Origin of the sequence: Sinorhizobium meliloti (assembly GCF_017876815.1) — a bacterium.
In the GTDB taxonomy this organism is placed as follows: domain Bacteria; phylum Pseudomonadota; class Alphaproteobacteria; order Rhizobiales; family Rhizobiaceae; genus Sinorhizobium; species Sinorhizobium meliloti.
The window spans coordinates 852,900-908,265 of record NZ_JAGIOS010000002.1; the positions used below are offsets into that span (position 1 = coordinate 852,900).

Consider the following 55,366-nt stretch of genomic DNA (forward strand, 5'->3'; position numbering starts at 1 on the left):
ACGTGCAGGGCGAGGAGGGTCTCGATGGAAGATCCGGGGATCATGGTGATCTCCTGTGGGCCGGGAAGGAGCGGGGAGGGCGACGGCACAGCCGCTACCCTCGACGGAGGTTACTGATAGTGCGAGGCGCTGTCGGTGATCAGGCTTCGATAAACTCGAGCAGATCGGCGTTGAAGCGGTCCTGATAGGTCTGCGTCAGACCATGATCGGCCCCCTCGTAGACCTTCAGTACGGCGTGCTTGACGATCTTGACGGTCGAGAGCGCCGAGGCGCCGATCGGCACGATCTGGTCGTCGTCGCCGTGGAGCACCAGGGTCGGCTTGTCGAACTTCGCCAGGTCGGCATTGAAGTCGCTTTCGGAGAAGGCGCGGATGCTGTCGAGCTGGCCCTTGAGGCCGCCCATCATGCCCTGCAGCCAGAAGCTCTCGCGGATCCCCTCGGAGATGGCAGCACCCTCGCGGTTGTAGCCGTAGAAGGGGATCGTCAAATCCCTGAAGAATTGCGAGCGGTTGTCGTAGGTGCCTTTGCGAATGCCGTCGAAGACGTCGATCGGCAGGCCGCCGGGGTTGGCCTCGGTTTTGAGCATGAGCGGCGGCACCGCGCCGATCAGCGCCACCTTCGCCACGCGCCCGGTGCCGTGCCGGCCGACATAACGGGTAACCTCGCCGCCGCCTGTCGAATGCCCCACAAGGATCACGCTCCGCAAATCCAGCGCCTCGATCAATTCGGCAAGGTCGTCGGCGTACCGATCCATGGTGTTGCTGTCCCACACCTGGTCCGAGCGGCCGTGGCTGCGGCGGTCGTGAGCGATGACGCGGTAGCCCTTGTTTGCAAAGAAGACCATCTGCGCATCCCATACGTCGGCCGTGAGCGGCCAGCCATGGGAGAAGAGGATGGGTTGAGCATTGCGCGAGCCCCAGTCCTTGTAGAAGATGCGGGTGCCGTCCCTGGTGGTGATCGTAGCCATTTTCTTCATCCTTAGCGGGTTGGAAGATTGCCGGTTGGCGTGCTGTACTTGCCGCCCCCCGTGCTTGAAGAATTAGGCCGATTGCGAAATGATCGGGATTGGCGGATCGGACATTAGGCGGGCCGAAACCGACAAAGAGGTGCGACATGGCGAAGGGACGAGCACTGCCATCGAAGGCCGAGATCGGACTCATGCTTTATCCGGGTTGCCAGATGGCGATGGTCCACGGCATGACGGATCTCATCGGCATAGCGGGTCAGTTCTCCGCCGAGCGCGGCGGACCGGTGGCGCGGATCACTCACTGGCGGCTTCAGGACGACGGCTGTCTTGCGCGATGTTTCGACACCCATCCCGAACTCGGGTCACGGGAAGCGCCGGAGATCCTGCTTGTCCCCGGCCGGCTGACGGGACCGATGGAGGCAGAGGAAGCGGCGCCCTATGCGCGCTGGCTGCTTGACCGGCATGCCAAGGGCGCGACGTTGGCATCGACTTGCGGCGGCACCTTCGTGCTTGCGGCGACCGGCCTGCTCAAGGGTCGCCCGGCGACGACGCACTGGCTGTTCGCCAACGCCTTCCGCGACCGTTTCCCCGACGTCCGGCTCGATCCGGACAAGATCGTCATCGAGGACGGCGACATCATCACCGCCGGCGGCCTCATGGCGTGGACCGACCTCGGCATGCGCCTCGTGGACCGCCTGTTCGGTCCGACGGTAACGGTCGAGACCGGGCGCTTCCTGCTCATCGATCCGGCCGGACGCGAGCAGCGGCACTATTCCAGCTTTTCGCCGCGTCTCAATCATGGCGACGAGGCGATTCTCAAAGTGCAGCATTGGCTGCAGACGCGCGAGGCCCGCGCCGTCAGCGTCGCGGAGATGGCAAAAGTGGTGGCGATGGAGGATCGCACGTTCCTGCGCCGTTTCAAGGCGGCGACAGGAATGAAGCCGATCGAATATGCGCAGCATCTGCGCGTCGGCAAGGCGCGTGAGCTCCTGGAGTTCACCAAACGCTCGGTCGAACAGATCGCCTGGTCCGTCGGTTACGAGGACGCGGCTGCCTTCCGCAAGCTGTTCCACCGCATCGTCGGGCTGTCTCCGGGCGACTATCGGCACCGTTTCGCCGTAGCGGCTGCCGGGTAGCTTGCGCGGTGGACGGCAGCGTGCCGGCGTCGCTTTTTTCGCGCCCGCGGCTGCGGAACAAATTTTGGTCTGAAGAATTAACAGGTGTCGCTTCTGTCCCCCAGCGACATTCAGGACCCCAACCTGTTGCAGTGCCCGCGTCATCCCCTGCGCGGGCACTCGCATGTCTGCGAAGCGATTCCCCGCCGGCCCTCGGTTGACGACGCAAGCGGGACCCCGCCAAGCGGCGAGGCCCCGCCTCAAGTGTCGCTAAAAAGGTTTAGGTCCTTGTATAGGTGGGAAGCCAGGAAGCTAGAGTGCCATCCGCGCCCATCTATAGGACCTTGGTCCGACCCCGTAAGGGCAAAGGTCTTAGGCCCGTTGCCAGCTGTGCCTCAGGGTACATATTGCAGCATTCGCGCCGCTGGAGTCTGGAGCGGACAGTGTGTGCGGTCTGCCGCCGGCATTCCGCTCTGGCTCCTTGCACGATCACGTTCCATGATTTTGGGTCGACGGGGCCTAAAGTCATCGTGATCTCGGCAGGGGAACAACTCAACCGGATGGATCTCTCCCATGGCATTGTCGGACTACGGACGGAACACCACTGTTTCTGAAGCGTGTTTCAGGACGATCACCCACCCGTTGACGAACCTGATCTGCATTATCGTGGCCGTGTCGATCGCCGCTTTCGCGAGCGTACCGACAGGCATTCCCCCATACATGCTCGCGCCGATCGGTTTCATGCTGGTTATCCTGATCGACCCTGCAGGAATTGCATCTAGATTGAAGGCGCGCTCCGGGAGGCAGGGCGCCACGGCTGGCCGCTCGGAACCGGTGGCCGACGGCTGGCAGGCCAGCGGAAACGGTTGGAGCCTGACATTCCAACGCAAACGCGGCCTGACGAGAGGAGCGGCTCGGTCGAATATCGCCGCTGCTGCAAGGGAACGCGCGGCCGATAGCTGCCGCCGCTGAATTCGAACCTGAGCAAGCGAACTGATCGCCAAGCTCTGAAGCATGAAGGCAACAGGGCGAAGGCCGCCACAAGCCTCAGGACGCCCCGTCGTATGCTGACGAGAAGGTGTTCAGGAAAACAGTGCGGCGAACCCCACGCCTTGCAAGCCTGTTGCCGTACTGCGCAGAGCATCTGCTGTTGACGAACGTAATGGTATAACATAATAAACTCGCCGTAGTGAAATATCGCCGTAGCATTAGCCGGATCGGCATTAGCCGGATTGCGTGTGGGAGATAACCGTTGCCTTCCACCTTGACCGGCGGCTGCGTTCCACATTAACTGGGACCGACGGTTCCCCTACCCGTGAGGTGGAGGGGATTAATAGGGAACACGGTGCGGACGACCCAAGAGGGACCAAAACCGTGGCTGCCCCCGCAACTGTAAGCGGATCGTCGTTCGTCCTTGTGGCGCCAACGCGCCAGCCACTGCGCGCGTTGCGCGGGAAGGCAGATGAGCGACTCTGTCCGTGAGCCAGGAGACCTGCCGTCAAATCGATCCAACGTCACGGGCGGGGATGCCCGGAACAGGAGCAAGCCATGACCGTCTTTCGCGCCTCGCGGCGCACGCTTTCATCAGTTTCCCCGAGGTCCAGCCGTCACTCGTCCGATCGAACCCGATCGGCAGGCTGACCATCACGGCCGCCTAGCGGCCTCACACTCGGGGACTATTCATGAACAGCTTTCTGAAACGACCGCTCATTGCGGGTCTCATTACTTTTTCCATCGGCGCAGCGGCTCTGGGCCATCCCGTCTTCGCTGCCGAGACGACCTATCCGCTGACACTCGAGAATTGCGGACGGCAGATCACCTTCGACAAGACGCCGACGCGCACCGTCTCGATCGGCCAGAGCAGCACAGAGATCCTCTATCTGCTCGGCCTTGCGGATAAGGTCGCCGGCACCGCCCTCTGGGTCGGCCCCGTCCTTGAAGGTTACGAGGAGGTCAACGCCAGGGTCGAGCGCCTGGCAGACAACGATCCGAGCTTCGAAAGTGTACTTGCCAAGAAGCCGGACATGGTGGCGGTGCAGTTTCAGTGGCAGGTCGGCCCGGAAGGCGTGGTCGCGAGGCCGGAGCAGTTCGAGGAGCTCGGCATCCCGGTCTACACATCACCATCGGATTGCACCGGCAAGGAGAATTCGGCGGCGAGCGACGGCGTGCGCCGGCAGGTCTTCACCATGGATCTCGTCTACCGGGAAATTCGCGAGCTGGCGCAGATCTACAATGTTCAGGACAAGGGCGAGAAGGTCGTCGCCGAGCTGAAAAGCCGAGAAGAGGCGGCGCGCGCCAAGGTCGCCTCGGCCGGGGACAAGCTCTCGGCAGTCTTCTGGTTCTCCAGCGCTGCCGATGCCGACCCCTATGTCGCCGGCAGGAATGGCGCGCCCGGCTACATAATGGCGGCGCTCGGGATCGAAAACATCATCGACACAGAAGACGAATGGCCGACGGTCGGCTGGGAAACCATCGCCAAAGCCGAGCCGACCATGATCGTTGCCGGCTCCATGGAACGTCGACGTTACCCGCTCGACAGCCTCGACGCGAAACTCGAATTCCTGAAGACCGATCCCGTGGCGAGCCTCATGCCGGCAGTCGCCAAACGCTATGTGTTCGCCATGGATGCGCAGGCGATGAACCCGACGATCCGCACGATCGAGGGCGTCGAAGCGCTGGCGGATGCCATCGCCGAGGCCGGACTTGCCTCCAAGGCGGGGCTGGCCTCCAAGGCGGGGCTGGCCTCCAAGGGTGGGTTGGGCAAGTGAGCCGCGTGCTGACGCTGGCCGGGCGAACGGGGACGGGACGCGTCGGCGCGGCTCTCGCCGCGCTCGTCATCCTCTTCGCAGCACTCTGGATGGGCGCTGCGATCGGCGAAACGGCGATCCCGTTCAAGACCGTTGCGCAGACGGTCGCGAACCGGCTGTGGAACGCCGGCTATCCGCTGGCACCGATCGACGAGGGCATCATCTGGAGCTACCGGCTGAGCCGGGCGGTCGTGGCCGCTTCCTGCGGGGCGTCGCTCGCGCTCTCCGGCGCCGTGCTGCAATCGCTGCTGCGCAATCCGCTCGCCGACCCCTACATTCTCGGCATCTCCGCCGGCGCCTCGACGGGCGCGGTCAGCGTCGCCATTCTCGGTGTGGGTGCCGGGATGCTGACGCTGCCGCTCGGCGCCTTCATCGGCGCGCTGGTCGCTTTCGTCCTGGTGAGCCTGCTGGCGGTGAAGGCCGGCCGCGGCACCGCGGCGATCATCCTGGCAGGCGTGGCGGGGTCACAGCTCTTCAACGCGCTGACCTCCTTCATCGTCACCAAGGCGGCGACGGCCGAGCAGGCGCGCGGCATCATGTTCTGGCTGCTCGGCAACCTTTCGGGCGTGCGCTGGCCGGATGCCTGGCTCGCCGTGCCGGCGACGCTTCTCGGTCTCGTCGTATGTCTCTGGCATGCCCGTCCCCTCGACGCGTTTACCTTCGGGTCGGAATCGGCTGCCTCGCTCGGCATCTCGGTCAGGCGAACCTATTTCGCGCTCGTCGGCGTCTCGGCGATGATGACGGCGGTGATGGTATCCATCGTCGGCTCGATAGGTTTCGTCGGCCTCGTCATCCCCCATGCGGCCCGCATGCTCGTCGGCGTCCGCCACGGTGTCCTGCTGCCGGCAGCGGCGCTCATCGGCGCCGTATTCATGATCCTCGCGGACATCCTGTCGCGCGTTCTCATTCCCGGCCAGGTCTTGCCGATCGGCGTGATCACGGCGCTCGTCGGCGCCCCGGCCTTCGCGTTGATACTCGGACAAAGGAGGGACCGCGCATGACGCTTTCGGCGAGCGGGGTTTCATGGTCGGCCGGTGGGGTGGAGATCCTGAAGGATGTCTCCCTCACCGTCGAGACGGGAGAGTTCCTCGGCATCATCGGCCCGAACGGTTCCGGCAAGACGAGCCTGATGTCGCTCATATCGGGCATCCGCAAGCCGAAGAGGGGGGAGGTGCTTCTGGACGGTTGTCCGATCGGGACGCTCGGCCGCCGCACGGTCGCGCAAAGGCTCGCTCTGGTCGAGCAGCAGGCCGAGACCGGCGAGCGGATCACCGCGCGCCAAGCGGTCGAGCTCGGCCGCACGCCCTATCTCGGGCCGCTTTCGCCCTGGTCGCCGGAGGACGATGCGATCGTCGGGGCGGCGCTCGCAAATGTGGACATGGCGCATCTTGCCGATCGCCTCTGGCACACGCTCTCCGGCGGCGAGCGGCAAAGGCTGCACATTGCTCGGGCGCTGGCGCAGCAATCGAAGATCCTGCTCCTCGACGAGCCGACCAACCATCTCGACATCGGCCATCAGATCAGCCTGCTCGACCTCGTTCGCCGCCAGGACCTGACGGTGGTCGCAGCGCTCCATGACCTCAACCACGCCGCTATGTTCTGCGACAGGATCGCGGTGATGCAGGCCGGCCGGCTGGTGGCGCTCGGGCGCCCGCGGGAGGTACTGACGGTCGAGCGCATCCGCGCAGTCTTCGGGATCGAGGTCGAGGTCGAGCACGAGTTCGACGGAAGCTGCTCCATCCGCTATCGCGTAAGACGCCCGCGTCCGCTTGCCGCAATCGCCGCCGTCGGAGCCTGACCCATGGACATGCGCAACCACGACCTGAAGGAAGATATCCGCGAATACTGGTCGAAGCGGTCGCAAACGTTCGACCTCGCCTTCGGCCATCGCATCCCGCCGGGGCCGGAGCTCGACGCCTGGGCGGCAGCGATGCGCGACGCACTGGGGGCGAGGCCGCTGAAGGTTCTCGAACTCGCCTGCGGGACGGGGGAGGTGACCAACGTGCTCCTTTCGCTCGGCCACGAAGTGACGGCGCTCGATTTCTCCGAGGCCATGCTCGCCGTCGCGCGGCGCAAGCACGCTGGGAACGACAGGGTCCGTTTCATACTGGCCGATGCCGAGCGCACGATGGAGCCGGACGAGACCTATGATGCGGTGGTCTGCCGGCATCTCGTCTGGACGCTGACAGAGCCGGAGCAGGCTTTCGCCGAATGGTTCCGCCTGCTGAAGCCGGGCGGCAGGCTGCTCGTCTTCGACGGAGACTGGTCGAAACCGACACCGCTCGGCCGTCTGGCGTCAATCGCGGTGGCTGCCCTCGAGCAGATCATCGGCCACGACCCGCATTACGACGGGGCCATGAGCGAACGCCATGCGACGATCATGGAGCGTCTGCCCTTCGGCGACGGCCTCACCGTCGAAAGACTTCTCCCTTTGATCGAAGAGGCGGGATTCGAGAACATAGAGTTGCCATCCCGCCGCCCGATCGCGGCGGCCCAGCGCAGGAATGCCGATCTCAGAAACAGGCTGAGGACGTTCTTCTACCGCAGGTTTTTCCTCGTCTGCTCGCGGCCTTCGGGAGATGCCGGGCGCAGGTAGATCACTTCCCCACGCACTAAGGCACGTTGAGATTTGGGATACCCGCGGCGCTTGTTTGATTACCTCATCCCTGTGCTTGTTGTTTAGCCCGGAGACATAACGGACGTCTGTTCGGATACATCACTGACCGATTGATTGTTGGTCAAGTTGATTGTCGCGATGTGATGGGCAGCGAAGAAAACACCATAGTGGCCGTCGCGGTCGCCGGGGGCAGTGCGGCGGACGACGCCGCAGCGAACACGGATCGGTTCAACGTACCAGTCGCGCCCATCCATGTGTCCCGCCCGAAAGCCTACGAGGACGCACCAGCCTTTGGGGCAGACGCCACAGGAGTTGGAGCCGCAGGGAAGTGCCGCCCAGGAAGTCGCCGGCCTGTTCAGCTTCCTTTCGGAACAGGCAAGCATGATTACAAGTAAGCACGAAAGGATGAAAGCATGAGTCGCGAGCCTTCCCTCCTAGCGACCACCATCAAGGCGGCCGAGCAGCCGGCGGCCGCGCCAGCAGCCCGCAGCCGGCGGGAACCTACATTCCGCCGTCGCGGGCAAGACGGCCAAAACCCACCATTTGCCGCCGGCCTATTGGGAGACGCTGGAAGAAGTCAGCTTCCGAACCCCCGAGGACAAGGGCAAGCGGATACCGCAGGAGCGGCTTGTGGCCGAGGCGCTGAACCTGCTTTTCGCGAAATACAATTTCCCGGTCGTTCGAGAGGGTGGCGAGTAGCGGGCACACATGATGCTTACATTAGCTGCATGTAAGCGTCGTTAGACCGATCCTTGCCAAAAAATAGCAACTGCTGGTATATTGCGCTTCAACAAGGAGATATGTCCATGGCTGCTAGAAGCACATCTATTTCCCTTGGCGATCACTTCGCCGGTTTCATCGACAGCCAGGTGCAAACCGGCCGCTACGGCTCCGCCAGCGACGTTGTGCGGGCTGGACTTCGGCTTTTGGAAGAACACGAGGCGAAGGTAAGGGCGCTGGAAGCGGCCTTGATCGAGGGCGAAGAATCCGGCGAGCCAGAGCCATTCGACAACGAAGCGTTCAAAGCCGAAATGCGCGCCGAATATGGCGACTGAACGGCCTTTCCGGCTCGCTCCTACCGCCAAGGCCGACCTTCGGAAGATATGGCGCTACACGGCTCGCCGCTGGTCTCTGGAACAGGCGGAGACCTACCAAGACCAGCTTTATACTGCATTTGAGGGACTGGCCGTAGGGACGAAGAAAGGCCGCAATGTCGATGTGCGGCCGGGTTATCTCAAATACCCGGCAGGAGCGCACATCGTCTATTTTCGGGATCGCGGCGACCGGATCGACATCATCCGCATCCTGCATGGCCGTGTGGACGCCCAACGGCATTTGTAGAGAAGCGGCCGGCCGCGCGAAGCGTCGAAGTAGGGCAGGGTATCATGTTTACCTGTCAGCATGTAATCATCCGCCCACGTCCCCCAAGCCCGATGCGCATCGCGCATCGCAAGCACCTCGGCCTCTACCGCCTCATTGCAACGCATCGGGCTTATATGCGGGCGCCGTGAGCGATCCGCCAACTCCCCGTCGCCGGCTTCCCACCGCGCCAGCCATTTATAGCGGATATCCGGGCTGATCCCGAACCGCCGGCACAATTCCCGCCGGTTCACACCCTCCTCAAGCGGAAGTCGCACAAACCCCCGCCGCTCTCCCATCGTCGATACCTCTCGCCACGGCATGGAATAGCCCTCCGAAGCCAAATCCATGCCAGTATGACGTGTCAGCCATCTCCCCGAACACCCGTCAGTTATGTCCCCGGGCTAGAAACTTGTCACAGGGATCCAGCCAGCCCAAGTCCTTGGGCTGGAAGAACTCTTCCCCGCGCCGCAGACGCGGCGCTGCTGGATCTTTTGTGACAAGCACAGAGATGAGGAGGTGAGATTGCAGTCCTCCCCGCGCTGACCGACGCGCTCGGCAATCTTGTCCGCACCGCCCTACGTGCCGACAAACCCACCAGAGCACCAACGCCATCATCATCTCGCAGCAGCCGTTATAAACTCAAGATGAATCTCAACAGGCATTGGATCACGATGTTTTTAGCTAGGTCGGGTCGACCTAAAAACATGAACGTGACGCGGGATGTGGGCGGAAAACCGCACACACTTTTCCTCATCCCGCTCTAAATCCGTTGTTGCCTAATCCGCCTGCTCAGGCGTCATCAGATCCAAATTCGACCTCAAAAGGAACTCCGGGCCCCCGGCCGCCGTTTCCGGGTTGCTGTCTCTGACAAGTTGGGACCCAGACACGGAGGATGAGCATATGGCACAGGAAAAGCGACTCGGATCCACCATACCGCGCGGCGTGGTCGATACGAAGAACGGATCGGTGGGCGTTCCGGACCAGGCAAGCATGGAAGAGGAAGTCAGATCGTTGCGCGAGCAGGTCAATGCGCTGACCGAAAAGCTCTCCGATCTCGGCATCTATTCCGGCAGGGCCATCGCGGACACCGGCCGCAGGGCCGGCGAGATGGCAAGGGAACATCCCGCCTGGACGGCACTCGCCGTGGTCGGTCTTCTGGGGCTGCTCATTGCAGGGACCAGCCGGCCCTATTGGCATTCGCGGAGCTCCTCGCGCATCGAGGACCTGATCGCCGATATCGAGGACCGGCTGAGCGATCTGAAGGGCCGTTACTGGTCAAGCGGCTGGCGGCCCTGGTGAAAATTGCGGCCCGTCCTGCCGGATACGATGTGCGTCCAGGTAGAGAGTCCGCAGTCGGGAGATCGCGGCATGCTTTGCGAGGAACCGATCGGTTTCTCGCTTGTTCGGTCGCCGTGTCGAAGGTTGCCGGCGCGTGCCGGCCAGAAACAAGCATTGGAGCACCGAGATGGAACACAAACCGGACCGTCCCAAGACCAAGGGCGAAAGCGGCACCGCCAAGAAGAACCAACCGGGTCACGTAGGCGGCGACGAGGCCCGCAAGGCGAAAGAATGGGGCGGCGGTTCCAAAGCCTCAAAAGGCGAGGTCAGCCGGGAAGACAAGCGCAACCCGAATTCGAGTGCGAAAAGCTGAGCCTCATTCAGCGTCGAGCTCGATGAGCGCTATCCCGAGTTCCGGTCGCTTGCGCCGGCACAATCCAGTCGGGCTTTCGCGGATGATGACCTCCAGGGTCGGACGGACGTAACCCTCGAGAAGGTGCCCGCCACGTGTCGACCCGTCTTCCAATCCCAGAACCGCATGCAAATGCAGGCTCGGGCGGCCGGCTTCGTCCCGGGCAATATCGCCGATCGCGCTCAGAACTTCCGATTGCTCCGCTACGGGGATCTTCCGGTAATCTCTGCTTTCGATACGGAAGAAGCCCACCGTGGCACTGCTGAAGGCGCCGATCGCCGTCACCGAGGCGCCCGCGATGTCCGCCTGGGCTGCGAAGGCCGAAATAGCCGAGAATGCTTCGTCGCCCTCCTCGAGTACGAGAATGAAGGTACGTTCGCTCGCGTCTTGCGCCAAAAGTTTCTGTTTCATCAATTTGCCCTCGTCTCCGCCCGAACTTTTACCATGACGATCTGTTCCAGATTGAGCGAAGCCCCAACCGTTCATCAAGTGTCGGGCATCTCCGCGAGCGTCATAGAGCATTTTGATCCCGATGGCGGCCAGCCGCCCAGCGCGGCACGCCGATTTTCCTCGAACGCTGGCGGTTCGCGCCGAACGGGGGCATGATTGTACCTGGCGGCGATCTGCCGCCGTCCCTTGCCGCGCCAACAAGGAGATCCGGCGAGCCTGGAATCAAACCAGAATCCTTCAGGAGGAAACCGTGAGCGAGCACGTCTACAAGAAGATCGAGCTGATCGGCAGTTCGCCGAACTCGATAGACGAGGCCATCGAAGGGGCGATTTCGCGTGCTTCGAAAACCACCCGCAATCTCGACTGGTTCGAAGTGGACCAGATTCGCGGCCAGATCGTGAATGGCAAGGTCGCGCATTACCAGGTGGTGATGAAGGTGGGCTTCCGCATCGACGATTGAGGTGCGCACGGCGCCGAGAACGGGATGCGACATTCCGCCCCGACTTGTTCCGCGGGTTCCACCTGCCTGCGATTGCCACGAGAAGAGACGCCGGCACCCATGCGGAAGCCGGCGATGCCGGGTGTCGGCCCTTTCCTAAGGGCCGACTGACGGCTGAATGGCTATGTATGTTCGCGCGCCGAGTACTGACAGTTTCGTGCCGGCCGCGCCGCTTTCCCATGCCGATCTGCCGGCCATCATCAATTTCATAAATAGAAGCATTCGAACTATGAAATTCACCAACGTCGACTTCTATGTATGATCGCGGTCCCAAGGGGGCCGGCATGTATCCATCGCGCCTGACGAACCGGCTCCACGGGTACCGCCTGCGTGTTCGCAGACGGGGGACACCCGGGCCATCCTCGAGCGAAATGAGTCGAGGTGCCTGTGGCCCATGAACAAGACGGCTTGCAATATTCGCCGGTGAAGTTAGTCAGGCCGCAGGCGTGCTCAGGCTCGCGGAAAGACATGGCACCAGGGAGGAAAGCAGTCTCGTGGAAGCACTCAACCAATTCTTTAACTGGCTCAACGGCATCGTTTGGGGCGTGCCTATGATCGTGCTGATCATTGGCACCGGTCTGTATCTTCAGCTTCGCCTGGGCTTCATGCCGATCCGCAAAGTGGTCTATGGCTTCCGCATGATCTTGAAAAGCCGCAGGCCGGGGAGGGCCGCCGAAGGCGAGATTACGCCCTACGCCGCGCTGATGACGGCGCTGTCGGCCACCATCGGCACGGGCAACATCGCCGGCGTCGCTACCGCTATCGCGGTGGGCGGACCCGGTGCGCTGTTCTGGATGTGGGTTACCGCCTTCGTCGGAATGGCGACGAAATACGCCGAGGTCGTCGTAGCGGTGAAATACCGCGAGGTCGACGACAAAGGCGAACACGCCGGCGGACCGATGTTCGCCATCAAGAATGGACTCGGAAAGCACTGGCAGTGGCTGGGCACAGCCTTTGCCATCTTCGGCGGACTGGCGGGTTTCGGGATCGGCAACATGGTCCAGGCCAACGGTATCGCCAGTGCGGTCGAGAACGCCTTCGGCATCGAGACGTGGATCAGCGGCATCGTGATGACCGTCTTGACGGGTGCGGTGATCCTGGGCGGTATCAAGCGAATCGGCGCGGTGGCCGAGAAGGTCGTGCCCTTCATGGCGATCTTCTATCTCGTCTGCGTGGCTGCCGTCCTCGTCGTCTTTGCCGGTAACATTCCGCAGGCCATCGCCACCATCTTCACCCAGGCATTCAGCCCGACGGCGGCCACCGGCGGCTTCCTCGGCTCCACTGTGCTGATGGCGATCCGCATGGGTGTGGCGCGCGGCATCTTCTCGAACGAGGCGGGTCTCGGTACCGCCGGTATCGCACAGGCTGCCGGCTCGACCGCCAATCCCGTTTTCTCCGGCGTCATCGGCATGATGGGCACGTTCATCGACACGATCATCGTCTGCACCCTGACGGGTCTGGCGATCATGGTGTCGGGTGTCTGGGCATCGGGCGAAACCGGAGCGGTGCTGAGTTCTGCGGCGTTCGAGGCGGCGCTGCCCGGCTATGGGAATTATCTCGTAACCATCTCACTGGCGTTGTTCGCGTTCACGACGATCCTCGGCTGGGCCTATTATGCCGAGAAGTGCTGGGAATACCTGATCGGAACCGTGAGCGCGATACCGTTCCGCATCGTGTGGACCGTTGCAGTGTTCTTCGGCGCGACCCTCAGCCTCGACTTTGCCTGGCTGGTGGCCGACACCTTGAACGCCCTGATGGCCATCCCCAACCTGATCTCGTTGCTGCTCCTGTCCCCGGTCATCGCCCAACTGACGCGTGACTACTTTGCCGAAGAACGCGCCGGCGCGGGAGTGGCCTCGCACAGCCAGGGCCAGAGCGCGTCCAGGAAAAGTGTGTAACGGCTTTCCGCCCGCCGCCCGCTCCAACTTGTTGGAACCGCTCACCTTCATGAATTTAGGTCGACCGACCTAAATTCATCGTGATCTGGAGCGTTTCAGTGAACTGATCGTCCTGGAGTGGCGGGGCCGGAAGGACTGAGTTTGGCGGGAATCGCCCGGAGATCGGGCAGCGCAAAGTCGAGCCGTTCTCGCCGGCACGGCACCCGTATCCCTGTGGACGAGATTCCGGGTTGATCCGATTCGACCCGGGGTCTCATGATTCAATGTGTCACGGTGAGCGACGCGCCTTCGCTCTTGTCGTGCACGGCGAAGCGGTCGAGCATATGAGCGCTTGCCGCGTTGAGGCCGATCACCTCGACGGTGACGCCATGGCGGCGATATTTAAGCACCACCTTGTCCAGTGCGCCGACTGCGGTGATGTCCCACAGATGCGCCTCGCCGACGTCGATGACGACCTTTTCCAACGGCTCGGCGAAGTCGAACGCGCCGATGAAACCCTCGGTCGAGGCGAAGAAGATCTGGCCGTCGACATGATAGGTGCGCACCTTTCCGCTCTCGTCGAGCATCGAGCGGACGTGGAAGAGGCGGGCGACCTTTCCGGCGAAGAACACCCCCGACAGAAGCACCCCGACCAGGACGCCCTTCGCGAGATCGTGGGTGCCGACCGTGGTGACGACGGTTGCCAGCATCACGACGGAGGAGGGCAGGGGATTGCGGCGCAGATCGAGGATGGAGCGCCAGGAGAAGGTGCCGACAGAGACCATGATCATGACAGCAACGAGAGCGGCCATCGGAATGATGCGGACGAGGTCGTCGAGGACGAGGATGAGGAAGAGAAGGAAGGCGCCGGCGACGAAGGTCGAGAGCCGCCCGCGCCCTCCGGAGGTCACGTTGATCACCGACTGGCCGATCATGGCGCAGCCGCCCATCCCGCCGATGAGGCCGGAGGCGATGTTGCTGGCGCCTTGACCGATGCATTCCTGGCTCTTGTTGCTCGTCGTGTCCGTCATGTCGTCGACGATCTGAGCGGTCAGAAGGGATTCGAGCAGCCCTACGGCGGCAAGCGCCACCGAGTAGGGGAAGATGATCTGAAGCGTCTCGAAGGTGAGCGGCACCTGCGGCAGCGCGAAGATCGGCAGGCTGGACGGCAATGCGCCGAGGTCGCCGACGGTGCGGACGTCCATTCCGGTCCAGAAGTCGACCGCGGTCAGCACGGCGATGGCGACGAGGGGCGAGGGAACCGCCTTCGTGACATAGGGAAAGAGGTAGATGATCCCGAGCCCTGCCGCGATCATCGCATAGGTCAGGTGCGGCACACCGATGAGCTCCGGAAGCTGCGCCATGAAGATCAGGATCGCAAGCGCGTTGACGAAGCCGGTGATGACCGAACGGGAGACGAAGCGCATCACCCGGCCGAGCTTCAGGAAGCCTGCGGCGATCTGGAAGAGCCCCATCAGCAGGGTGGCGGCAAAGAGATATTCGAGGCCGTGTTCCTTGACGAGCGTGACCATCAGGACGGCGGTGGCGGCGGTCGCCGCCGAGATCATGCCCGGGCGGCCGCCGGCGAAGGCGGAAACGCAGGCGATGGCGAAGGAGGCGAACAGGCCGACCTTCGGATCGACGCCGGCGATGACCGAGAAGCCGATCGCCTCGGGTATCAGCGCAAGCGCGACGACGATGCCCGAAAGGACGTCGCCGCGGATGTTGGAGAACCATTCGCGTTTATAGCTGGTAATCGTCGTTTTCATGATTTTCTTCGCAAGAGTAGCACACCAGGCCGGCGGGAACCGGCTCGTCAAGGGTTGATGCTGTTGCGTTGTCTGGCGGATCGGCGGCCAGAAGAGCCACCCGGAGTTACACCGGGTCCAGGGTGAGTTCCGGCTTTATACGGATCGGCTGTTGCCGATGCAATGACGAATTGGGCGCCGCCGCAAGGCCGGCGGCAGCGCCCGTCTGCTGCAAATCTCAGCCTGTGACAGTGGCAGGCTCGCCTGATACCGCGCCGCGCCGGTCGAGAACGCCGCTCCAAAGCGTCAGCAGAAGCGCACCGGAGACGAGGATTGCGCCCACCCATGGGGTGGCGGAAAGTCCGAAGGGAGAGTCGACCACCATGCCGCCGAGCCAGGCGCCGAGCGCGATCCCGAGATTGAAGGCGGCAATGTTGAGCGCCGAGGCGACGTCGACGGCGCCGGGGCGGTGCTCCATCGCAAGCTGCACCACATAGAGCTGCAGGCCCGGCACGTTGGCGAAGGACAGAAAACCGAGAGCGGCGAGCGTCACGAGCGTCAGGACCGGCGAAACGGCGGTGAACGAGAAGATCACCAGCACGAGCGCCTGCAGAAGGAAGAGGCCGATCAGCGCCTTGACGGGATTGGTGTTGGCGATCCGCCCGCCGGCGATGTTGCCGATGGCGATGGCGACGCCATAGAGCACGAGGATCAGACTGACGCTCCGTTCGGAGAAACCGGTGACCTCCTGCAGGATCGGCGCCAGGAAGGTGAAGGCGACGAAGGTGCCGCCATAGCCGAGCGCGGTCATGGCGAAAACGATCAGCAGACGGCCGGAGCCGAGCACCCGCACCTGGTCGAGAAGGCTCGCCGGAGCGGCCTTGGCGAGCGTGCCCGGGAGCAGGGTGGCGATACCGGCAAAGGCGACGACGCCGAGGCCGGAGACGCCCCAGAAGGTCGCCCGCCAGCCAAAGACCTGGCCGATATAGGTGCCGATCGGCACGCCGGTGACGATCGCGACCGTGAGTCCCATGAACATCATCGCGATCGCGGAAGCGCGGCGGTTCTCCGGTACCAGATCGGCGGCGATCGTCGAGCCGACCGAGAAGAAGACGCCGTGGGCAAAGGCCGAAAGCACCCGTGCGACGAGCAGCACCTCGTAGTTCGGCGACAGTGCCGCCGCCGTGTTGCCGCCGATGAAGAGCGCCATCAGGCCGAGAAGCAGCGGCTTGCGTTCGATCCGCCCGGTCAGCGCCGTCAGGACCGGCGCGCCGAAGGTGACGCCGAGCGCGTAGACGCTGACGATGAGGCCGGCAAGCGGCAGCGTGATTGCGAGGTCGGTGGCGACCGTCGGCAGGAGACCGACGATCACGAATTCGGTGGTTCCGATCGCATAGGCAGCGATCGTCAATGCGAATATGGCCAAAGGCATGGCAAATCCTTTCCGCCCGCCATTCGCGAAAGCGACACGGGCTAGAAGACGTTGGCGATGGTTGATGTTTCGCAGTGCAATATGCTGCAGCCGGGCGGCTGCGATAAGCACCTCGCCAGTCGCAATGCCTATGAATGAAATTCACGAATGGTGGGCTGCGTTGCCTAGAGGATGGGCGTCAGCGCGGCGGGGAATGGCCGACCTCGTTCGAACGTTGCCTCTGTAACCCGCCCCTCATCCGGCCTGCCGGCCACCTTCTCCCCGCAAGCGGGGCGAAAGGGACTCGCGGTCGCGTTCTGCACGCCTTCACCGCCGGGTGTGGCCGCGATGTCCGTTCGCATTCGAGACATGTTCAGGGCGTGCCACTCGTCCCTTCTCCCCGTTTTGACGCGTCAAGACGGGGAGATGGTGCCGTCAGGCGGATGAGGGGCATCAAACATGGCATCCCTATCGTGCCTCCCAACGACCGCCTTACTGATTTGCGGTAGCGTAGTCCTTCATGTTCTCCGGCGTCACCAGTTCGAAGGGGACCCAGATCTGCCGTGCGGTCTTCTGGTCGCGCGAAAGCGCGACCGCGGCGTCCATTGCGGCCGCCCCTTGAGCGATCGCGTTCTGGAAGACGGTTACGTCCAGGTCGCCCGCGGCCATGGCGGCCAGGCCGTCCGGCGTCGCGTCGATGCCGCCTACCACGACCTTCGACATGTCGACCCCCGCCGCCTTCATTGCCTGGATCGCGCCGATCGCCATCTCGTCGTTATTGGCGATGATGGCATTGAATTCCCGTCCTGTCGAAAGCCAGTTCGTCATGATGTTGGCGGCTTCGAGCCGGTCCCAATTGGCGCTCTGCTCCTCGATGACGCTCATGCCCTTGCATTCGTCGGTGGCGATGACGTCGTGAATGTCCTTCGTGCGCGTAAGCGAAGAGTGATTGTTGAGCGGTCCCATGAGGACATAGGCAGCACCTTTGCCGCCGAGCAGCCGGCAGACTTCCTTCGTCTCGAGCGTTCCGGAATCGATCTCGTTGGAGCCGACGAAGGCAGCCGTCTCGGGCAGTTTGTCGACATCGGCCGGCGGATGGTTCGCATAGACGATCGGAATGCCCGCGTCGGTCGCCATCTTCGTCAACGCCGGCGTGCTGTCGCCGTCGACCGCGACGACGATGATCGCATCGACGCCGGAAGAGACGAAGTTCTGCACCTGGTCGAGCTGGCGGCTCGTGTCGTTCTGCGCATCTTCGACCTGGACGGTGACGCCATCGAGCTTGGCCGCCTGGTCCTGCATTCCGTTTCGCAGAATGGTGAGGAATGCGCTGTCGGAACGGGCGATGGTGATGCCGACGTTCTCGGCATGCGCGCTGCCGGCAAAGAGAGCCAGGACTGCGGCGGACAATAGATGTTTCATGGGTAAACCTCCCTCAGCTGGACTTCAGAATCCATGTGTAAATGGAATACAGGTTCTGAAGAAAATCAAGAATGAAATGTACGTTTCATTCTTGATTTCGGTGGAGGCTATCGGCGCGACGGCACCACTTCATGGCGGTGAATGAAAGGCCGGCGTCCGGTCAAAGGAAAGGCTTGCCGCCGGTCACGGCAATCGTTGCGCCCGACACGTAGCTCGACATCGGATCCGCCAGCATGACATAGGCCGAGGCGAGTTCCACGGGCTGGCCCGGTCGCTTCATCGGCACCTGTTTGCCGAAATTGGCGACGGTATCCTCGGGCATGGTGGAGGGGATCAGCGGCGTCCAGATCGGGCCCGGGGCCACGACATTCACCCTTATCCCGCGTTCGGCCAACATCTGCGCGAGACCGGCGCTGAAATTGTGGATCGCGCCCTTGGTGGTCGCATAGGCGAGTAGGATCGGATTGGGAACGTCGGCATTGATGGAAGCGGTGTTGATGATGGCGCTGCCCTTCTTCATGTGCGGCACCGCTGCCTTGGTCAGGTAGAACATGGCGTGCATGTTGACGCGGAATGTCAGCTCCCACTCCTCGTCGCTGATGTCTTCGATGTTCTTGAAGGTCGCCTGATGGGCTGCATTGTTGACGAGAATGTCGATGCCGCCGAGTTCCCGAACGGCCGTTTCGACGATCCTGCGGCAATGGTCGGACGACTGGATGTCGCCGGCGGCGAGCACGGCCTTGCGACCTGCTTCCTCCACCAGAGCCTTGGTGGCCATCGCGTCGTCATGCTCGCTCAGATAGCTGATAAGGACGTCCGCTCCCTCGCGCGCATAGGCGATCGCCACGGCCCTGCCGATGCCGCTGTCCCCGCCGGTGATGATGGCTCTCTTGTCCTTCAGGCGTCCGGAACCCTGGTAGGAGTTTTCCCCGTGATCCGGCAGCGGCTGCATCCGATCGGTAGTGCCGGGCATTTCCTGGGTTTGGCGGGGAAAGGGAGGGTGCGGAAATTTTTCCATGGTCACGAACTCCTTCGCAAGACTCCTTCTAGAATGGCGATCGGCATCGCTGGGCTGCCCCGGCGAGTACGGCCCTAACTCGAGCAGACCGGCTTTGTTCCGGGCCATGGGAGCCTTGAGAAGACCGCCGATGGAACTTCGCCTACGGCTCTACGTTGCCCTCCTGACCCAAAAAAGCAGGAGAGTAAGATGGAGAGAGCCAAGCGCCCATCGGCCGCCCCCCTTGATGTGAAGACTGTGGAACGGCCTGTCGAGAATGACAGCGATCTGCGCCCCGGGGCCGACAAACCCCCGATCGAACCGGACGATATCCCGAACGCCAAGGCCGCGCGGGAGGCGGCGCGCCTGAAGAGGGATGAATACATCGTCAAGTCCGACCTGGAGGATGCCGACCAGCGCAATCCCCTACCCGACATGAAAGACCAGGAATGAGTGCGATCCAGATGCCCAGTGATCGGTTCGCCTCGCAGCTTAATGGAGAATGACGATGAAAACGCCAAAGGAAGGCGCGCCCGGCACCACCGAGCAGTCGCCGCGGTGGGAAGGACCGAAGGAGACGCGCCCGAGAGGATACCTTCCCGCCAAGGATGATCCGGAACGCGACCGGGACGCCGTCGGCGAGAACCTAAAGGATCCGCATCGCGGCAAGGTTTCTGACGCCGGCAAGACGAAGCGTTAGCCGGCCGGCGCCGGAACATCTTCTGTAGCTCGCGGTTCCACACGCGGCGGGGGCGATGCTTGCGATGCGGTTGCCGACTGCAGATGGAGGAGCAGTATGTTGAATTCTCTCGAAGATGCAGTGGTCGTCATCACCGGGGCCTCGTCGGGGGTTGGACAGGCGACCGCCGAGGCCTTTGCCGGGCGCAGGTCGAAGCTCGTGCTGGCGGCCCGCGATGCGGCCGCGCTTCACGAGGTGGCCAGAACCTGCCGGGAACTCGGGGCGGAGGTTCTCGTCGCCCCGACCGACGTGACGGATGCCGATGCGGTCAAGGACCTGGCCAGGAAGGCGATGAGCTTCGGCAAGATAGACGTCTGGTTCAGCAATGTCGGCGTCGGCGCCGTCGGCCGCTTCGAGGAAACGCCGATCGAAGCGCATGAACAGGTCATCCGCACCAACCTGATCGGCCATCTCAACGACGCGCATGCGGCGGTTCCGATCTTCCGCAAGCAGGGACACGGCATTTTCATCAACATGATCTCGCTCGGCGGCTTCGCCTCTGCACCCTTTGCCGCGGCCTACAGCGCCAGCAAATTCGGCCTGAGGGGCTTTTCCGAAGCTCTACGGGCGGAGCTCGCGGACGAACGCGACATTCACATCTGCGACGTCTACCCGACCTTCATGGACACACCCGGGGTCGGGCACGGCGCCAATTACACCGGTCGCAGGCTGAGCGTTCCCCCGCCCGTCTACAATGCGCGCCGCGCTGCCCGGGCGATCGTGCGCCTGGCGGAACGCCCGCGCAATTCGCTGACCGTCGGCCTCGTCGCCGACCTGACGCGGTTTGCGCATTTCGTCGCGCCGAACATGACCCCGCGGCTCATGGCGAAGCTGACATCGCGCTATCTGAGCCGCGCGCCGCGCGTAGCGAGGAGCCATGGCAATCTGTTCAGGGCACCGGCAGAGCCCGGGGGCATAGACGGCGGGCTACGCTCGTCCCGCCGGGTCCCGGTCGCAACGACAGCCGCTGTCTGCGTGCTAGGCATTGCCGTCGCCGCGCTGGTCCTCGGCAAGTCGCGCGCGCCCGTCGGCCGAGGCCGCTCCAGCGTCGCGCGTCTCTTCAGGCGCGCTTAGGCGGCATCGGATCGTTGACTTTCGCCGCATTCGCAGTGAAGATCGCGACATACTAATATAAATTTTCACTTCCGCGATCGCGCGAAGGCAGAGTTGCGCATGACGATCACGCAGCCGACCCGGAATGACGCGCCTGCGCGCGCTCACCGCCCCGCCAGGGAATTTGCCGGGCTGGCGCGCGAGTGGCTGTTGCGCACCGATCCGGAACGCCTAATCTGCCTCGGTCGCGTGATCACGGCAGCGTTCGCTATCCTGGCGATCTATCTCGATCCCACTCGGCCGAACTCGCTTCTTTACGAGTCTCGCGTCGTTCTCGGCCTCTACCTTCTCCTCGCAATTGCGCTGGTGATCTTCCCGCTGCGGTACTCGTTCATCAGCCCGGTGCACCTTCTGATCCATGGTATCGACGCGGCGGTCGTCGGCTGGCTGACGTTTCTGACGAACGAACTGGCGAGCCCGTTCTTTTCTATACTTCCGTTCGTCATCCTGGCGATGACGATGCGCTGGGGTTTGAAGGGTGCCGCGCTCGGAGCACTGATCGCCCTTCTCGTCCAACTCGTGGTCGGCCTTCCCGACCTTCTCGACGGCGACGCGGAACTCAACGTCTTCATCATGCGGTCCATCTATTTCGTGCTCGTCGCCGCGACGCTCGGCTATTTCGGAGCCTATCGCGAACGAAGCCGGCAGCGCCTTGCGCAACTCGCGCAGTGGCCGCCGGGCGCAATCGGCGAGGACCGGGTGTCGTGGCTGAGCATCCTGTTGGAACATGCTTCCGGCGTTCTTGGCGATGCGCATCTGCTCGTCATCTGGCGCGAGCAGGAATTCGAATCGGGGTGCGTAGCATACTGGGCCAACGGTACGCTCCAACTGGCCGACCTCAGGCACACCGACTTCTGGCGTCGTCACGATCCCGATCACCACGAGGGACGCGGTCGCAGGAGCGGAGAGGCGCTGAATGGCCTCTTCGCCGATTTGCCCCAAATCCACGCAAACACCGAGCAATCGGATCTCAAGGTATTTTCCGCCGCCTTCTCCAGTGTCCGATATCGCGGCTGCGTTTTCGTGGTCAGCTTCGCCAACGCCGCCGACGACACGAAAGATCTGTCTCAGATCATCGCCACCCGCGTCGGGACGGAGCTCGAGCGTGTCGCTCTTATCCAGGCCGCCCGTTCGGAGGGGCGCATGCGCCTTGCCCGCGATCTGCATGACAGCGTGCTTCAGAACCTCACTGCGGCGCGTCTCAAACTGAAACTGATCGAAGAAGGAATCCCGGATGGCGCGAAGACGCAGCTGACCGAGGTTGGGTCGCTCATCCTCGAACAGCAGCAATGTGTCCGCAAATTCGTGGATGAGAACCGACCGGGAGAGGAAGGCAATCTCGCCAAGCTCGAGCAGGAACTTCCGGAATTTCTCGACCTGTTGAGAACGCAGTGGAATTGCGCAATCGACGTGTCGCACGGACCCGCGCCGCTCGTGGTGCCCAGATGGATGCTTTACGAGATAATGCAATTGATCTCCGAAGCCGCGAGCAATGCGGTGCGCCACGGACGAGCGACGCTGTTGCGGATAGCTTTTGCCAGGACCGCGGAGCTCCTGAACCTGGAGATCACCGATAACGGCACGGGAATACCGGGTGAACTCGAGATGAATCCCCTTTCGCTGTCGCAGCGGGTGGCGGAGCTTGGCGGAAAGCTGGCAGTCTGCCGGAATTCTCCTGGCCTCGGGCTCAAGATCGCGCTACCGCTGAAGCTGGAGGTCAGGTGATGCATTCGGTGTTGCTCGTCGACGACCACCCGTTGCTCCTGCGAGGATTGCAGGACATCATCGCCGCAGCGCCGGACTTCGACGTCGTCGGAGCAACGGCAAGTGGCGTCGAAGCGATTTCGCTCATATCCCGCCTCCAGCCGGACATTGCCGTCCTCGACGTGGCCATGCCGGGCATGGGCGGATTGGAAATCCTGAGGGCGATCCGCGGCACGCGGCGGCTGACGAGGGTGATCTTCCTGACCGCGACGATCAGCGGTCCGCAGATCGCGGAAGCGCTGAAGATGGGGCTCTCTGGGCTTCTCCTGAAGGAATATGCGCCGGAAGCGCTGCTCGACTGCATGCGGCGGGTCGCCATGGGCGGGAAGTGGCTGCCGGCCGATCTGATGGCAAATGCGTCTCAGGTCAGTAACGACGCGCCGCTGGAGAGGTTCAGTCTGCTTACACCGCGAGAACGCGAGATATCAGCGCTGATTTGCGGCGGTCTCTCCAACCGCATGATCGCGTCGAGGCTCGGAACCTCCGAAGGTACGGTCGGAATCCACCTGCACAATATCTTCCGCAAATTGGACATCAGCAATCGCGCCACGCTTGCTGCGCTTCATGTTCAGTACGCCAATCCCTTGAGATCTTGAGCCGCTCGAAAAAAAACGGAGGCATTTGAGCCTCCGAGCTGGCATGGAGCTTGCGATAAGTCGGTGCCGGTCAACCGCCGCTATCCTGTTTTCCTTTGTCGCCCTTCTTGTGGCCGACATCGCGGCTGTCCGCGAAGGCCTTGTCGGAAGATCCGTCGAATACAGTAATCGATACAAGCGGAAGCACCAGCAGGAAGGATACTCCCAGTGCGCATACGGAAACAATTCTCCTATGTGTAAGCATAGGTGGCCCCTTTCCTATAAAAGGCGACGGTTTACTGAGGACGCGTCGTTGTTCGGCTTTGTCGTCCGTGAAGTTGCAACCCTTCACGAACGCATCGTCGCACCAAAGCATGTAGGCCGAAATATAGTGAACCCTATATGCTCGTCTCCAGGGCAAGAGCGGTGGTGGCGACAGTTCGCTGCCGGCGTCCGAAACATCGACGCGCCTGACGACTGCTCGCTGCCGCAGAGCGCCCGATCGGCGCCGCGTCCCACCTGCACTATATCATTTGCTATATTTCCAACACGCGCCTGCGGTGCCAGTATCCGCGAGATTGTCTTGCGTAGAAAAGGAATTGTCGAAATCACGATGTTTCGAGTCGACACCCCAAGCTCAGCACGAAATCTATATTGAATTGAGCGGGAACCGCGCGACAAGCCGCACATATCTCTCATCCCGCGCCGGTACCAAATGAATGACCGCGCGAGCCTCGCGCACTCAGGGGAGCGCGCAACATCACCAATGCTCGGCTCTTTTACGTCAGCAATCCTCTAAGCGTTGGAGCAACATCCTGGTCGCTCCGCCGGGGAGATTTTAGGGAGGAATTCCCATGGCAGTCATCAACGGCACAGCCGGAAACAATGTCCTCATAGGCACTGATCTAGACGACGTGATTAGCGGGTTCGGCGGTGACGATTTCATTCAGGGACTTGGAGGCGCCGACGTGATCAACGGCGGCGCGGGCGTCGACACGGTCGACTATAGCGAAAAGACGACTTCCGTCGTAGTCACGTTAACGGGTGCGACCGCCGCGACGGTCTTCGTCAATGGCGTGGCCGACGACACTCTCAGCAACGTCGAGAACGTTTACGGGGGCTCCGGAAACGACACTATTACGGGCGACGCGCAGAACAACCTATTCCGAGGCGGCGGCGGAAACGACGTCCTCGACGGCGGCGCCGGGAACGATACCGCCGACTATGCCGACAAGACGACTTCCGTCGTGGTCACCCTGATGGGGGCGACACCCGCCACCGTCTTCGTGAACGGTATCGCCGAGGACACAATCAGCAACTTCGAAAACGTCTATGGCGGGTCGGGCAATGACATCCTGACCGGCGACGACCGAAGCAATATCCTGCGCGGCGAAGCAGGAAACGACATTCTCAATGGCGGCGCCGATGACGACTTGCTGTCCGGCGGCGCCGGCAACGACACGGCCGACGGCGGCACCGGGATCGATACCTTCGATCTCCGCGAAAAGACATCTTCAGTCGTCGTACAGCTCAGCGGCGCGAATGCGGCTACGGTCTTCGTCGGCGGCGTCGCCGAGGACACGATCCGCAATGTCGAGAACATCGTCGGCGGGACGGCGGACGACACGCTCAGCGGCGATGCGGCGGCAAACAAGCTCTCGGGTGCGCGCGGTAACGACTGGCTCAAGGGAGGAGGCGGCGCAGACACCCTTGACGGCGGCGAAGACAGCGACACCGCCGACTACAGCGACAAGGCGGCGGCGATCGCCGTGGCGCTGAACGGCGGCAATCCCGTTACCGTAACGGTCGGCGGCATTGCCGAGGATCTGATCGCGAAGATCGAGAACATCGTGGGCGGCTCGGGCGGCGACACGATCATCGGCGATGCGGCTGCAAATGCGTTTCGAGGCGGCCTGGGTGCCGACGTGCTGGACGGCGGCGGCGGCAGTGACACCGCAGACTTCAGCGACAAGGTCCAATCCGTCGTGCTTGCCCTGAACGGTGCAGTCGACGCCATTGCGGCCGTCGGCGGAACGGCCGAGGATACGGTTCGCAACATCGAGAACATCACCGGCGGATCCGGCAACGACCAGTTTACCGGTGACGCCGCGGCGAATACCTTCCGCGGCGGCCTCGGCGCCGACGTGCTGGACGGAGGTGACGGCAGCGACACGGCGGACTACGGCGACAAGACGGTTTCGGTGGTAGTGACCCTGGCCGGCGCAAACCCGACCACCGCCTTCGTCGACGGTATGGCCGAGGATTCTCTGCGCAACATCGAGAACATCATCGGCGGCTCGGGCAACGACGTGCTTGCCGGCGATGGGTTCCAGAACGTGCTGGACGGCGGTGCCGGCACCGACATGGCCGACTATTCTGCCTCCGCCAAGGGCATCGCGGTGATGCTCAACGGTGCCAACGATGCGAAGGTGATCGTTGGCAGTGCTGCGGAAGATACGCTGCGCAACATCGAAAATGTCACCGGCAGCGCCTTCGCGGATGTGATCACCGGCGACGCACAGGCGAACATTCTCCTGGGCGGCAGCGGTAGCGACATTCTCAAGGGAGACGGCGGGCAGGACGTCATCGACGGCGGTGCCGGGACCGATACCGCCGACTTCAGCGAAAAGACGGCAGCCGTCGTTCTGGCGCTGGCGGGTGCGGCGAACGCGATCGCGACGGTCGGTGGGCTGGCCGAGGATACGGTGCGCAACATCGAAAGCATCTTCGGCGGCATCGGCGCTGACGTGCTGACCGGCGACGGCAACAGCAATACGATCCGCGGCGGTGCGGGCGCCGACAGTCTGGATGGTGGCGCCGGTGTGGACACGGTCGATTATCGCGACAAAACCAAGTCCGTTGCCGTTACTCTCGATGGGGCCACCCCCGTGACCGTCAAGGTGGGCGGCGTAATCGAGGATACGATCCGCAATTTTGAGAACATCTCCGGCGGTTCCGCCGGCGACATGCTCACCGGAGACGGTCTGGCCAACGTCCTGGTCGGCAACGACGGCGCCGACACGCTGAGAGGGGGTCTCGGCAAAGACGTGCTGGACGGCGGCAATGGCGTCGACACCGCGGACTACCTGGAGAAAACCGATGCGATTTCGGTCACGCTGAACGGCACGGCGAGCGCGGCCGTTCTCGTCGGCGGCACAGCCGAAGACACCATCCGCGGTGTGGAAAACATACTCTCGGGGTCCGGTGCCGACACGCTTGTCGGTGACACCGCGAGCAATATGTTCCGGGGAGCTCTCGGCGCCGATTTCATAGACGGCGGCGCAGGCGTGGACACTGCCGATTACCGGGAGAAGACGGGGTCCGTCGAGGTGGCGCTCTCGGGAGCCAGCGACAGCTTCGTCTTCGTCGGCGGCGTCGTCGAAGACACCATCCGCAATATCGAGAATGTGTTCGGCGGCAAGGGCAACGATACGCTCACGGGCGACGGCCTCGCCAACACCCTCAACGGCAATGACGGCAAGGACCTCCTCACGGGCGGCGGCGGAGCGGACATTCTCGACGGCGGGGCGGCCTCCGATACGGCGAGCTACCGAGACAAGACCGCATCGGTCTCCGTTACACTCGACGGCGCCACCTATACGACCGTCACGGTCGGGGGCGCGGCCGAGGACACGATCCGCAACGTCGAGAACATCTGGGGCGGGACCGGCAACGACAGCCTGAGCGGCGACGCGAACGCGAACCTCCTTTCGGGCGGCGGCGGAAGCGACATCCTCTTCGGTGGTGCGGGTGCGGACATTTTCCAGTTCGACTTCGCTCTCGGTTCCACGAATGTCGACACGGTTCTGGATTTTACCGCCGGAGACAGGCTCTTCCTCTCGAAGAGCGTCTTCACCACGCTGAGTGGAGGGACGCTGGCGGTGACGCAGTTCTACGCGGCGGCCGATGCCACGGCGGCGCAGAACGCGAACCAGAAGATCATCTACGACACGACGAGCGGTGCGCTCTACTACGACGCCGACGGTAGCCTTTCCGGTCACACGGCCGTGCAGTTCGCGGTGTTTTCGACGCATCCGAGCCTGACCGCGGGAGATTTCGTGCTCGTCGTGTGATCGCCCGGCTACAGGGAACACCTGCCCAGGCTCCGTGTTTGGAGGAACGTGAAAGGACGAGCAGCGCGCCCCGTCCTTTTCTTTTTCTTGCAGCGATCAACAAGGAGCTCCGACGTGAAAGCCCTGACATGGCACGGCAAAGGCGATATCCGGTGCGAGAGCGTGCCCGATCCGAAGATCGAAGATGACCGCGACGCCGTCATCAAGGTCACCGCCTGTGCGATTTGCGGATCGGACGTTCATATTTTTCACGGCCTCATTCCATCCATGGAGAATGGCGACATTCTCGGCCATGAGACCATGGGCGAGGTCGTGGAGGTCGGCAAGGGCGCCAGGGGACTGGAGGTCGGCGACCGGGTGGTCGTTCCGTTTACCATCGCCTGCGGCGAGTGCTTCTTCTGCCGGAAAGGCTTCTATTCCGCCTGCGAGCGAACCAATCCCGACCGGGAAAAGGCGGCGAAGCTCTGGGGCAATTCGCCGGCGGGCCTCTTTGGCTACTCCCATCTCCTCGGCGGCTATAGCGGCGGACAGGCGGAGTATTTGCGCGTGCCGCACGCCGATGTTGGGCCGATCAAAATTCCCGACGAACTCACGGATGAGCAGGCGCTCTTCCTCTCCGATATTTTCCCCACGGGCTACATGGCGGCGGAGTTCTGCAACATCGAACCCGGGCAGACGATTGCGGTCTGGGGCTGCGGCCCAGTCGGACAGATGGCGATCCGCTCGGCATTCCTGCTCGGCGCCGAACGGGTCATCGCCATCGATACGATCGCGGAGCGCCTGAGGCTTGCCGAGTCCGCCGGCGCCATGACACTCGACTACATGGCTGAGGATGTCTACGACCGCGTCATGGAGATCACCCACGGCCGGGGCGCAGACGCCTGCATCGACGCCGTGGGCACGGAGGCCGACAGCCGGGCGAGCCTGGATTCGCTCGTCGACCGCGTGAAGGTGGCTACCTTCATGGGAACGGACCGGCCGCATGTGTTGCGGCAGGCAATCCATTGCTGCAGGAATTTCGGCACGGTTTCCGTCGTCGGTGTCTATGGCGGCTATCTCGACAAGGTACCGCTCGGTTCGGCGATCAACCGCGGCCTGACGCTCCGGATGGCCCAGACCCCCGTTCAGCGCTATTTGCCTTCGCTCCTGGACCGCATCCGGAAGGGCGAGATCGATCCGTCCTTCGTGGTGACCCACCGCGGCGGGCTCGACGACGGCCCCGAACTCTACAAGACTTTCGCGGAAAGAAAGGACGGCTGCATCAAGGTCGTCCTGAGGCCCTGACTACCGAAAGAAGCCAAGTTCAGAGCTCGAGTATGGCGTAGGGCCTGCCCGTCGGTTTCTCCACATGGGCGGCGACGTTGAAGACGGGGGCGCCGCCGGGCGTCCGCCCCTGATAGGCGCCCTGGTGTGCATGGCCGTGAACGACGGCGCTCACCTTGAAGCGGTCGATCGTCTCCGCGAGCCGCGACGACCCGAGAAACGGATAGATTTCCTTCGGTTCTCCGGCAACGGTTTCAGGAATCGGCGCGTAATGCAGAACGACGAGCGCGCGCTCCGCCCTGGTAGCCCTCAAGGCGTTTTCCAGCCGCATGGCTTCGTCGACGCTTGTCTTGACCATGGTCTTTATCGCCGCTTCGCCGAAGGCGCCCAGCATATGCCGGCCGAAGCCGCCGATGAAACCCTTGGTTCCGCAGAAGCCGACGCCCGAAATTTCGACGCTCTGACCGTCGAGAAGATGCACACCCGCCCTGACGAGGATCGACGAAACCTCCTCCACGGCATCGCATTGATGATCATGGTTTCCGAGCACGGCGACGACCGGTATCGTGCAGGACTTCAGATCGGCGGCGAGAAGCTCCGCCTCCGCAGGCTTGCCGAGATCCGTCAGGTCGCCGGCGATCACGAGCACGTCCGCGGCGCGCGAGATTTCCGCGAAGAGGTCGGTATAGGAGACCGATCGGTCCTCCTTTACATGCAGGTCCGCCACGGCGGCCACCTTCAACTTGCTCATGACTCCGTATCCTCAGTTTCTGCGCTGATGTCGGAGTCGCCGCCGACATCGGCGAAACCCCATTCCTTCACATCGATTTCGTAGTCGGGACGCGAGTACATCCGGCCGCGACAGATCTTCGTCAGGGGCAGTGGAAGATCTCTCTGCGCCGCGAGCCTGCTCAAGAGCTCGTCCATCAGCCAGAGGGGGACCTTGTCGCGCTCGGAGGGATAGATCCATCGGAAGTTCAGCAGGTGGATGAGCAGGACCTCCCAGTGCGCTTCCATGTATCCGAGCAATCTTGCCCAATCGATTCGGTCATGTGCCTTCAGGATCAGGTGCGCGACGTCGGCGCCGTCGTAGCGGTGGCGAAGCTGGATGAAGGCCTTGGACCAGACGAGTTCCGTCGGCGCGACGATTGCACAGGTGGAGGCACCGATCTCTGTCAACAGAGCATTGGCGAACCAGGCGTCGGTGACCATCATGGTTCCGTTCGGCGAGGAGAAGATGACGTCGAAGAAGGATTTCCCCTTGAAGACCTTGCCCAGCCATCGATCGTCCTCGATTTCGACTGCGTATCCGAGCGCCTTGAAATGATTGAGGATGCGGGTGTAATCGCCCGGCTTGCAGAAGACGTCGAGATCTTTCGTCGGCCTCGAAATGCCGGTATGGGCGCTGACGGCGAAGGTGCCCGCGATCAGGAACGGAATTTGCGACCGGCCCAGTTCGGCAATCGCCTCGGCAACGAATGCTTCGGCCTCCTCGTCGACGAGACGCGGCAGCGCGAGCGGCTCGGACGGGTGTTCCGAAGGGGAGCGCGGGGGGATTGACGTCATGCTGGTCATCCAAATGAACGAGACTTCCCTGACAACACGCCAGTCTTTCGGAAGTTCCGCTTGCCCCGAGGTGGGGGATTGCATCCCCTCAAGTCCCCGCACTTTGCGTCCGCTACTTAGCTGGGATGCACCAAGGCGCGAACGTGATGGAACCGCTGGCCACGTCATGGCGTTTGTCTGGCAGCTATCGCATGAGCGCCCGGAGCGGAAGCGAAGGGCAGAATCATTAGGAAAATCAAAGCGCTACAGCGACTGCGCGCGTCTATTGATGCGCCGCTGAGGGAGGAGCATATGCCTGTCATCAGCCCCACGATCCACACCCAGCAAAACAGCCGGGAGCTTGAATGTCAGCGCGCAATGGAGGACGAGTTCCTGGTCCTTACGGCCCTGGCCGAGGAAGCGGGCTGGTCATGGCAGGAAATCGCGCTCGCCATGTTGGAGTTGACCGAGCAATATGTTGCAGCCATGCGGCCGAGTTCGGCGATGGAGGCGAGATCACTCCTGCGCAGTCACTCCAAGAGCTTGCACTGACCGGAGCAGTGTCGCGTTCACCCAAAGGCGTTTCGCTGTTTCATTGAAGCAGTGAAACGCTTTTATATTTTGAGACTACGCACTCCCGGACGGAAAACCGTCGAACACCTTTCCTGGAAGTGCTTTAGGTCACGGCACCTCCGACGGCCAGTGCCAATACGAGGAAAACGAGGAAGATAATAACCGCAATGTAGAAGAGTATTTTCGCGATCCCCGCCGTCGCGGCCGAGACGCCGGAGAACCCGAGGAACCCGGCTATCAGTGAAATAACGAAGAAAATTAGTGCCCACTTCAGCATAGTCACTCCTTCCGTTCAGTTCCTGCGTTGCGGTCGTCGTGGCGCAGCCGTTCAGCGGCTGCCCCGGTTCGGATCCTTCCCGGCCGCCTGGCTGCTTTTCTTGACGTCGTCCTTCTTCGCCTGATCGCCTGCACGATTCCCGCCATGCGTCCCTTTCGAGCTCTTGGCGGTCTTGCCGTCCTTTACGTTCGTAGCCATCTCGCATCCTCCAGCGCTGTACCGAAACCGGCAGCAGAGCGGATGCAACCGGGGAAGGGCGATAAAGTTCCGTCCGGGCTTGGAGCCGGCGGCGCCGGTCCGCTTTCCTTCCATTGTTCCAGCGACTGCCGGGGGAACCAAATCTGGCCCGGACGGTTTGGTTGGCCGAATGAGGCTCCCGAGAGAGGAAAGGCCATGAAGAACATCGTCTTCGGCGTTGCGGTGCTGTTGAGCGCTGCGGCAGCGCCGGCCTTCGCGCAGACGGCCGGCAACACCCCGGCCATCGCCACTCCCGACAGGCAGAACCCGACGGCGCCTGTCCCCGGCAAGAACAGCTTCACCGAAGACCAGGCACGGGAACGGATGCAGGAGGCGGGCTACACGGACGTCAAGGAGCTGAAGCTCGACGACAAGGGTATCTGGCGGGCAACCGCGATGAAGGACGGCAAATCCGTTTCCGTCACTCTCGATTTTCAGGGCAACGTAGTCGCGCTTTAACGTCAAACAAAGGAAGAAGACAATGAGAACCGTGGCAGGGCTGTTTGACGATTACGGCGAAGCCCGAGGCGCCGTAAGCGATCTCGAAGCGGCAGGCTTTCCTTCCGAAAATATAAGCATCGTCGCCAACAATGCGGGCGGCCGCTATTCGGGCGACGGCTCCGCTGCAGCAAGCGGTGCCGGAGCAGGTGCCGGTCTGGGCGCCGTGGGCGGCGGCACGCTGGGGCTTTTGACCGGCCTGGGCCTAATGGCCATACCTGGGGTCGGACCCGTGGTCGCGGCTGGGTGGCTGGCGTCGACCGCCGCAGGCGCGGCGGCCGGCGCTCTCGCCGGAGGTGCGGCCGCCGGCATCATCGGATCACTCACCGATTCCGGGATCGAGGAGGAGGATGCGCATCTTTACGCCGAGGGCGTGCGCCGAGGCGGCACGCTGGTGGTGGTCAGGACCGAGGAGCACCTGGTCGCACAGGCGGACGGGATTTTGAGAAATCGCGACGCCGTCGACATATCGGTCCGGCGCCGCGCCTATACGGAGGATGGCTGGACCCGGTTCGACACCGCCTCCAGTCCCTATAGCCTCGACGAGATCGAACGCGAACGCGAACGCCTCAGCCGCCCGGCGCTGTAGCGCAGGTGCCGCTGCCGCGGCACGGCTGAACACTGCCGTTCGGGTCCGCAAAAGCAACCCGGCCGCCGAAGGAGCCAGATCACTGCGCCCCTTGGCGAGACAATGAAACGATCTGGCGCGGCGGTTGCGACGAGACGCAAGGAAGGCTTCCGCCATGATTGATTTTTCCCGTGCCCGCGAACGGATGATCACGTCGCATCTCTCGCGACGGGGGATAAGGGACAGACATGTCGTGGAGGCGATGGGGGTCGTCCCGCGGGAGGCATTCGTCGATCCCGGCTTCGAGGAATTCGCCTATGAAGATTCGGCCCTTTCGATCAGCCATGGCCAGACCATCTCGCAGCCCTATATTGTGGCGCTGATGATCGAACGCGCCGAAGTCCAGCCGGGCGATACGGTGCTCGAGATCGGGACCGGATCCGGTTACGCGGCGGCGGTGCTCAGCCGGATCGCGGCATATGTCTATACGATCGAGCGCCATGCCGGCCTCGCCGAGGTTGCCGAGAGACGATTTGCCGAGCTCCGTTACGGGAATATCGATGTGCGTGTCGGCGACGGCACGGCCGGCTGGCCCGAGGCAGGACCCTTCGACGCCATACTGGTCGCCGCCGGAGGTCCCGAGATACCGCATGCGCTGAAGGAGCAGCTCGACCTCGGCGGCCATCTCGTCATACCCGTCGGCCCCCCTGAGGAGCAGCGCCTGATGAAGGTCACGCGGGTCAACGCCACGACATTCGAGGAGCAGGACCTCGGCGGGGTCAGGTTCGTGCCGCTCGTCGGCGAATACGGCTGGCATGAGGAGCGGGCTCAGTCCCGGGCAAGGCTCAGACCTGCGCCCACGCTGCCCGAGTTGGTTGCAGAGGCGGCCGAGCCGCTGCCCGATCTCGGCGATCCTGCATTCGGGCTGCTTTTCGATCGCTTTGCCGGGCGGCGGATCGTGCTGCTCGGAGAGGCGAGCCACGGCACGTCGGAATTCTACCGCGCCCGCGCAGCCATCACGCGCCGCCTGATCGAGGAACACGGGTTCACGATCGTGGCGGTCGAGGCGGATTGGCCGGATGCGGCGGCAGTTGACCGCTATGTCCGACATCGAAGGCAAGGCATTCGCCTCGACGCGCCGTTCCAGCGGTTCCCGACCTGGATGTGGCGCAACCGCGAAGTGATGGATTTCGTCGAGTGGATGCGCGAACATAACGGCCGCAGGAGCTTGCCTGACCGGGCCGGCTTCTACGGTCTCGACATCTATAATATGCGCGGCTCCATTTCCTCGGTTCTCCGGTATCTCGATGAGACCGACCCCGAGGCCGCCGCGGTCGCCCGCGAGCGCTACGGTTGCCTGACCCCCTGGCAGAACGAGCCGTCGACCTATGGCCGTGCGGCCATGACCGCGGGCTTCCGCAAATGCGAAGAGGCCGTCGTCAGGCAATGCCGCGAACTCCTGGAGAAGCAGCTCGAAGCCGGGCGCGACAGCGGCGACGAGCTTCTCGACGCGGTGCAGAACGCGCGCCTCGTCGCCTCGGCCGAGCGGTACTACCGCATCATGTATTATGCCGGGGCCGACTCCTGGAACATGCGCGACACCCATATGTTCGAAACGCTCGAGCATCTGTTGAATGCACGCGGCGCTCGCTCGAAGGCGGTCGTGTGGGCGCACAATTCCCATATCGGCGATGCCCGCCATACCGATATGGGCACGGCCCGCGAGGAGTTGAACATCGGTCAGCTCTGCCGCGAGCGGTTTGGCGATCAGGCAGCGCTGATCGGCTTCGGCACGCATGGCGGCCATGTGGCTGCCGCAAGCGATTGGGACGGCGATATGGAGGTGAAGCCGATCCGGCCGTCGCTCGAAGGAAGCTACGAGCGCGTGATGCACGACTCAGGGGTAGGGTGCTTCCTCATCGACTTCGCGCGCCACGCGCGTCTGCGCGACGGTCTCCTCAAGCCGTTGCTCGAGCGCTTCATCGGGGTGATCTACCGGCCGGACACGGAACGCTTCAGCCATTATGCCCACGCTTCGCTGCCCCGGCAGTTCGACGCCTTCGTCTGGTTCGATCAGACGACGCCGGTCGAACCGCTCGGCGCGCAACACATAAAGGCGGGCGTGCCGGACACGTTCCCGTTCGGCCTCTGAGGCTCGTGAATCCTTGAGTTAAAGCTGCGTCGAGATGATGTTGTCGACGCTCACCTCGCCGCGGAGCACGCCGCGTTCCGTGCCGTCCGGGGCCGGCCCCTCCTCGACCACGGTGTAGAGCTTCTCGCTGCGAAATGCACTGGCCATGTCGGTCGTCACCCCTTCCGCCGGCTTGGCGTCGATCTCGAGGAAATCGAGTTCCGCCTCGCTCGCGACGATGCGGGCATCGCCGCTCGATCTTGCCGCCACCACGACCTCGCCCTGGTAGCTGGCATTCTGCCAGTTCGGATCGTCAGGCTCGGCGAGCGGCGACAGACGGTATATCTTGAGCTCTTCCTGCATGTGCTACTCCGACTGGTCGATCGCATGCGGCGGCGGTTGCCCCGATTCGGCCGACTGGTCGAGAGGAAACATCATCCAGAGCGCCGCAATCACCACCAGGACGACGATCACTGCTGCAGCCAGGACCTTGGACATGTGAACCTTCCGACGATTGTCGAGACCGAACCGCGAAACCTGCGGTTTTCCGGTCTCCAATCACCCAGGCGTCGAATTGTTCCGAAGCACGCAGGTGACGCGACCACGCGCCGTTCTGCAGGAACATTTCGGGAAGCCGCCGGTTGGAGGACGCGCGAAAAGAAAGGAATATCCGATGGCTACTGCGAACGAACACCTTGTGGCTTGGCTCAGGGATGCACATGCGATGGAAGAGCAGGCGATCACGATGCTCACCAGCCAGTCGAGCCGGCTGGAAAACTATCCCGAACTCAAGACCAGGATCGACCGCCACCTGCAGGAGACGAAGGACCAGGCGGCCATGCTTGAGCGCTGCCTCGAACGGCTCGACGGCGGAACCTCGAGCATCAAGGATATCAGCGGCAAGATCGTTGCCTTCGGGCAAGGCCTGAGCGGCCTCTTCGTCAGTGACGAAGTCGTCAAGGGCACGCTGGCCAGCTATACATTCGAGCATATGGAAATCGCCAGCTACAGGATTCTCATCGCCGCAGCCGAACAGGCGGGCGATCAGGAGACAAAGCGGGTCTGCGAGAGCATCCTGCAGCAGGAAATCGCGATGGCGGAGTGGCTGGCTCAGAACGCCGGTGAGATCACGCGAAAATTCCTGGAGCGAGACCAGCGGGACGTGACGGCCAAGCACTGAAGCGGCTTCAGCCGGACCTGCGGGACCTGCCGAAAGCGCCGCGCCTCCGACAAGATGCGCGGCGCTGTGGTTCTCAGGACGGTTCCTGCTTGTCCCGCATCACGACGTCCAGTTCGGCAAGCAGCGGAAGATGATCCGAAGCGCTTCGCGCCAGGGTGCTGCCGTGCACCCTGCAGGAAGCCACTTCTATGCCTTTGCCGATCAGCACGTGATCGATGCGCAGCAGCGGCAATCGCGATGGAAAGGTCGGCCGAGGCTTGGCGCCGGTCAGCAGTTGCGCGTCGCTGAGCTGTCGGGCCAGGAGCCTGTAGGCGGTCGAACGCCCCGTGGCGTTGAGATCGCCTGCCAGGACCACGTGAGCGTCTCCCTGGGCCATTCCTCCGAGCCAGCCGGGGCCTAGAAGGGCGGTCGCCTGGCGCAGGCGCTCGGCGCCGCGCAATCCGAGATGCGTCACGATCACCTGAAGCTTGACTCCGGCGACGTCGATCTCCACCCAGAGCGCGCCCCGCGGCTCGCCGGACGAGGGGAGGGGTGCTGCCTTGATCAGCCGCATAGGCAAGGCCGTCAGAACGGCGTCTCCGTATTTCTCGTCCTCCAGGTGGAGAGCCGGATGGAACTCGGCTTCCATGTTGAGATGCGTGGCGATCATATGGGCCTGGTCTATTCCGCCGGTGCGGGCGCGGCCAACGTCGACTTCCTGCAATGCGATGACGTCGGGCTGGCATTCGGCGATGACCGCGGCGATACGCGCGGGATCGAGCCTGCGGTCGGTGCCGAAGCAGCTGTGAACGTTGTAGGTGAGGAACCGTATCCGCTGTCGCATCGCCTTCGGAACACGCAGCACCTGCTTTTCGTTCCGGTGGGTGCGCAAGGGAGGGCCGATGTCCAGAAAAATTCTAGCGAGACTGTTCATCGCTGCCGGTATCTGCGTGGCGGGCTGGTTGATCTATCGCACCCTCAGCCAACATAGCTTTCATGAAATCGCTGGTTCGATCATGCGGATTCCGGCCCGGAATCTCTTTGTGGGCATCGGTTTCGTCTTTCTTTCCTATTTCTGCCTGACCCTCTTCGACACCCTCGCTATCCGCTATGTCGGGCGGAAGCTCGCCTATCCGCAAATCGCCATCGCCTCCTTCACCAGCCTTTCGATCGGCCACAATGTCGGCGGCGCGGCCTTGAGCAGCGGTGCCGTCCGCTACCGGTTCTACTCGCGCTGGGGGTTGAGCGCCGAAGAGGTGGCGAAGGTCATTCTGTTCTGCGGCGTCACCGTCGGCCTCGGCCTTGTCGCATTGGCCGGGCTTTGTTTTCTGATCGTGCCTTCGGGCGCCGCGCGGCTTACCGGATTTTCCACGACCGGCGCTTTCCTGCTCGGCACTGCCTGCATAGCGGCCGCGGCCGGTTACGTCCTGCTCGCTTATTTTCTGCGGGGCTCGGTTCGCATCTTTCGCTGGACTTTCGAAATGCCCTCGGTGGGGATTGCCGCCTTGCAGGTCGTCGTCGGAGTCGCCAACTTCCTCTGCGTCAGCGCAGCGTTGCATCAGCTGCTCAGCGCCTTCGAGGAGGTGAGTTTCATCGACACGGCCATGGCCTATGTCGGGGCCGGCGTGACCGCGATCGTCAGCCATGTCCCCGGCGGAATCGGCGTACTCGAGGCGACAATCGCATTTCTGCTTGGCAGTTCGGCGAGCCTGGGCGCTCTGATCGCCTTTCGGGCGATCTATTTCTTCCTGCCGCTGCCGCTCGGCTTGATCTCGCTTTCGGTCGCTGAGTTCGTCGCCCGTCGGGATGAGGAAAAAAACCTGGTGAGCAAGGCGAAGAGCTGACCGATCCAGCGCCTCACGAGCTTGTGCGTGCGATAAAAGGGTCGGATCGGCCTTTGCGGATCGACGATCTCCGTGCCCCAGACGAGACTGGTCGCGCCGTCGTCATCGATTCCGTCGAAGGCGCGTATGCCGCGCCGGCGCGTGTTCAACCTGTCCAAGGCGGCGACGAGCGAGTTCGTTTCCCTCAGTGCCTTTTCAACGGCGTCCGCTTCGATGTCGAGATGTTCTGCGATCAGGCCGTTGCGGACTCTGGCAATGGCGGCGCGCTGTCCTTCGTTGGCGGCTTCTACGGCGACGTCGCATTCGGTGTCGAGGCTTGCCGAGCGGTGGTTGAAGTTCGACGAGCCGACGCGGAAAAAACGATCGTCGATCGCGACCACCTTGGAATGGATAATCACCTCCTGCTCGGATCCGTCGGCGGCGGGAACGACCGGGTAGGCGACCCTGAGCCTGCCGTATCGGTCGGCCCGCTTGAGCCGCCGAACGAGACGGTCGCGGTTTCCTCCCATGACGATGCGTTCCAACAGCCCATGCGAGCTGCGGGTAGTGATGACCACCACTTCCGGGCCGTCCGGCTCCTGCAGCCGGTCGCAGAGCAACTGCCCAATTCTTCCCGATGCGAAATACTGGTTTTCGATGTAGATGTGACTTTGCGCACTGCGCAAGGCATCGAGAGTCAGCCGCAGTGCCTCCTGCCGGCCGCGCCTTTTGCCGGAGCCCGGCTCCGTGCGGGCGATTGCGACCGGGCAATCCTCGAGCACCGGCACCGTGCCGTTCGGCCATGCAAGCGCCCTCGCGGGCGGCGCCTCGATTTCCTCGCCCGTAGAGGCTTTCCAGCGGGATCTGCAGAGATCGCCGATGGCGCGGCTCGCCTCGCCTTCGAGCGCCACCTGGATGTCATGCACCGGATCATAGGGTTTTCCGTCCGGATCGCGCCGCAACTCGTTCTCGGCCGCGTGCTCCGGCGTGTCCCAGCGGCGCGCCGTCAGATCGATGCCCCCGGCAAAGGCGATGCTGTCGTCGATGCAGACGAGCTTCTGGTGATGCGATCCGCGCAGCGCCCGGTGGCTCGCGAAGCGAAGTTCGATCTGCGGATGGGCCGCCCATTGCTGCCTGCGAAAGAGCCTGAGCGACTTTCCCGAGTAGATCGGTCCCATCGCCCAGACGAGAATGCGGATCTTCAGTTTCGGCTTTTGCGCAGCGAGGCGCTCGAGCCTGCTGCCGAGCGATTCCGCCTGGGGGCAGTCCGGTCTGAGCTTGATGCGCGGATCGAAGTCCCATCCGGTGATCCAGATCTGCTCTTCCGCCTGATCGAACGTACTATCGAGACAAGCATAATAGGCGGCTGCGTCCACCAGGAAGGACAGATGCCGTGCGGGCGCGCTGCGCCAGACATTCTCCGCCTCCTTGATTATCGGCCGGCTTGTCCGACGCCATCGGCCGGCCGGATTTCCGGTGAACGCGCTTTTCCAGTCCAAGCTTCCTATCCCGTACGTGGCGACTGGAAATGAATCCCTTTCAACCGTGATTTGTTCCAGGAGCAGCATTGTTGCCGAACAAAGCCTTCGCGGCGACCAGGTCGGCGGAGCTTTGCCATGGCGGAACATTTCCCGGCAGGACGAGATTAGAAGGTTCCGAGCCTTCAATCGAACCCGCCAATCACCCATACGCTGACCGGAGGAGGGGCAAATATGCCGAACACTTCCGACATCCTCATCGACACGCTTATCGAATGGAAGGTCGATGTCGTCTTCGGCCTGCCCGGAGACGGCATCAACGGCATCATGGAGGCGCTCAGGAGGCGGCAGGATCGCATCCGGTTCGTTTCCGTGCGCCACGAGCAATCGGCCGCCTTCATGGCATGCGCCTATGCCAAATTCACCGGCAGACTTGGCGTCTGCCTCGCCACATCGGGCCCGGGCGGCACAAATCTGCTGACCGGCCTCTACGATGCGAAGCTGGACCAGATGCCGGTGCTCGCGATCACCGGCATGCAGTATCACGACCTGATCGAGACGTTCTCACAGCAGGACGTCGATCTCACCCGCGTCTTCGAAAACGTCGCCGTCTACAACGCGCAGGTGAACGACGCAGCCCACATGGAAAACCTCGCAAACCTTGCCTGCCGGTCGGCGCTCTCCAAGCGCGGCGTGGCGCATCTTTCGATCGCCAACGACGTGCAGGAGCGGATGGCAGATGGCGGGCGGTCCCGCCGCAACCGGCCGGGGCACATGCCAAGCCGGTATTTCGCCGGCAAGCTCGTGCCCCTCGAAAGCGATCTTTCGAGAGCGGCGGATCTCCTGAATGCGGGCAGGAAGGTGGCAATTCTTGCGGGGCGCGGCGCACTCGAGGCGAAGGAGGCTCTGCGCGAGACGGCGGAACTGCTGGGCGCGCCGGTGGCGAAGGCTCTTCTCGGCAAGGCGGTGCTGCCCGACGACGACCCGCTGACCACCGGCGGCATCGGCATACTCGGCACCGCGCCGTCGCAGGAGATCATGCAGCAATGCGACACGCTGCTCATCATCGGCTCGACCTTCCCCTATATCGAATATTATCCCAGGCCGAACACGGCAGCCGGAATCCAGATCGACCATGACCCGCAGCGCATCGGTCTGCGCTACCCCGTCGAGGTCGGGCTGGTCGGCGAGGCAGGCGAGACCCTCCGCATGCTCAACAAGCGGCTCAAACGCAAGCAGGACAGGTCGTTCCTCGAGCGGGCGCAAGAGCAGACGCGAAACTGGCGCCGGGAGCTGCGGGCGATGGAAGGCGACAGGAGTTCTCCCCTGAAACCGCAGGCGGCGGTCGCGGCTTTCGGCCGGCGCATCGCGAAGAAGGGTATCGTCGTCACCGACTCCGGACAGAACACCGAGCTTGCGGCCCGTCATCTCGATCTCGGTGCGGACCACATGTTCGCGGTCTCCGGCGCCCTCGCCTCGATGGCCTCGGGCCTGCCCTATGCTATCGCGGCGGGCATCGCGATGCCGGACCGCCCGGTCTATGCGGTCGTCGGCGACGGCGGCTTCGCGATGCAGCTCGGCGAATTTGCGACAGCCGTCGGATACCGGCTTCCTTTGAAGCTCCTGGTGATCCGAAACGACATGCTGAACCAGATCGCCTGGGAGCAGATGATGTTTCTCGGCAATCCGCAATTCGCCTGCGAATTGCCGCCGATCGATTTCGCCGCCGCGGCGGAGGCCATGGGCGGCCGGGGCTTCACCGTCCGGTCCTTCGGCGAACTGGACGGGATCATGGATCAGGCCTTCGCCGTGGATGGGCCGGTGGTCATCCAGGCGCTGGTCGACCGCTACGAGCCGCTGATGCCGCCGAAAATGCCGGCGGACTACGCCCGGAACTTCCGTGCCGCGCTTCCGGAAACGCCGGGGCACGAGAAGATCGAGGAAATCCTCAGGAATTCCTCCGTCGGCAGGAAGGTAACCGACGAGGAGCCGCAGCCGCCGCATGAGGCGGCGCCGGACGAGAACACCGGCGAATTGCCGGGAATTCCGTAGAGCGCATTCCCGCCGACGGGAACAAAGCATGCCTTCTTCGGTTCGAACCGGAAGTATGGGCTTCGAGGACCCGAGAATGACGCATGCTATAGGCAGCAGGCGATGGGCAATCGCCGACGGCTACATCCCTTCTTCGAGCGCGAGCGACGATCCCGCGCTCGTCTCCCCAGCGCTCGTCTCCCATGAAAGCGCCTGCATCCTGAATACCGGTGACACGCCGGCCAAGGTCGAGATCATGCTGTTCTTTTCCGACCGGGAGCCCGCAGGTCCGTACCGTGTAACCGTCGCGGCCCGCCGGACGGTCCACCTGCGTTTCAACGATCTCGACGATCCGGAGCGCGTGCCGCGGGACACGCCCTATGCCTCGCTGATCGAATCCGACACGCCGATCGTCGTGCAGCAGACGCGGCTCGATTCCCGGCAACCGCCCCACGCTCTCTTGAGCACAATCGCCTATTGCCAGGAGTAGCATGCCGAACACACCGTGGAGTGCTACCTCTCAGAACCTCGGCCAGGATTTTCACAACTGGTCGGGCGGCCTGCGCTTTCGTCCGTCGCGTCTGGATGTGCCGGAAGACGAGGAAACCGTGGCGGCGCTCGTGCGCGCAGCCGCGCGGCAGGGCCGCAGCATACGGCCGGTCGGCTCGGCCCATTCGTCGAGCGAGATTTACGTGACCGACGACATCCTGGTCTCCATGGCCGGCATCTGCGGCTTACGCGAGCATGATGCGCAACACCACCGCGCCACGGTCGGCGCCGGCTCGCAGCTGACCGAGCTCAGCAAGGAGCTGCAGGCAGCCGGCATGACGCTCTCAAACTTCGGCGACGTGGCCACCCAGACCGTCGGCGGTGCGATCGGAACCGGAACGCATGGGTCCGGACGGGATTTCCCCAACCTGTCGATGATGCTCGTGGGCGGCCGCCTGGTCACCGCCGGGGGTGAGATAAGGACGTTCGACGTGGAAGAGGAGCCGGATTTCGTGCGGGCCCTGCGCGTCTCCTTCGGGACGCTCGGCATTCTCACCTGGACCACTCTGAAGCTCGAGCCGCTGCACGATCTGCACCGCCAGGAATGGTGCCTTGCCTTCGAGCCATGCATGGAGGTGCTCGATAAGCTCTCCCGCGAAAACCGGAACTTCGATTTCTACTGGTATCCCCGCTCCGACGAGGTGAAGATCCGTTGCCTCAACCCGCCCGGCGAGGAGAAGGATTACGGCGCCTTCGCACGGCTGGCAAAGGACGAAACCGGCCCGCCGCACGAGGTCATTCCCCAGCACAGCGACCTTCCGCATCGTTTCGAGGAGATGGAATATTCCATGCCCGCCGAAGCGGGGCCGGAATGCCTCGGAAAGCTGCGCGCGCGGATCAAGGAAAGATGGCGCCGCTCCGTCGGCTGGCGTCTGCTTTTTCGCTACATCAAGGCCGACGACAGCTGGCTCAGCGAGGCGTATGGGCGGAATTCCGTGAGCATATCGCTTCATCAAAATGCGACGCTCCCCTATTGGGACTTCTTTCTCGACCTCGAACCGATCATGCGCGATCACGGCGGGCGGCCGCATTGGGCGAAGAAGCACAGCCTTCGCGCAGCCGAGCTCAGACCCCTTTACCCGATGTGGGATCGTTTTCTCGCGGTCCGACAGGAAATGGATCCGGGCGGACGGTTTCTCACGCCGTATCTGCGCGGGCTTTTCGGGTGCTAGAGCGGGATGAGGAAAAGTGTGCGCGGTTTTCCGCCCGCATCCCGCTCTAATTTTTTGGAATCGATCACGTTCATGTTTTTAGGTCGACCCGACTAAAAACATCGTGGTCTAGGAGGGCGCATGCAGGCGATCGGCAAGAGGCGATGGACGATAGCCGGGGGGCGCATTCCCCTTGAAAGCAACGGCACGGAACCCGAATTCACGAGCCGGGACGAGATCGCGGTGCTCAACTGTTGCGACAGCCCGGCCAGGCTGCGCATTCATATCCATTATGCGGATCGTCCGGCTGTCGGACCTTATGAGGTGGAGGTCGCCGCGAGGCGGGTCCGCCGCATCCGCTTCAACGACCTGATCTTTCCCGAGGCGCTGCCGCTGGACGAGGATTTCGGCGCAGTCATCGACGCGGATATTCCCGTGGTCGTGCAATTTACCCGCCTCGACAGCGGCACAGCATCGCGCAGCGCGGTGGCGACCGCGGCCTATGCGGAGCGGAACCTTCAAGGGAGCGGACGATGAAAGAGGCGCCGTGGTTCTCGAGCTCGGTCATCTATGGAATCGACGTGCGCAGATTTTCGGACGGAAATGGCGACGGGATCGGCGACTTCATAGGTCTCAAGGAGCGCGTGTCTTATCTGCACTATCTGGGCATCGACTGTGTCTGGCTCTCGCCCTTCTTCAGGTCCCCCTTTGCCGATAACGGCTACGACGTCAGCGACTATTATTCCATCGATCCGGTTCTCGGAACGCTGGACGACTTCCTGGATTTCCTGCACGCCGCCGGCGAACAGGGCATTCGCGTCGTCGTCGATCTCGTCGCCAACCACACATCCAGCGAGCATCCGTGGTTCCAGGCGGCGCGGCGCGACGCGAGGTGCCGCTTCCGCGACTATTACGTCTGGTCGGAAAGCCCGCCGCCGGTCGCTCCGGACAACAAGACGGCGTTTCCCGGCGAGGAAAGCAGTGTCTGGACCTATGACGATCTCGCCCAGGCCTATTACTTCCACAAGTTCCGCCATTTCCAGCCGGACCTGAACATCGCCAACCCGGCGGTGCGAGACGAATTGCTTCGTGTAGTCGACTATTGGCTGACATTGGGCGTCGACGGATTCCGGGTGGATGCCGCGCCATTCGTAATCGGCGAAACCGGCATAGAGCACGCGGACCCCAGGGACCCCCAGGGCTTTCTCAGGGAAATGCGCAAGCTGGTCGACGGGAGGCGCCAGGACGGCCTTCTGCTCGGCGAAGCGGACCTGGCGCCGGAAAAGCTGCGGTCCTATTTCGGCGACGGAAAGCTCGACCTTCTGTTCAACTTCGTGTTGTGTGCGGCTTTCGCCGCGAGCCTCGCGGGGCAGAAGGCCGACCCCATCGGCCAGGCGCTTTCGATCATGCCAGAGCCGCCTCCCCATCGCGGCTGGGCGAACTTCCTTCGCAATCTCGACGAACTGAACCTCGATCGCCTGCCGGAAGACATTCGAGAGGAAACCTTTGCGGCCTTCGCCCCGGATGAGGAGATGCGGATCTACGGACGCGGCATCAGGCGCCGCCTTGCGCCGATGCTGGACGGAAACCGGGCGAGAATAGAACTCGCCTTCAGTCTGCTTCTGTCTTCCCCGGGCGTGCCGCTCATTCTCTACGGCGACGAGATCGGCCTTGGCGAGGACCTTTCCCGACCGGGCCGGGAGCCGGTCCGCGTGCCCATGCAGTGGAATACGGGTTCCAATGCCGGCTTCTCCACCGCCCAGCGCGCCAAACTCGTCCAGCCGCCGGTGACAGACGGCCCATTCTCCTTCAAGCGGGTCAATGTCGAAGCTCAGCGTGAGGACCCGGGGTCGCTTCTGAACCGCGTGCGGGCGATGATCCTGGCGCGGCGCCGGCACGAGCTCTTCAACAGGGGACGCCCGGTCATGCTGCACACCGGAGACCCGGCGCTGTTCGCGCTGGCCTATTCCGACGGCACCGAACTATTCGTGGTGCTGCACAATCTTTCGGACGGCAAGCGGCGGGCGGAGCTCGAACTGCCCGGCGCAATCGACGCCAGGCTCAATGACATTCTCGGCGAGGGTGAGGTCGAGCTTTCCGGGCAGCGTCTGGCGATAGGGCTCGGTCCGTTCGGCTACGTCTGGCTTCATTCGGGAAAGAAGGATTGAGATGGCGAGCATCGGCTATCACGCATCGCACGAGCAGTTCACCCCGCTCGACCTGTTGAACTGGGCGCGGGCGGCGGAAGAGGCCGGGTTCGATTGCACCATGTCCTCCGACCATCTGGCGCCCTGGAGCGAACGCCAGGGGCAAAGCGGCTTTGCCTGGGCCTGGCTGGGTGCCGCCCTCCAGGCAACTGAGCGGAAGTTCGGCCTCGTCACGGTTCCCTGCGGCTGGCGCTATCACCCGGTGATAACGGCCCAGGCCGCCGCAACCCTTGCCCAGATGTTTCCGCGGCGCCTTGCCTGGCTTGCGCTCGGCACGGGCGAGGCACTGAACGAACACGTCGTCGGCGGTGCCTGGCCCGGAAAGGCGGAACGAAACGCCAGGCTGCGCGAGGCGGTCGACGTCATCCGCGAGCTTTTTGCCGGCCGGACGGTGACGAGGGACGCGCCCATTGCCGTCTCCGAGGCCCGGCTTTATACGCTTCCCGAAACTCCGCCTGCGCTGATCGCAGCGGCTTTGACGCCCGAAACGGCGGAAGGTGCCGGCGAATGGGCCGACGGCCTCATCACCGTCAATCAGTCGCCGGAAAAGCTCGCGGCGATCGCCCAGGCCTTCAAGCGCGGCGGCGGCGACGGCAAGCCGCTCTGTCTTCAGGTCCATGTGTCCTATGCCCGAAGCGACGAGGAGGCGCGGCGGAACGCCTTCGACCAGTGGCGGAGCAATGCGCTCAGCGCCTTTCAGTCGGAAACCCTGAGGACGCCGGGCGACATAGAAACCGCGACGAGCGGTGTCCGCCCGGAGGACCTCGACGCCTATGTCCGCATTTCTTCCGATCCGGGGCGGCACCTCGCCTGGATCGAAGAGGATATCGCGGCAGGCTTCGACGAGATCTACCTCCACAATGTCGGGCGCAATCAGCTCGAATTCATCGGCGTCTTCGGGCGCACGGTGCTGCCGCGCGTGCGCGCTTCCCGACCGGCAACCGAGTAAGTTGACGACAGCAGTCTAGCCGGTTTTCCACCTTGACGTCTGATGCATTATGTTCCCCCAATGCCGGCAGGATCGGGCGGGAGGGGTGCGGCTTGTACGACTATTGCATCATCGGAGGCGGCATCGTCGGTCTTGCGACCGCTATGGCGCTGCAGGAAAGGATGGGCGGCGCCAGGATCGTGCTTCTGGAAAAGGAGCGGGAGCTTGCGCGGCATCAGACGGGCCACAACAGCGGTGTGATCCATGCCGGGATTTACTATGCACCGGGATCCCTGAAAGCGAAGCTGTGCCGCGAGGGAGCGGAGGCCACGAAAGAATTCTGCACCGGGAACGGCATATCGTTCGAAACCTGCGGCAAATTGCTGGTCGCGACGAACGATGCCGAGATCGAGCGCATGGAGAGCCTGGAAGAAAGAGCGCAGCAGAATGGGATCGAATACACTCGCCTGTCGAAGTCGCAACTGCGATCGGACGAGCCTAACATCGCCGGCCTCGGTGCGCTTCTCGTCCATGCGACGGGGATCGTCGATTATTCGGCCGTTTGCCGGGCGATGGCCGAGCGCATCGAAGTCCGGGGCGGCGAAATCCGGTGCGGGGTCGAGGCCACTGCCATTGCCGAAGAGGATGGCGGCGTGCGGATCGCAAGTGCAACCGGCCGCATCGAAGCGCGCAGGCTGATCGCCTGCGCCGGCCTGCAGTCCGACCGCATCGCGCTCATGGCCGGCCTCAGCATCGACCACCGCATCGTTCCGTTCCGGGGCGAATATTACGTGTTGCCGGCATCGAAGGCCGGTATGACCAGGCGCCTCATCTACCCCATTCCCGACCCGGACCTGCCTTTCCTCGGAATTCACCTGACCCGGACGATCGACGGAGGCATGACCGTCGGCCCCAATGCGGTGCTGGGCTTTGCCCGCGAGGGCTACCCGAAGGGCAGCTTCAAAGCGGCCGATGTGGCGAACATGGCGGCGTTTCCCGGCTTCTGGAAAATGGCGGCGAAGAACTGGCGTTCGGCGATCACGGAATTCGCCAATTCGGCATCGCGGTTCCGCTATCTGCGGGAGTGCCGGAAATACTGCCCGTCGCTCACGATAGACGACCTCGCAGTCCCGCAGGCCGGCATCCGGGCGCAGGCGGTCATGGCCGACGGCAGCCTCGTCCACGACTTTCTCTTCAAACAGACCGAAAGGATGCTCCACGTCTGCAACGCGCCGTCGCCGGCTGCGACCTCGGCAATTCCGATCGGCCGCATGATCGTCGATCGCCTGCTCGACGGGGCTCCTCCCGCGACGGAACGATCACAATCGCTTCATGGGACTCATGCGCAACTTCATCGGTAGTGCATCGAGCCGCCGCTTCCTTTACTTTCGCCCCTGCCATGCGCACACTCTGCCGGAGGAGCAAGCGCGGTCCGTTGGGAGGCGGTGATGGTTTCACATTCCGAGCACATCCGCGAAATCGAACGCGTCAGCCGTGGTCTTCCCGTGCGCCGCGACGAGACGGTCGTGAAATCGTGGCTGCGCTGCCTGGAGCATCACCGGCTCGATCCGGCGCAGAGTTGTGAAGCCTATATCGTTCCGGAAACGCGACTTAGGGAACACCGCCAACAATCGGAGGATCTGATCGCCATCGCCCGTTCGGGGCTCGAAAACCTGTTCCGCCAGGTGGCGGGGCAGAACTACGTGCTGCTGCTTTCCGACCGCGAAGGCGTGACGGTCGAGTTCCTCGGCGATCCCCTCTTCGGCAACAGCCTGCGCAAGGCGGGGCTCTATTTGGGTTCGGAGTGGTCCGAGTGGCGCGCCGGGACCTGTGCGGTGGGCGCGTGCCTGGAAACGGGAGAGGCGCTGACGATCCACCAGACCGACCACTTCGACAACACCCACACGCCGCTCTCCTGCACGGCCGCGCCGATCTACGACATCCAGGGCGAACTCTCCGCCGTGCTCGACATCTCGCTTCTGAGTTCGCCGATCCTCAAGGCGAGCCAGAACCTGGCACTGCACCTGGTGAGCGCGACCGTAAGGCGCATCGAGCTTGCCAATCTCATGGCGCAAGCGCGTAATCAATGGGTCCTGCGATTCTCGCGCTCACCCGAATTCCTCGACGTCGATCCGGAGGCGGCGATCTCGATCGACGGTCTCGGCCGCATCGCCGGCATGACGCATGCGGGAGCGAAAATCCTTGCGCGTTCGACAGGCCTCGACTGGCGCGATCCGCAGCAACTGATCGGCGAGCCGGTGTCGCGCTTCTTCGACATCGAGGTCGACAATCTTTCCGACCTTACCCGCCGGCGCCCGACCCGGGAGCGGCTCGTCTTCGCGCGGGATGGAAACGCGCTCTTCGCCCATGCGATCGAGCCGCACTCGAAGGTCCGCGCACCGCTCGTTTCGCGCGAGCAAATTCCACCGGCCTTGCGGCGGCTCGGCGGCGACGCGCCCGTGATCGCGGCGCTGCAGGCAAAGGCGGCAAAGCTTGCGCGGACGCGATTGCCGATCCTCATTCAGGGCGAGACCGGAACGGGCAAGGAACATCTCGCGCGGGCCATCCACGAGGGCAGCGGTCTCGAGGGCCCGTTCGTCGCCATCAATTGTGCGGCAATCCCGGAGCAGCTGATCGAAAGCGAGCTTTTCGGCTACTTGCCGGGAGCTTTCACCGGCGCTTCGGCAAAGGGTCGCAAGGGCCTGATCGAGCAGGCGGACGGCGGAACGCTCTTCCTCGACGAAATCGGCGACATGCCGCTTGCCCTGCAAAGCCGGCTGTTGCGCGTGCTTGCCGAGGGCGAGGTGCTGCCGGTCGGCGGGACGGCACCGCGGAAGGTTCGGATCCGGATCGTGTCGGCATCGCACCGGCCCCTGCAGACGCTCGTCTCGCAAGGAGCATTCCGCGAGGACCTCTATTACCGGCTCAATGCCGCGACGCTCACCCTTCCGGCGCTCCGGGACAGGCCGGACTTCGACTGGGTTCTGGAGCAACTCCTGAAGCGGCACGGCGATGGCGAATTGATATTGTCCCCGGCCGCGCTTTCTGCGCTCAAGGCCCACGATTGGCCGGGAAACATCCGCGAGCTCGACAACGTCATCGGGGTCGCCGCGGCACTTGCCGAGAACGGCGTCGTGGAGCTCGGCGACCTGCCGGACCAACTCCTGGCGAATGCGGACACTGTCGGCGGAAACGAGGCGAGCGCGACCTTGAGCCTGACGCTGACCGCTTGCAACTGGAACATTTCCGAGGCTGCCCGCCGGCTGGGGCTCGATCGCTCGACGGTGCACCGGCAGATCAAGCGCTACCGCCTCAAACCGCACCGCCATTGAGGCGCAATCCGTCGCGGCAGGCGGCCGTGCAACAGGCGCGGCGCCACACATGTTGCAGCCGCGTCGCATCATGCGACACCTCCACGTTCTCGCTTCTTGAAAACACTCGTTTTTCTGCCCTGGCACGGTCATTGCAGAAGATGGTTCGACGACCAGCGTCTGCGGGCGGTTGAGGAGCCGCCCGTGTGCCATCCAAGCGAAGAGGAGGATACCCATGCTTGAAGAAAGTCCCGGCACCCGCGTCGATACCGTGCTCGCCAAACTCGGAAAAGCCCTTGAACAGGGCGACATCGATGCGGCCGTCAACCTGTTCCAGGCCGACTGCTATTGGCGCGACCTCGTCGCCTTCACCTGGAATCTCAAGACGATGGAGGGGCAGGATCAGATCCGCGACATGCTGACGACGCAGCTCGCTGCGATCAAGCCGGCGCGGCTGCGCCAGGACGAGAAGGAACCGGCGAGCGCCGGCGACGGCGTCACCGAAGGGTGGTTCGAGTTCGAGACCGAGGTGGCGCGCGGCCACGGCCATATCCGTCTCAGGAACGGGCTGATCTGGACGCTTCTGACGACGATGACGGAGCTCAAGGGGCATGAGGAGCCGAAGGGGCTCAGGCGGCCGCTCGGCGCCGAACACGGTCATGACCCGGACCGTAAGACCTGGAAGGAAAAGCGCGAAGCGGAAGCAGCCGAACTCGGCTACACGACGCAGCCCTATGCCGTCATCATCGGCGGCGGCCAAGGCGGGATCGCGCTCGGCGCGCGCTTGCGGCAGCTGGGCGTGCCGACGATCATCATCGAGAAGAACGAACGCCCCGGCGACAGCTGGCGCAAGCGCTACAAATCGCTCTGCCTGCACGACCCGGTCTGGTACGATCACCTGCCCTATATCCCCTTCCCGGAAAACTGGCCCGTCTTTGCGCCGAAGGACAAGATCGGTGACTGGCTGGAGATGTATACCAGGGTGATGGAACTCAATTATTGGAGCTCCACACTCTGCAAGTCGGCGCGATACGACGAGGCGACCGAGGAATGGACGGTGATCGTCGAACGGAACGGCGAGGAGGTCGTCCTCAGGCCGAAACAGCTCGTTCTCGCAACCGGCATGTCGGGCAAGCCGAACGTGCCGAAGCTCGAAGGCCAGGACATCTTCAAGGGCGAGCAGCAGCATTCTTCGCAGCATCCCGGGCCCGACGCCTATCGCGGCAAGAAGGTGGTCGTCATCGGCTCCAACAATTCCGCGCATGATATCTGCGCCGCACTTTGGGAAGGCGGCGCGGATGTGACCATGGTGCAGCGATCGTCGACGCACATCGTCCGATCGGACACGCTGATGGAGATCGGGCTCGGCGATCTCTATTCCGAGCGGGCGCTTGCCGCCGGCGTGACGACGCGCAAGGCCGACCTGATCTTCGCCTCGCTCCCCTACCGGATCATGCACGAGTTCCAGATCCCGCTGTACGAGAAGATGCGCGAGCGGGACGCCAAATTCTACGCCGATCTCCAAAAGGCGGGCTTCATGCTCGACTGGGGCGCCGACGGCTCCGGCCTGTTCATGAAATATCTGCGCCGCGGCTCCGGCTACTATATCGACGTGGGCGCCTGCGACCTCGTCATCGATGGCAGCATCAAGCTGAAATCCGGTTCCGACGTCAGCCACCTGACCGAGGATGCCGTGGTGCTGAAGGACGGTACGGTGCTTCCGGCCGATCTCGTCGTCTACGCCACAGGCTACGGTTCGATGAACGGCTGGGCGGCCGACCTCATCTCGAAGGACGTCGCCGACAAAGTCGGCAAGGTCTGGGGTCTCGGCTCCGATACGCCGAAAGATCCGGGTCCATGGGAGGGCGAGCAGCGCAACATGTGGAAGCCGACGCAGCAGGAGGCGCTCTGGTTCCACGGCGGCAACCTGCATCAGTCGCGGCACTATTCGCAGTATCTTTCGCTGCAGTTGAAAGCGCGCTGCGAAGGCATATCGACGCCCGTCTATGGCCTCCAGGAACGCCACCACCTTTCCTGATCGGCAAGATGCCAGCCGGAGAAGTCCGGCTGGCATCGGGCGTGGCCTGGTTGGCGGGCCAGATCCCGGGCGGGATTAAGTGCTCCCCGGAAAAATCCGCAGGAGCGTCTCTCTTTGCTCCCAGATCATGACCGCTCCGCTCAGCGCCATGAAGCCGACCACGATCGCGCGGAAATTCAGCTCGCTCATGTTCGTCAGCACCCGCTTGGCGAGCCAGTTGGAGAGAAGCGCTCCCAGCCCGGCGGCGATGCCGAACAACAGCAGCTTGCCTGTCAACGCTCCGAGTGCCGTATATGTGCCGAGCTTGGCGAGATGCATGGGTAAGGAGATCGCGGTCTTGGTCCCTACCATCTTTTCCTTGGTAATGCCGGCATTGAGATAGAGCGTGTTCAGGATCGGCCCGATGGCTCCGATCAGGCCGGAAAGAAAGCCGACGACGAATTGTGCCGGGAAGAACCACCAGGTAGCTACCGCAAAGGTCCTTTCCCGCCGGCCGAAGCCGTATTGGAATATTGTCGAGATCAGGAACAGGCCGACGACGATCTGAAGCCATTCCGCCGAGGTGTTGGAGAAGGCGGCGGCGCCGAGGACGCCGCCGAGCGCCGCGCCGGGGAGACCCCAGGCGGCGACGCGCCATTCGATATCCCCAAAAAAAATCAGGATGCGCCCGCCTCCCGCAATGAGGGTGGCGACAGCCACCACGGGAGCGACGGCCTGGGCACCGGCGATGAAGCCGATGAGCGGCACGAGAAGCATGGCTCCACCTCCGCCGCCGATCGTAGAAACGATCCAGGCGATGAAACCCGAGGCGGCGAGGAGAAGATAATCCATCATGTCGAACTTGCCCTCAGGCGAGCCGGATCAGACAAGGAGATCCGCGGAAACGTCGTCCGCGAACCTACCGATTAGGTGTCCGCGCGCGGCTCCCGGGCATCCTACCCGAGTTCTATGTAATCCGGATAACGCGCCGCGATGTCGTCGATCATCGACAACGTGCCGGAGAGGTGGGTCTTCATCGCTTGCGCTGCCTCGACCGGCGCACCCTTTTCGATCCCTTCGATGATCATGTCGTGGGTGTCCACCACACGTTTGGTGCCGACATTGACGAGATTGAGGCGCCGCAGACGATCGATATGGCCGCTGTGGCGGCGGATGATCGGCCAGATGTGCTCCAGCCCCGCTTCCTCGAAGATGATGAAGTGAAACGCACGGTCGGCCGCCAGAAACTCCGCATGTTCCTTCGAAGCGAGGGCTTTCAGCTTGGTGTTCGCCACTCGCAGCCGGTCTGCGATCTGTCCCCTGTTGGCCTTTTCCGCCAGATTGAAGACGGCTTCCTGCTCGACCGCGCGGCGCATGAGGTGGGTCTGGCGGGCCAGATTGATATCGATTTTGGAGACCAGCGTCGCATATTGGGGGTAGACGGTGACGAGGCCTTCCTCCTCCAGGCGCATCAGCGCGTCACGCACCGGCGTCTGGCTGAGACCGAACTGTTTCTGCAGTTCGACACGCGAGAGCGCCGTACCGGGGGCGAGGTCGAGCGCGAGGATCCTCTCGCGAAGATATTCCACGATTTGCGGCGCGATCTGCCGGGTGCGGTCAAGGCCGCTGCGATGTTTGGCAGCCGGAGCTTCCGATGTCAAAAATCCAATCCTCCAGGACGGTTCCCGATCCTGTAATAATGCATTAATGTGTTAGTGTGAAGTGGATCTCGCCGGCCGGCCTCCCCGGCAGGACAGGAAGGATCGCCGTGCCCGAGAAGTCGCCCATCCTCGAAAGCCTAGCCGAAGCCCGCCCGTCGAGCTATGCCGATCAGGTCTACGGGCGCATCCTGCACGACATATTGAACGGCATCTTTCAACCGGGCGCACGTCTGCCGACAGAGAACGAACTCGCCGAACGCTTCGGCGTCTCGCGGCCGGTCGTCCGCGAGGCGCTTGCGCGCCTGGGGGTCGACGGCCTCGTGGAAGCGCGGCGCGGCAGCGGCACCTATGTCTTGAGCAGGCCCTCGCAAGATCTGCCGAACCTGGCCGACCTGGAGGATATTTCGCGCTTCCTGCGCTATCAGGAGCTTCGCTTCTACGTGGAAGGCCAGGCGGCAGCACTGGCAGCGGAGCGGCGCACGGAAAAGCAGCTTGCCGCCATTCTCGAGGCCCATGAGGCCTTCGCCCATGAGGTCGGCCGTGGGGCCTTCCTGCCGGAAAGCGACAGGCGTTTCCATCTTGCGATCTGCGAGGGGACGGGAAACGAGTTTTTCGCCAAGGCGCTGGAGGGCCCGGAGGTTTCGCTGACCAGCTTCATGAACGTTTCGCTTGCCCTCACCCGGTCCGGATCGCAGGCACGTGCCCGCCGGGTCATTGCCGAACATGCCGAGATCGTCGACGCGATCCGCACGAAAGATGCCGTATGGGCGCGGGTGGCGATGGAAACGCACATCATCAACGCGCGCCGACGGATGACGGACGGTACAATCGACTCCTGATAGGTAAATATATTTTACAAATCGTTGGCCATGTTGTAATGAAAACCGACTTATGGAGGAGGTTCTCATGCAAACTCGACTTGGTGCCCGTGATTACGCAGCTTCGGTGGTGGCAGTTCCGCCCATCGCGCTGAATGCGGATCTGACGGTGAACGCCGACGCCAACCGGGCGATCATTCGTCATATCGAGGCAGGCGGGGTGCGCATTCTCCTCTATGGCGGAAATGCCAACCTCTATCATTTCGGCCTGGACGACTATCGCGCGGGCATGGAGGCGGTGATCGCGGCTGCTGCGCCGCAGACCGGTCTCATAACGTCGATCGGTCCGGATTTCGGCAAGGCCATGGCGCAGGCGCCGATCGCCCGCGACCTGGGTTTCAAGAACGTGATGCTGCTCCCGACACAATTCCCGGCAGATCCCGCCGGTGTCGCCAATGGCGTGCGCCGCCTCGCGGCGATTCTCGGCCATGGCCTCGTGCTCTATCTGAAGCGGGAGAATTATGTCGATCCGGACGAGCTTGCCCGCCTCGTCTCCGAAGGCGCCGTCGATTTCGTCAAATATGCGGTGGAGCGGGCCGATCCGGCGCAGGACGCCTATCTCGATGCCGTCATAGGGGCGATCGGAAAAGACCGGATGGCGAGCGGCATGGGCGAAACGCCGATCCACGATCATCTCGGCCGCCGCGCACTGACGACCTATACTTCGGGCGCGGTCTGCATTGCCCCTTCGGCCGCGATGGAGCTCCTTACGCTCTACAAGGCCGGGCGCGGCGCCGAGGCATTGGAGCTCAGCCAGCCGTTTCTGGAGTTCGAGAGAGTTCGCACGGACCTTGGCGGCTTGCAGGTGCTTCATGACGGCATGCGGCTGGCGGGGATCGCCGACACGGGCCCGCTGATGCCCATGATCTCCAATCTGAGTGCTGCGAAGCTTGACCCCGTCGGCGCCGCGGTGGAGGCCTTGAAGGCGGCGGAAGCCGCCTGCCTGAGGCGCTCCGGAAAGGCAGCGGCGGCGGCTTCAGCCTGAGTTGACACTTTTGTGTGGACACACTAATACATTAGTGCGCTAGTGCGGATGCGGTGCCGGAGGACTACGAGGCCGAAAACGGCCCGCCGCAACGTCCTGGTCTTTACCGAGGAGGAGAAAGAAATGACCATCCGCTATTGTACCCGCGCCGTGGCGCTCTTGACCGCGACGCTCTTTTCCGGCGTCGCGATGGCCGCCGAAGGCGAGGTGAAGATCGTATTGCCGGAGCAGCCGGCCAACCTCGATCCCTGTCGCTCCATCAGGTCGGATATCGGCCGCATCATCAATTCCAACATTACCGAGACCCTGACCGTCATCGACACGGAGAAGGGCACCGTCGGCCCCTGGCTTGCTGAAAAATGGGAGCAGGTGGACGATCTGACCTGGCGTGTGCATCTCAAGAGCGGCGTCAAGTTTCAGGACGGCGCGGCGTTCGATGCCGAAGCGGTGGTCAAGTCCATCAACCGCCTGATGAACCCCGGCCTCACCTGCGACAGCCGCTCGAAATTCGGCGACGTCAAGCTGACGCCGAAAGCGGTCGATGCGCAGACGGTGGAGATCTCCTCCGACAGCCCGGTGCCGATCATGCCGACGCTGCTCGGCACCGTGCAGATCGTCTCCCCCAACATGCCGTTCGACAAGGAAAGCAACGATCCCGTCGGCACGGGACCCTATGTGGTCGAAAGCAAGTCCAACGAGCAGATCGTCCTGAAGCGTCACGATGCTTACTGGGGCGCCAAGCCGGACGTCACGCGCGCAACCTATGTCTGGCGCAGCGAGTCGGCCATCCGGGCGGCCATGGTCGAATCCGGCGAAGCGGACATGACCCCATCCATCGCCGTGCAGGACGCCACCAATGCCGAGTCTGAC

55 protein-coding genes, 2 pseudogenes, 1 riboswitch and 1 other annotated feature (2 of these 59 only partly in view) are annotated in these 55,366 nt (G+C 63.1%); of the genes and pseudogenes, 38 read left to right on the forward strand and 19 right to left on the reverse strand.

Features of this window, described 5'->3' with window-relative positions:
- Both JOH52_RS22865 and JOH52_RS22870 read right to left on the reverse strand, forming a co-directional pair.
- Positions 1 to 44 carry the 5' portion of a hypothetical protein gene (locus JOH52_RS22865; RefSeq protein ID WP_013850212.1) on the reverse strand. Its footprint begins 466 nt before the window's first position, so 44 of the gene's 510 nt are visible here — the first part of the coding sequence; its start codon is at positions 42 to 44; its stop codon lies off the left edge, out of view.
- Positions 45 to 139: 95 nt separating this feature from the next.
- A complete protein-coding gene (locus JOH52_RS22870) occupies positions 140 to 967 on the reverse strand; it encodes an alpha/beta fold hydrolase (RefSeq protein WP_014530876.1) in 828 nt (275 codons plus the stop codon).
- Positions 968 to 1,113: 146 nt separating this feature from the next.
- On the opposite strand from JOH52_RS22870, the gene JOH52_RS22875 reads away from it, so the two are divergent.
- The 6 genes from JOH52_RS22875 to JOH52_RS22900 all read left to right on the forward strand — a co-directional run bounded on the left by JOH52_RS22875 (position 1,114) and on the right by JOH52_RS22900 (position 7,485).
- Entirely contained in the window at positions 1,114 to 2,103 is a 990-nt protein-coding gene (locus JOH52_RS22875) for a GlxA family transcriptional regulator (protein WP_010974978.1), read from the forward strand.
- Between the two features lie 552 nt (positions 2,104 to 2,655).
- A complete protein-coding gene (locus JOH52_RS22880; RefSeq protein WP_014530875.1) occupies positions 2,656 to 3,054 on the forward strand; it encodes a hypothetical protein in 399 nt (132 codons plus the stop codon).
- Between the two features lie 312 nt (positions 3,055 to 3,366).
- Positions 3,367 to 3,596, forward strand: a riboswitch (cobalamin riboswitch).
- Between the two features lie 168 nt (positions 3,597 to 3,764).
- A complete protein-coding gene (locus JOH52_RS22885) occupies positions 3,765 to 4,850 on the forward strand; it encodes an ABC transporter substrate-binding protein (RefSeq protein WP_014530873.1) in 1,086 nt (361 codons plus the stop codon).
- A complete protein-coding gene (locus tag JOH52_RS22890; RefSeq protein WP_010974980.1) occupies positions 4,847 to 5,890 on the forward strand; it encodes a FecCD family ABC transporter permease in 1,044 nt (347 codons plus the stop codon). The genes JOH52_RS22885 and JOH52_RS22890 overlap by 4 nt, the downstream gene beginning before the upstream one ends.
- Complete coding sequence (locus JOH52_RS22895; protein ID WP_014530872.1) at positions 5,887 to 6,687, forward strand: ABC transporter ATP-binding protein; 801 nt, start codon at positions 5,887 to 5,889, stop codon at positions 6,685 to 6,687. Before JOH52_RS22890 ends, JOH52_RS22895 begins: the two co-directional genes overlap by 4 nt.
- Positions 6,688 to 6,690: 3 nt before the next feature.
- Positions 6,691 to 7,485, forward strand: coding sequence for a class I SAM-dependent methyltransferase (locus JOH52_RS22900; RefSeq protein ID WP_013850206.1), 795 nt, complete (start codon positions 6,691 to 6,693; stop codon positions 7,483 to 7,485).
- Between the two features lie 83 nt (positions 7,486 to 7,568).
- Here JOH52_RS22900 and JOH52_RS22905 read toward each other — a convergent pair.
- A pseudogene (locus JOH52_RS22905) lies at positions 7,569 to 7,694 on the reverse strand (IS481-like element ISRm20 family transposase); the annotation flags it as partial.
- A gap of 355 nt (positions 7,695 to 8,049) precedes the next feature.
- Between JOH52_RS22905 and JOH52_RS22910 the strand changes: the two are divergent.
- The 3 genes from JOH52_RS22910 to JOH52_RS22920 all read left to right on the forward strand — a co-directional run bounded on the left by JOH52_RS22910 (position 8,050) and on the right by JOH52_RS22920 (position 8,847).
- The gene (locus JOH52_RS22910) at positions 8,050 to 8,205 is read left to right on the forward strand and encodes a hypothetical protein (protein WP_010974985.1); all 156 of its coding nucleotides are present in this window, start codon (positions 8,050 to 8,052) and stop codon (positions 8,203 to 8,205) included.
- 107 nt (positions 8,206 to 8,312) lie between these two features.
- Positions 8,313 to 8,561 carry a type II toxin-antitoxin system ParD family antitoxin gene (locus JOH52_RS22915; protein WP_003527850.1) on the forward strand — a complete coding sequence of 83 codons (249 nt, stop codon included), beginning with the start codon at positions 8,313 to 8,315 and terminating at the stop codon, positions 8,559 to 8,561.
- Positions 8,551 to 8,847 carry a type II toxin-antitoxin system RelE/ParE family toxin gene (locus tag JOH52_RS22920; protein ID WP_010974986.1) on the forward strand — a complete coding sequence of 99 codons (297 nt, stop codon included), beginning with the start codon at positions 8,551 to 8,553 and terminating at the stop codon, positions 8,845 to 8,847. The genes JOH52_RS22915 and JOH52_RS22920 overlap by 11 nt, the downstream gene beginning before the upstream one ends.
- A gap of 80 nt (positions 8,848 to 8,927) precedes the next feature.
- On the opposite strand, the pseudogene JOH52_RS22925 reads toward JOH52_RS22920, so the two are convergent.
- Positions 8,928 to 9,188 (reverse strand): annotated as a pseudogene (locus JOH52_RS22925) (helix-turn-helix domain-containing protein); the annotation flags it as partial.
- 580 nt (positions 9,189 to 9,768) lie between these two features.
- On the opposite strand from JOH52_RS22925, the gene JOH52_RS22930 reads away from it, so the two are divergent.
- Both JOH52_RS22930 and JOH52_RS22935 read left to right on the forward strand, forming a co-directional pair.
- Complete coding sequence (locus JOH52_RS22930; RefSeq protein WP_010974988.1) at positions 9,769 to 10,167, forward strand: hypothetical protein; 399 nt, start codon at positions 9,769 to 9,771, stop codon at positions 10,165 to 10,167.
- A gap of 166 nt (positions 10,168 to 10,333) precedes the next feature.
- A complete protein-coding gene (locus tag JOH52_RS22935) occupies positions 10,334 to 10,519 on the forward strand; it encodes a hypothetical protein (protein WP_010974989.1) in 186 nt (61 codons plus the stop codon).
- A 3-nt stretch (positions 10,520 to 10,522) separates the two neighbouring features.
- Here JOH52_RS22935 and JOH52_RS22940 read toward each other — a convergent pair whose 3' ends face one another.
- The gene (locus tag JOH52_RS22940; protein ID WP_014527651.1) at positions 10,523 to 10,969 is read right to left on the reverse strand and encodes a PPC domain-containing DNA-binding protein; all 447 of its coding nucleotides are present in this window, start codon (positions 10,967 to 10,969) and stop codon (positions 10,523 to 10,525) included.
- 289 nt (positions 10,970 to 11,258) lie between these two features.
- Here JOH52_RS22940 and JOH52_RS22945 point away from each other — a divergent pair, with 289 nt between their 5' ends.
- The gene (locus tag JOH52_RS22945; RefSeq protein WP_003527838.1) at positions 11,259 to 11,468 is read left to right on the forward strand and encodes a dodecin; all 210 of its coding nucleotides are present in this window, start codon (positions 11,259 to 11,261) and stop codon (positions 11,466 to 11,468) included.
- 533 nt (positions 11,469 to 12,001) lie between these two features.
- Positions 12,002 to 13,405 carry an alanine/glycine:cation symporter family protein gene (locus JOH52_RS22950; RefSeq protein WP_041862735.1) on the forward strand — a complete coding sequence of 468 codons (1,404 nt, stop codon included), beginning with the start codon at positions 12,002 to 12,004 and terminating at the stop codon, positions 13,403 to 13,405.
- A gap of 260 nt (positions 13,406 to 13,665) precedes the next feature.
- On the opposite strand, the gene JOH52_RS22955 is transcribed toward JOH52_RS22950, so the two are convergent.
- The 4 genes from JOH52_RS22955 to JOH52_RS22970 form a co-directional block, all read right to left on the reverse strand.
- Complete coding sequence (locus JOH52_RS22955) at positions 13,666 to 15,153, reverse strand: SulP family inorganic anion transporter (protein WP_013850200.1); 1,488 nt, start codon at positions 15,151 to 15,153, stop codon at positions 13,666 to 13,668.
- 66 nt (positions 15,154 to 15,219) lie between these two features.
- Positions 15,220 to 15,275: a sequence feature (sul1 is cis-regulatory element that is thought to sense ions involved in sulfur or methionine metabolism; They are found in Alphaproteobacteria), on the reverse strand.
- A 95-nt stretch (positions 15,276 to 15,370) separates the two neighbouring features.
- Positions 15,371 to 16,564 (reverse strand): MFS transporter, encoded by a 1,194-nt coding sequence (locus tag JOH52_RS22960; RefSeq protein ID WP_010974993.1) that lies wholly within the window; start codon positions 16,562 to 16,564, stop codon positions 15,371 to 15,373.
- A gap of 471 nt (positions 16,565 to 17,035) precedes the next feature.
- The gene (locus JOH52_RS22965) at positions 17,036 to 17,965 is read right to left on the reverse strand and encodes a substrate-binding domain-containing protein (protein ID WP_010974994.1); all 930 of its coding nucleotides are present in this window, start codon (positions 17,963 to 17,965) and stop codon (positions 17,036 to 17,038) included.
- A 160-nt stretch (positions 17,966 to 18,125) separates the two neighbouring features.
- Positions 18,126 to 18,983, reverse strand: coding sequence for an SDR family oxidoreductase (locus JOH52_RS22970; protein ID WP_003532113.1), 858 nt, complete (start codon positions 18,981 to 18,983; stop codon positions 18,126 to 18,128).
- A gap of 189 nt (positions 18,984 to 19,172) precedes the next feature.
- Here JOH52_RS22970 and JOH52_RS22975 point away from each other — a divergent pair, with 189 nt between their 5' ends.
- The 7 genes from JOH52_RS22975 to JOH52_RS23005 all read left to right on the forward strand — a co-directional run bounded on the left by JOH52_RS22975 (position 19,173) and on the right by JOH52_RS23005 (position 28,510).
- On the forward strand, positions 19,173 to 19,415 hold the full coding sequence (locus tag JOH52_RS22975; RefSeq protein WP_013850199.1) for a hypothetical protein: 243 nt from the start codon (positions 19,173 to 19,175) through the stop codon (positions 19,413 to 19,415).
- Between the two features lie 55 nt (positions 19,416 to 19,470).
- Positions 19,471 to 19,662, forward strand: a complete 192-nt coding sequence (locus JOH52_RS22980; RefSeq protein WP_003532118.1) for a hypothetical protein — start codon at positions 19,471 to 19,473, stop codon at positions 19,660 to 19,662.
- Between the two features lie 96 nt (positions 19,663 to 19,758).
- Positions 19,759 to 20,775, forward strand: coding sequence for an SDR family oxidoreductase (locus JOH52_RS22985; RefSeq protein ID WP_014530865.1), 1,017 nt, complete (start codon positions 19,759 to 19,761; stop codon positions 20,773 to 20,775).
- Between the two features lie 99 nt (positions 20,776 to 20,874).
- A complete protein-coding gene (locus JOH52_RS22990; RefSeq protein WP_014530864.1) occupies positions 20,875 to 22,539 on the forward strand; it encodes a sensor histidine kinase in 1,665 nt (554 codons plus the stop codon).
- Positions 22,539 to 23,174: a response regulator gene (locus JOH52_RS22995; protein ID WP_014530863.1), complete on the forward strand. Its 636-nt coding sequence runs from the start codon at positions 22,539 to 22,541 to the stop codon at positions 23,172 to 23,174. The genes JOH52_RS22990 and JOH52_RS22995 overlap by 1 nt, the downstream gene beginning before the upstream one ends.
- Positions 23,175 to 24,007: 833 nt before the next feature.
- Positions 24,008 to 27,226: a beta strand repeat-containing protein gene (locus tag JOH52_RS23000; RefSeq protein ID WP_014530862.1), complete on the forward strand. Its 3,219-nt coding sequence runs from the start codon at positions 24,008 to 24,010 to the stop codon at positions 27,224 to 27,226.
- A 114-nt stretch (positions 27,227 to 27,340) separates the two neighbouring features.
- Positions 27,341 to 28,510 (forward strand): zinc-dependent alcohol dehydrogenase, encoded by a 1,170-nt coding sequence (locus tag JOH52_RS23005; protein WP_014530861.1) that lies wholly within the window; start codon positions 27,341 to 27,343, stop codon positions 28,508 to 28,510.
- 19 nt (positions 28,511 to 28,529) lie between these two features.
- Here JOH52_RS23005 and JOH52_RS23010 read toward each other — a convergent pair whose 3' ends face one another.
- Both JOH52_RS23010 and JOH52_RS23015 read right to left on the reverse strand, forming a co-directional pair.
- Positions 28,530 to 29,240, reverse strand: a complete 711-nt coding sequence (locus JOH52_RS23010; protein WP_010975003.1) for a metallophosphoesterase family protein — start codon at positions 29,238 to 29,240, stop codon at positions 28,530 to 28,532.
- The gene (locus tag JOH52_RS23015; RefSeq protein ID WP_013850191.1) at positions 29,237 to 30,139 is read right to left on the reverse strand and encodes a hypothetical protein; all 903 of its coding nucleotides are present in this window, start codon (positions 30,137 to 30,139) and stop codon (positions 29,237 to 29,239) included. The genes JOH52_RS23010 and JOH52_RS23015 overlap by 4 nt, the downstream gene beginning before the upstream one ends.
- Positions 30,140 to 30,346: 207 nt before the next feature.
- Between JOH52_RS23015 and JOH52_RS23020 the strand changes: the two genes are divergently transcribed.
- Positions 30,347 to 30,586, forward strand: coding sequence for a hypothetical protein (locus JOH52_RS23020; RefSeq protein ID WP_003532132.1), 240 nt, complete (start codon positions 30,347 to 30,349; stop codon positions 30,584 to 30,586).
- A 124-nt stretch (positions 30,587 to 30,710) separates the two neighbouring features.
- Here the strand turns inward: JOH52_RS23020 and JOH52_RS23025 are convergent, their stop codons facing one another.
- Together JOH52_RS23025 and JOH52_RS23030 are read right to left on the reverse strand one after the other, a co-directional pair.
- Positions 30,711 to 30,884, reverse strand: a complete 174-nt coding sequence (locus JOH52_RS23025; RefSeq protein ID WP_010975005.1) for a DUF1328 domain-containing protein — start codon at positions 30,882 to 30,884, stop codon at positions 30,711 to 30,713.
- 51 nt (positions 30,885 to 30,935) lie between these two features.
- Positions 30,936 to 31,082, reverse strand: coding sequence for a hypothetical protein (locus JOH52_RS23030; protein WP_010975006.1), 147 nt, complete (start codon positions 31,080 to 31,082; stop codon positions 30,936 to 30,938).
- Between the two features lie 195 nt (positions 31,083 to 31,277).
- Between JOH52_RS23030 and JOH52_RS23035 the strand changes: the two genes are divergently transcribed.
- The 3 genes from JOH52_RS23035 to JOH52_RS23045 all read left to right on the forward strand — a co-directional run bounded on the left by JOH52_RS23035 (position 31,278) and on the right by JOH52_RS23045 (position 34,339).
- Positions 31,278 to 31,580 carry a PepSY domain-containing protein gene (locus tag JOH52_RS23035; protein WP_010975007.1) on the forward strand — a complete coding sequence of 101 codons (303 nt, stop codon included), beginning with the start codon at positions 31,278 to 31,280 and terminating at the stop codon, positions 31,578 to 31,580.
- A 22-nt stretch (positions 31,581 to 31,602) separates the two neighbouring features.
- Positions 31,603 to 32,208, forward strand: coding sequence for a general stress protein (locus tag JOH52_RS23040; protein WP_014530860.1), 606 nt, complete (start codon positions 31,603 to 31,605; stop codon positions 32,206 to 32,208).
- A gap of 154 nt (positions 32,209 to 32,362) precedes the next feature.
- A complete protein-coding gene (locus JOH52_RS23045) occupies positions 32,363 to 34,339 on the forward strand; it encodes a protein-L-isoaspartate(D-aspartate) O-methyltransferase (protein WP_107010484.1) in 1,977 nt (658 codons plus the stop codon).
- A gap of 18 nt (positions 34,340 to 34,357) precedes the next feature.
- On the opposite strand, the gene JOH52_RS23050 is transcribed toward JOH52_RS23045, so the two are convergent.
- Both JOH52_RS23050 and JOH52_RS35960 read right to left on the reverse strand, forming a co-directional pair.
- Positions 34,358 to 34,681: a hypothetical protein gene (locus JOH52_RS23050; protein WP_003532141.1), complete on the reverse strand. Its 324-nt coding sequence runs from the start codon at positions 34,679 to 34,681 to the stop codon at positions 34,358 to 34,360.
- Positions 34,682 to 34,684: 3 nt separating this feature from the next.
- On the reverse strand, positions 34,685 to 34,816 hold the full coding sequence (locus tag JOH52_RS35960; protein WP_014527637.1) for a hypothetical protein: 132 nt from the start codon (positions 34,814 to 34,816) through the stop codon (positions 34,685 to 34,687).
- A gap of 175 nt (positions 34,817 to 34,991) precedes the next feature.
- Between JOH52_RS35960 and JOH52_RS23055 the strand changes: the two genes are divergently transcribed.
- Positions 34,992 to 35,498, forward strand: a complete 507-nt coding sequence (locus JOH52_RS23055; RefSeq protein ID WP_010975011.1) for a ferritin-like domain-containing protein — start codon at positions 34,992 to 34,994, stop codon at positions 35,496 to 35,498.
- 73 nt (positions 35,499 to 35,571) lie between these two features.
- On the opposite strand, the gene JOH52_RS23060 is transcribed toward JOH52_RS23055, so the two are convergent.
- Complete coding sequence (locus JOH52_RS23060; protein ID WP_017273699.1) at positions 35,572 to 36,369, reverse strand: endonuclease/exonuclease/phosphatase family protein; 798 nt, start codon at positions 36,367 to 36,369, stop codon at positions 35,572 to 35,574.
- 10 nt (positions 36,370 to 36,379) lie between these two features.
- On the opposite strand from JOH52_RS23060, the gene JOH52_RS23065 reads away from it, so the two are divergent.
- Positions 36,380 to 37,321 carry a putative bifunctional lysylphosphatidylglycerol flippase/synthetase gene (locus JOH52_RS23065; RefSeq protein ID WP_014530857.1) on the forward strand — a complete coding sequence of 314 codons (942 nt, stop codon included), beginning with the start codon at positions 36,380 to 36,382 and terminating at the stop codon, positions 37,319 to 37,321.
- Here the strand turns inward: JOH52_RS23065 and JOH52_RS23070 are convergent.
- On the reverse strand, positions 37,216 to 38,868 hold the full coding sequence (locus tag JOH52_RS23070) for a phospholipase D-like domain-containing protein (RefSeq protein ID WP_164822014.1): 1,653 nt from the start codon (positions 38,866 to 38,868) through the stop codon (positions 37,216 to 37,218). The two genes, JOH52_RS23065 and JOH52_RS23070, sit on opposite strands and share 106 nt — an antisense overlap.
- Positions 38,869 to 39,012: 144 nt before the next feature.
- Between JOH52_RS23070 and JOH52_RS23075 the strand changes: the two genes are divergently transcribed.
- The 9 genes from JOH52_RS23075 (at position 39,013) to JOH52_RS23115 (ending at position 50,993) form a co-directional block, all read left to right on the forward strand.
- The gene (locus tag JOH52_RS23075; RefSeq protein ID WP_014530855.1) at positions 39,013 to 40,830 is read left to right on the forward strand and encodes a thiamine pyrophosphate-dependent enzyme; all 1,818 of its coding nucleotides are present in this window, start codon (positions 39,013 to 39,015) and stop codon (positions 40,828 to 40,830) included.
- Positions 40,831 to 40,906: 76 nt separating this feature from the next.
- Positions 40,907 to 41,299 (forward strand): sensory rhodopsin transducer, encoded by a 393-nt coding sequence (locus tag JOH52_RS23080; protein ID WP_015456573.1) that lies wholly within the window; start codon positions 40,907 to 40,909, stop codon positions 41,297 to 41,299.
- A gap of 1 nt (position 41,300) precedes the next feature.
- Positions 41,301 to 42,530, forward strand: a complete 1,230-nt coding sequence (locus tag JOH52_RS23085; protein WP_014530854.1) for a D-arabinono-1,4-lactone oxidase — start codon at positions 41,301 to 41,303, stop codon at positions 42,528 to 42,530.
- Between the two features lie 120 nt (positions 42,531 to 42,650).
- Positions 42,651 to 43,046 carry a sensory rhodopsin transducer gene (locus JOH52_RS23090; RefSeq protein WP_014530853.1) on the forward strand — a complete coding sequence of 132 codons (396 nt, stop codon included), beginning with the start codon at positions 42,651 to 42,653 and terminating at the stop codon, positions 43,044 to 43,046.
- Positions 43,043 to 44,677: an alpha-amylase family protein gene (locus JOH52_RS23095; RefSeq protein ID WP_014530852.1), complete on the forward strand. Its 1,635-nt coding sequence runs from the start codon at positions 43,043 to 43,045 to the stop codon at positions 44,675 to 44,677. The genes JOH52_RS23090 and JOH52_RS23095 overlap by 4 nt, the downstream gene beginning before the upstream one ends.
- 1 nt (position 44,678) lies before the next feature.
- Positions 44,679 to 45,665: a TIGR03885 family FMN-dependent LLM class oxidoreductase gene (locus tag JOH52_RS23100; protein WP_014530851.1), complete on the forward strand. Its 987-nt coding sequence runs from the start codon at positions 44,679 to 44,681 to the stop codon at positions 45,663 to 45,665.
- A 92-nt stretch (positions 45,666 to 45,757) separates the two neighbouring features.
- The gene (gene lhgO, locus JOH52_RS23105; RefSeq protein WP_014530850.1) at positions 45,758 to 47,005 is read left to right on the forward strand and encodes an L-2-hydroxyglutarate oxidase; all 1,248 of its coding nucleotides are present in this window, start codon (positions 45,758 to 45,760) and stop codon (positions 47,003 to 47,005) included.
- An 87-nt stretch (positions 47,006 to 47,092) separates the two neighbouring features.
- Positions 47,093 to 48,976: a sigma-54-dependent Fis family transcriptional regulator gene (locus JOH52_RS23110; protein WP_010975022.1), complete on the forward strand. Its 1,884-nt coding sequence runs from the start codon at positions 47,093 to 47,095 to the stop codon at positions 48,974 to 48,976.
- 214 nt (positions 48,977 to 49,190) lie between these two features.
- Positions 49,191 to 50,993 carry an NAD(P)/FAD-dependent oxidoreductase gene (locus JOH52_RS23115; RefSeq protein WP_014530849.1) on the forward strand — a complete coding sequence of 601 codons (1,803 nt, stop codon included), beginning with the start codon at positions 49,191 to 49,193 and terminating at the stop codon, positions 50,991 to 50,993.
- A 75-nt stretch (positions 50,994 to 51,068) separates the two neighbouring features.
- Here the strand turns inward: JOH52_RS23115 and JOH52_RS23120 are convergent, their stop codons facing one another.
- Positions 51,069 to 51,827, reverse strand: a complete 759-nt coding sequence (locus tag JOH52_RS23120) for a sulfite exporter TauE/SafE family protein (protein ID WP_014527625.1) — start codon at positions 51,825 to 51,827, stop codon at positions 51,069 to 51,071.
- A gap of 101 nt (positions 51,828 to 51,928) precedes the next feature.
- Positions 51,929 to 52,633: a GntR family transcriptional regulator gene (locus JOH52_RS23125; RefSeq protein WP_003532175.1), complete on the reverse strand. Its 705-nt coding sequence runs from the start codon at positions 52,631 to 52,633 to the stop codon at positions 51,929 to 51,931.
- Between the two features lie 107 nt (positions 52,634 to 52,740).
- Between JOH52_RS23125 and JOH52_RS23130 the strand changes: the two genes are divergently transcribed.
- The 3 genes from JOH52_RS23130 to JOH52_RS23140 form a co-directional block, all read left to right on the forward strand.
- A complete protein-coding gene (locus JOH52_RS23130; RefSeq protein ID WP_107010482.1) occupies positions 52,741 to 53,472 on the forward strand; it encodes a FadR/GntR family transcriptional regulator in 732 nt (243 codons plus the stop codon).
- A gap of 52 nt (positions 53,473 to 53,524) precedes the next feature.
- A complete protein-coding gene (locus JOH52_RS23135) occupies positions 53,525 to 54,496 on the forward strand; it encodes a dihydrodipicolinate synthase family protein (RefSeq protein WP_017273127.1) in 972 nt (323 codons plus the stop codon).
- 123 nt (positions 54,497 to 54,619) lie between these two features.
- Positions 54,620 to 55,366, forward strand: partial view of an ABC transporter substrate-binding protein gene (locus JOH52_RS23140; RefSeq protein WP_014530847.1) — the beginning only. The gene runs 762 nt beyond the window's last position; only the first 747 of its 1,509 coding nucleotides appear in the window; its start codon is at positions 54,620 to 54,622; the stop codon falls past the right edge of the window.

Excerpts from the sequence above, each read along its gene's own strand:
- JOH52_RS22870 (WP_014530876.1), bottom strand. The coding sequence starts at position 967 with ATGGCTACGATCACCACCAGGGACGGCACCCGCATCTTCTACAAGGAC.
- JOH52_RS22875 (WP_010974978.1), top strand. The coding sequence starts at position 1,114 with ATGGCGAAGGGACGAGCACTGCCATCGAAGGCCGAGATCGGACTCATG.
- JOH52_RS22880 (WP_014530875.1), top strand. The coding sequence starts at position 2,656 with ATGGCATTGTCGGACTACGGACGGAACACCACTGTTTCTGAAGCGTGT.
- JOH52_RS22885 (WP_014530873.1), top strand. The coding sequence starts at position 3,765 with ATGAACAGCTTTCTGAAACGACCGCTCATTGCGGGTCTCATTACTTTT.
- JOH52_RS22895 (WP_014530872.1), top strand. The coding sequence starts at position 5,887 with ATGACGCTTTCGGCGAGCGGGGTTTCATGGTCGGCCGGTGGGGTGGAG.
- JOH52_RS22900 (WP_013850206.1), top strand. The coding sequence starts at position 6,691 with ATGGACATGCGCAACCACGACCTGAAGGAAGATATCCGCGAATACTGG.
- JOH52_RS22915 (WP_003527850.1), top strand. The coding sequence starts at position 8,313 with ATGGCTGCTAGAAGCACATCTATTTCCCTTGGCGATCACTTCGCCGGT.
- JOH52_RS22920 (WP_010974986.1), top strand. The coding sequence starts at position 8,551 with ATGGCGACTGAACGGCCTTTCCGGCTCGCTCCTACCGCCAAGGCCGAC.
- JOH52_RS22930 (WP_010974988.1), top strand. The coding sequence starts at position 9,769 with ATGGCACAGGAAAAGCGACTCGGATCCACCATACCGCGCGGCGTGGTC.
- JOH52_RS22935 (WP_010974989.1), top strand. The coding sequence starts at position 10,334 with ATGGAACACAAACCGGACCGTCCCAAGACCAAGGGCGAAAGCGGCACC.
- JOH52_RS22940 (WP_014527651.1), bottom strand. The coding sequence starts at position 10,969 with ATGAAACAGAAACTTTTGGCGCAAGACGCGAGCGAACGTACCTTCATT.
- JOH52_RS22955 (WP_013850200.1), bottom strand. The coding sequence starts at position 15,153 with ATGAAAACGACGATTACCAGCTATAAACGCGAATGGTTCTCCAACATC.
- JOH52_RS22960 (WP_010974993.1), bottom strand. The coding sequence starts at position 16,564 with ATGCCTTTGGCCATATTCGCATTGACGATCGCTGCCTATGCGATCGGA.
- JOH52_RS22965 (WP_010974994.1), bottom strand. The coding sequence starts at position 17,965 with ATGAAACATCTATTGTCCGCCGCAGTCCTGGCTCTCTTTGCCGGCAGC.
- JOH52_RS22970 (WP_003532113.1), bottom strand. The coding sequence starts at position 18,983 with ATGGAAAAATTTCCGCACCCTCCCTTTCCCCGCCAAACCCAGGAAATG.
- JOH52_RS22975 (WP_013850199.1), top strand. The coding sequence starts at position 19,173 with ATGGAGAGAGCCAAGCGCCCATCGGCCGCCCCCCTTGATGTGAAGACT.
- JOH52_RS22980 (WP_003532118.1), top strand. The coding sequence starts at position 19,471 with ATGAAAACGCCAAAGGAAGGCGCGCCCGGCACCACCGAGCAGTCGCCG.
- JOH52_RS22985 (WP_014530865.1), top strand. The coding sequence starts at position 19,759 with ATGTTGAATTCTCTCGAAGATGCAGTGGTCGTCATCACCGGGGCCTCG.
- JOH52_RS22990 (WP_014530864.1), top strand. The coding sequence starts at position 20,875 with ATGACGATCACGCAGCCGACCCGGAATGACGCGCCTGCGCGCGCTCAC.
- JOH52_RS22995 (WP_014530863.1), top strand. The coding sequence starts at position 22,539 with ATGCATTCGGTGTTGCTCGTCGACGACCACCCGTTGCTCCTGCGAGGA.
- JOH52_RS23000 (WP_014530862.1), top strand. The coding sequence starts at position 24,008 with ATGGCAGTCATCAACGGCACAGCCGGAAACAATGTCCTCATAGGCACT.
- JOH52_RS23010 (WP_010975003.1), bottom strand. The coding sequence starts at position 29,240 with ATGAGCAAGTTGAAGGTGGCCGCCGTGGCGGACCTGCATGTAAAGGAG.
- JOH52_RS23015 (WP_013850191.1), bottom strand. The coding sequence starts at position 30,139 with ATGCAATCCCCCACCTCGGGGCAAGCGGAACTTCCGAAAGACTGGCGT.
- JOH52_RS23020 (WP_003532132.1), top strand. The coding sequence starts at position 30,347 with ATGCCTGTCATCAGCCCCACGATCCACACCCAGCAAAACAGCCGGGAG.
- JOH52_RS23025 (WP_010975005.1), bottom strand. The coding sequence starts at position 30,884 with ATGCTGAAGTGGGCACTAATTTTCTTCGTTATTTCACTGATAGCCGGG.
- JOH52_RS23030 (WP_010975006.1), bottom strand. The coding sequence starts at position 31,082 with ATGGCTACGAACGTAAAGGACGGCAAGACCGCCAAGAGCTCGAAAGGG.
- JOH52_RS23035 (WP_010975007.1), top strand. The coding sequence starts at position 31,278 with ATGAAGAACATCGTCTTCGGCGTTGCGGTGCTGTTGAGCGCTGCGGCA.
- JOH52_RS23040 (WP_014530860.1), top strand. The coding sequence starts at position 31,603 with ATGAGAACCGTGGCAGGGCTGTTTGACGATTACGGCGAAGCCCGAGGC.
- JOH52_RS23045 (WP_107010484.1), top strand. The coding sequence starts at position 32,363 with ATGATTGATTTTTCCCGTGCCCGCGAACGGATGATCACGTCGCATCTC.
- JOH52_RS23050 (WP_003532141.1), bottom strand. The coding sequence starts at position 34,681 with ATGCAGGAAGAGCTCAAGATATACCGTCTGTCGCCGCTCGCCGAGCCT.
- JOH52_RS35960 (WP_014527637.1), bottom strand. The coding sequence starts at position 34,816 with ATGTCCAAGGTCCTGGCTGCAGCAGTGATCGTCGTCCTGGTGGTGATT.
- JOH52_RS23055 (WP_010975011.1), top strand. The coding sequence starts at position 34,992 with ATGGCTACTGCGAACGAACACCTTGTGGCTTGGCTCAGGGATGCACAT.
- JOH52_RS23065 (WP_014530857.1), top strand. The coding sequence starts at position 36,380 with ATGTCCAGAAAAATTCTAGCGAGACTGTTCATCGCTGCCGGTATCTGC.
- JOH52_RS23070 (WP_164822014.1), bottom strand. The coding sequence starts at position 38,868 with ATGCTGCTCCTGGAACAAATCACGGTTGAAAGGGATTCATTTCCAGTC.
- JOH52_RS23075 (WP_014530855.1), top strand. The coding sequence starts at position 39,013 with ATGCCGAACACTTCCGACATCCTCATCGACACGCTTATCGAATGGAAG.
- JOH52_RS23080 (WP_015456573.1), top strand. The coding sequence starts at position 40,907 with ATGACGCATGCTATAGGCAGCAGGCGATGGGCAATCGCCGACGGCTAC.
- JOH52_RS23085 (WP_014530854.1), top strand. The coding sequence starts at position 41,301 with ATGCCGAACACACCGTGGAGTGCTACCTCTCAGAACCTCGGCCAGGAT.
- JOH52_RS23090 (WP_014530853.1), top strand. The coding sequence starts at position 42,651 with ATGCAGGCGATCGGCAAGAGGCGATGGACGATAGCCGGGGGGCGCATT.
- JOH52_RS23095 (WP_014530852.1), top strand. The coding sequence starts at position 43,043 with ATGAAAGAGGCGCCGTGGTTCTCGAGCTCGGTCATCTATGGAATCGAC.
- JOH52_RS23100 (WP_014530851.1), top strand. The coding sequence starts at position 44,679 with ATGGCGAGCATCGGCTATCACGCATCGCACGAGCAGTTCACCCCGCTC.
- JOH52_RS23110 (WP_010975022.1), top strand. The coding sequence starts at position 47,093 with ATGGTTTCACATTCCGAGCACATCCGCGAAATCGAACGCGTCAGCCGT.
- JOH52_RS23115 (WP_014530849.1), top strand. The coding sequence starts at position 49,191 with ATGCTTGAAGAAAGTCCCGGCACCCGCGTCGATACCGTGCTCGCCAAA.
- JOH52_RS23120 (WP_014527625.1), bottom strand. The coding sequence starts at position 51,827 with ATGATGGATTATCTTCTCCTCGCCGCCTCGGGTTTCATCGCCTGGATC.
- JOH52_RS23135 (WP_017273127.1), top strand. The coding sequence starts at position 53,525 with ATGGAGGAGGTTCTCATGCAAACTCGACTTGGTGCCCGTGATTACGCA.